General features: G+C 65.9%; 56 protein-coding genes and 1 tRNA gene (1 of these 57 cut by a window edge). 24 read left to right on the top strand and 33 right to left on the bottom strand.

Features of this window, described 5'->3' with window-relative positions:
- Positions 1 to 204: 204 nt before the first annotated feature.
- Together FHS31_RS00005 and FHS31_RS00010 are read left to right on the top strand one after the other, a co-directional pair.
- Positions 205 to 1,266, top strand: coding sequence for a DUF655 domain-containing protein (locus tag FHS31_RS00005; RefSeq protein WP_341786248.1), 1,062 nt, complete (start codon positions 205 to 207; stop codon positions 1,264 to 1,266).
- 14 nt (positions 1,267 to 1,280) lie between these two features.
- A complete protein-coding gene (locus FHS31_RS00010; protein WP_167070890.1) occupies positions 1,281 to 1,655 on the top strand; it encodes a DUF1801 domain-containing protein in 375 nt (124 codons plus the stop codon).
- Positions 1,656 to 1,686: 31 nt separating this feature from the next.
- Here FHS31_RS00010 and FHS31_RS00015 read toward each other — a convergent pair whose 3' ends face one another.
- A complete protein-coding gene (locus FHS31_RS00015; protein WP_167070891.1) occupies positions 1,687 to 2,130 on the bottom strand; it encodes a type II 3-dehydroquinate dehydratase in 444 nt (147 codons plus the stop codon).
- Positions 2,131 to 2,283: 153 nt separating this feature from the next.
- On the opposite strand from FHS31_RS00015, the gene FHS31_RS00020 reads away from it, so the two are divergent.
- Both FHS31_RS00020 and FHS31_RS00025 read left to right on the top strand, forming a co-directional pair.
- Entirely contained in the window at positions 2,284 to 3,522 is a 1,239-nt protein-coding gene (locus FHS31_RS00020) for a L,D-transpeptidase family protein (protein ID WP_167070892.1), read from the top strand.
- A 62-nt stretch (positions 3,523 to 3,584) separates the two neighbouring features.
- Positions 3,585 to 5,240, top strand: coding sequence for a M28 family metallopeptidase (locus FHS31_RS00025; protein WP_167070893.1), 1,656 nt, complete (start codon positions 3,585 to 3,587; stop codon positions 5,238 to 5,240).
- 36 nt (positions 5,241 to 5,276) lie between these two features.
- Here FHS31_RS00025 and FHS31_RS00030 read toward each other — a convergent pair whose 3' ends face one another.
- Entirely contained in the window at positions 5,277 to 6,350 is a 1,074-nt protein-coding gene (locus FHS31_RS00030; RefSeq protein WP_167070894.1) for a PA0069 family radical SAM protein, read from the bottom strand.
- Positions 6,351 to 6,409: 59 nt separating this feature from the next.
- Entirely contained in the window at positions 6,410 to 7,585 is a 1,176-nt protein-coding gene (locus FHS31_RS00035; protein WP_167070895.1) for an acyltransferase family protein, read from the bottom strand.
- A 100-nt stretch (positions 7,586 to 7,685) separates the two neighbouring features.
- Between FHS31_RS00035 and ispG the strand changes: the two genes are divergently transcribed.
- The 8 genes from ispG to FHS31_RS00075 all read left to right on the top strand — a co-directional run bounded on the left by ispG (position 7,686) and on the right by FHS31_RS00075 (position 12,975).
- On the top strand, positions 7,686 to 8,813 hold the full coding sequence (gene ispG / locus FHS31_RS00040; RefSeq protein WP_167070896.1) for a flavodoxin-dependent (E)-4-hydroxy-3-methylbut-2-enyl-diphosphate synthase: 1,128 nt from the start codon (positions 7,686 to 7,688) through the stop codon (positions 8,811 to 8,813).
- A gap of 78 nt (positions 8,814 to 8,891) precedes the next feature.
- On the top strand, positions 8,892 to 9,179 hold the full coding sequence (locus tag FHS31_RS00045; RefSeq protein ID WP_167070897.1) for an AbrB/MazE/SpoVT family DNA-binding domain-containing protein: 288 nt from the start codon (positions 8,892 to 8,894) through the stop codon (positions 9,177 to 9,179).
- On the top strand, positions 9,179 to 9,562 hold the full coding sequence (locus FHS31_RS00050) for a PIN domain-containing protein (RefSeq protein ID WP_167070898.1): 384 nt from the start codon (positions 9,179 to 9,181) through the stop codon (positions 9,560 to 9,562). The genes FHS31_RS00045 and FHS31_RS00050 overlap by 1 nt, the downstream gene beginning before the upstream one ends.
- A 2-nt stretch (positions 9,563 to 9,564) precedes the next feature.
- The gene (locus tag FHS31_RS00055) at positions 9,565 to 10,455 is read left to right on the top strand and encodes a DMT family transporter (RefSeq protein WP_243843180.1); all 891 of its coding nucleotides are present in this window, start codon (positions 9,565 to 9,567) and stop codon (positions 10,453 to 10,455) included.
- Positions 10,452 to 10,928, top strand: a complete 477-nt coding sequence (locus FHS31_RS00060; RefSeq protein WP_167070900.1) for a GNAT family N-acetyltransferase — start codon at positions 10,452 to 10,454, stop codon at positions 10,926 to 10,928. Before FHS31_RS00055 ends, FHS31_RS00060 begins: the two co-directional genes overlap by 4 nt.
- The gene (locus tag FHS31_RS00065; protein WP_167070901.1) at positions 10,925 to 11,737 is read left to right on the top strand and encodes an ATP-binding protein; all 813 of its coding nucleotides are present in this window, start codon (positions 10,925 to 10,927) and stop codon (positions 11,735 to 11,737) included. The genes FHS31_RS00060 and FHS31_RS00065 overlap by 4 nt, the downstream gene beginning before the upstream one ends.
- A gap of 66 nt (positions 11,738 to 11,803) precedes the next feature.
- Positions 11,804 to 12,394, top strand: a complete 591-nt coding sequence (locus FHS31_RS00070) for a glutathione binding-like protein (RefSeq protein WP_167070902.1) — start codon at positions 11,804 to 11,806, stop codon at positions 12,392 to 12,394.
- A 53-nt stretch (positions 12,395 to 12,447) separates the two neighbouring features.
- A complete protein-coding gene (locus tag FHS31_RS00075; RefSeq protein WP_167070903.1) occupies positions 12,448 to 12,975 on the top strand; it encodes a DedA family protein in 528 nt (175 codons plus the stop codon).
- Positions 12,976 to 13,019: 44 nt separating this feature from the next.
- Here FHS31_RS00075 and FHS31_RS00080 read toward each other — a convergent pair whose 3' ends face one another.
- The 3 genes from FHS31_RS00080 to FHS31_RS00090 are packed head-to-tail and all read right to left on the bottom strand — an operon-like array spanning position 13,020 to position 16,945.
- A complete protein-coding gene (locus FHS31_RS00080; protein ID WP_243843181.1) occupies positions 13,020 to 13,907 on the bottom strand; it encodes an alpha/beta fold hydrolase in 888 nt (295 codons plus the stop codon).
- Entirely contained in the window at positions 13,904 to 15,808 is a 1,905-nt protein-coding gene (locus FHS31_RS00085; RefSeq protein WP_167070904.1) for an ABC-F family ATP-binding cassette domain-containing protein, read from the bottom strand. Before FHS31_RS00085 ends, FHS31_RS00080 begins: the two co-directional genes overlap by 4 nt.
- A gap of 60 nt (positions 15,809 to 15,868) precedes the next feature.
- Positions 15,869 to 16,945: an alpha/beta hydrolase gene (locus FHS31_RS00090; RefSeq protein ID WP_167070905.1), complete on the bottom strand. Its 1,077-nt coding sequence runs from the start codon at positions 16,943 to 16,945 to the stop codon at positions 15,869 to 15,871.
- On the opposite strand from FHS31_RS00090, the gene phaR reads away from it, so the two are divergent.
- Positions 16,944 to 17,507, top strand: a complete 564-nt coding sequence (gene phaR, locus FHS31_RS00095; RefSeq protein WP_167070906.1) for a polyhydroxyalkanoate synthesis repressor PhaR — start codon at positions 16,944 to 16,946, stop codon at positions 17,505 to 17,507. The genes FHS31_RS00090 and phaR overlap by 2 nt on opposite strands.
- Here phaR and FHS31_RS00100 read toward each other — a convergent pair whose 3' ends face one another.
- From FHS31_RS00100 to FHS31_RS00140, 9 genes are all read right to left on the bottom strand, one after another.
- Positions 17,508 to 18,902: a glycosyltransferase family 39 protein gene (locus FHS31_RS00100; RefSeq protein WP_167070907.1), complete on the bottom strand. Its 1,395-nt coding sequence runs from the start codon at positions 18,900 to 18,902 to the stop codon at positions 17,508 to 17,510.
- 89 nt (positions 18,903 to 18,991) lie between these two features.
- Entirely contained in the window at positions 18,992 to 20,458 is a 1,467-nt protein-coding gene (locus FHS31_RS00105) for an ArnT family glycosyltransferase (protein WP_167070908.1), read from the bottom strand.
- Positions 20,455 to 21,939, bottom strand: a complete 1,485-nt coding sequence (locus FHS31_RS00110; RefSeq protein WP_167070909.1) for a glycosyltransferase family protein — start codon at positions 21,937 to 21,939, stop codon at positions 20,455 to 20,457. The genes FHS31_RS00105 and FHS31_RS00110 overlap by 4 nt, the downstream gene beginning before the upstream one ends.
- Before the next feature lie 183 nt (positions 21,940 to 22,122).
- Positions 22,123 to 22,770 carry a ribosome biogenesis GTP-binding protein YihA/YsxC gene (gene yihA / locus FHS31_RS00115; RefSeq protein WP_167070910.1) on the bottom strand — a complete coding sequence of 216 codons (648 nt, stop codon included), beginning with the start codon at positions 22,768 to 22,770 and terminating at the stop codon, positions 22,123 to 22,125.
- A complete protein-coding gene (yidC, locus tag FHS31_RS00120) occupies positions 22,767 to 24,470 on the bottom strand; it encodes a membrane protein insertase YidC (protein WP_167070911.1) in 1,704 nt (567 codons plus the stop codon). The genes yihA and yidC overlap by 4 nt, the downstream gene beginning before the upstream one ends.
- Before the next feature lie 22 nt (positions 24,471 to 24,492).
- On the bottom strand, positions 24,493 to 24,711 hold the full coding sequence (gene yidD, locus FHS31_RS00125) for a membrane protein insertion efficiency factor YidD (RefSeq protein ID WP_167070912.1): 219 nt from the start codon (positions 24,709 to 24,711) through the stop codon (positions 24,493 to 24,495).
- Positions 24,708 to 25,070 carry a ribonuclease P protein component gene (gene rnpA / locus FHS31_RS00130; RefSeq protein WP_243843182.1) on the bottom strand — a complete coding sequence of 121 codons (363 nt, stop codon included), beginning with the start codon at positions 25,068 to 25,070 and terminating at the stop codon, positions 24,708 to 24,710. Before rnpA ends, yidD begins: the two co-directional genes overlap by 4 nt.
- Positions 25,071 to 25,144: 74 nt before the next feature.
- Positions 25,145 to 25,279, bottom strand: a complete 135-nt coding sequence (gene rpmH, locus FHS31_RS00135) for a 50S ribosomal protein L34 (protein ID WP_167070914.1) — start codon at positions 25,277 to 25,279, stop codon at positions 25,145 to 25,147.
- 104 nt (positions 25,280 to 25,383) lie between these two features.
- A complete protein-coding gene (locus FHS31_RS00140; protein WP_167070915.1) occupies positions 25,384 to 25,650 on the bottom strand; it encodes a hypothetical protein in 267 nt (88 codons plus the stop codon).
- Between the two features lie 204 nt (positions 25,651 to 25,854).
- Here FHS31_RS00140 and FHS31_RS00145 point away from each other — a divergent pair, with 204 nt between their 5' ends.
- From FHS31_RS00145 to folE, 4 genes are all read left to right on the top strand, one after another.
- Positions 25,855 to 27,363 carry a YifB family Mg chelatase-like AAA ATPase gene (locus FHS31_RS00145; protein WP_167070916.1) on the top strand — a complete coding sequence of 503 codons (1,509 nt, stop codon included), beginning with the start codon at positions 25,855 to 25,857 and terminating at the stop codon, positions 27,361 to 27,363.
- Positions 27,360 to 27,740 (top strand): gamma-glutamylcyclotransferase family protein, encoded by a 381-nt coding sequence (locus tag FHS31_RS00150; RefSeq protein WP_167070917.1) that lies wholly within the window; start codon positions 27,360 to 27,362, stop codon positions 27,738 to 27,740. Before FHS31_RS00145 ends, FHS31_RS00150 begins: the two co-directional genes overlap by 4 nt.
- A gap of 14 nt (positions 27,741 to 27,754) precedes the next feature.
- A tRNA-Leu gene (locus tag FHS31_RS00155) sits at positions 27,755 to 27,839 on the top strand.
- A 36-nt stretch (positions 27,840 to 27,875) separates the two neighbouring features.
- A complete protein-coding gene (folE, locus tag FHS31_RS00160; RefSeq protein WP_167070918.1) occupies positions 27,876 to 28,478 on the top strand; it encodes a GTP cyclohydrolase I FolE in 603 nt (200 codons plus the stop codon).
- 89 nt (positions 28,479 to 28,567) lie between these two features.
- Here folE and ligD read toward each other — a convergent pair whose 3' ends face one another.
- The 12 genes from ligD to FHS31_RS00220 all read right to left on the bottom strand — a co-directional run bounded on the left by ligD (position 28,568) and on the right by FHS31_RS00220 (position 43,077).
- Positions 28,568 to 31,252 (bottom strand): DNA ligase D, encoded by a 2,685-nt coding sequence (gene ligD / locus FHS31_RS00165; protein ID WP_167070919.1) that lies wholly within the window; start codon positions 31,250 to 31,252, stop codon positions 28,568 to 28,570.
- Between the two features lie 163 nt (positions 31,253 to 31,415).
- Positions 31,416 to 32,309, bottom strand: coding sequence for a non-homologous end joining protein Ku (gene ku, locus FHS31_RS00170; RefSeq protein WP_167070920.1), 894 nt, complete (start codon positions 32,307 to 32,309; stop codon positions 31,416 to 31,418).
- Positions 32,310 to 32,371: 62 nt separating this feature from the next.
- Positions 32,372 to 33,289 (bottom strand): aspartyl protease family protein, encoded by a 918-nt coding sequence (locus FHS31_RS00175; protein ID WP_167070921.1) that lies wholly within the window; start codon positions 33,287 to 33,289, stop codon positions 32,372 to 32,374.
- A gap of 95 nt (positions 33,290 to 33,384) precedes the next feature.
- Complete coding sequence (locus FHS31_RS00180; RefSeq protein ID WP_167070922.1) at positions 33,385 to 34,269, bottom strand: aspartyl protease family protein; 885 nt, start codon at positions 34,267 to 34,269, stop codon at positions 33,385 to 33,387.
- A gap of 228 nt (positions 34,270 to 34,497) precedes the next feature.
- Entirely contained in the window at positions 34,498 to 35,031 is a 534-nt protein-coding gene (locus FHS31_RS00185; RefSeq protein WP_167070923.1) for a hypothetical protein, read from the bottom strand.
- Between the two features lie 28 nt (positions 35,032 to 35,059).
- Positions 35,060 to 35,953 (bottom strand): GTPase Era, encoded by an 894-nt coding sequence (gene era / locus FHS31_RS00190; protein WP_167070924.1) that lies wholly within the window; start codon positions 35,951 to 35,953, stop codon positions 35,060 to 35,062.
- The gene (gene rnc / locus FHS31_RS00195; protein ID WP_167070925.1) at positions 35,950 to 36,624 is read right to left on the bottom strand and encodes a ribonuclease III; all 675 of its coding nucleotides are present in this window, start codon (positions 36,622 to 36,624) and stop codon (positions 35,950 to 35,952) included. Before rnc ends, era begins: the two co-directional genes overlap by 4 nt.
- A 148-nt stretch (positions 36,625 to 36,772) precedes the next feature.
- Positions 36,773 to 36,988: a hypothetical protein gene (locus tag FHS31_RS00200; RefSeq protein WP_167070926.1), complete on the bottom strand. Its 216-nt coding sequence runs from the start codon at positions 36,986 to 36,988 to the stop codon at positions 36,773 to 36,775.
- A 152-nt stretch (positions 36,989 to 37,140) separates the two neighbouring features.
- Positions 37,141 to 39,843, bottom strand: a complete 2,703-nt coding sequence (gene metH / locus FHS31_RS00205; RefSeq protein WP_167070927.1) for a methionine synthase — start codon at positions 39,841 to 39,843, stop codon at positions 37,141 to 37,143.
- 157 nt (positions 39,844 to 40,000) lie between these two features.
- Positions 40,001 to 41,068: a homocysteine S-methyltransferase family protein gene (locus FHS31_RS00210; protein WP_243843183.1), complete on the bottom strand. Its 1,068-nt coding sequence runs from the start codon at positions 41,066 to 41,068 to the stop codon at positions 40,001 to 40,003.
- A 102-nt stretch (positions 41,069 to 41,170) separates the two neighbouring features.
- Positions 41,171 to 42,118, bottom strand: a complete 948-nt coding sequence (gene metF / locus FHS31_RS00215) for a methylenetetrahydrofolate reductase [NAD(P)H] (protein WP_167070928.1) — start codon at positions 42,116 to 42,118, stop codon at positions 41,171 to 41,173.
- On the bottom strand, positions 42,118 to 43,077 hold the full coding sequence (locus FHS31_RS00220) for an ArsR/SmtB family transcription factor (RefSeq protein ID WP_167070929.1): 960 nt from the start codon (positions 43,075 to 43,077) through the stop codon (positions 42,118 to 42,120). Before FHS31_RS00220 ends, metF begins: the two co-directional genes overlap by 1 nt.
- Positions 43,078 to 43,186: 109 nt before the next feature.
- Between FHS31_RS00220 and FHS31_RS00225 the strand changes: the two genes are divergently transcribed.
- The 5 genes from FHS31_RS00225 to FHS31_RS00245 all read left to right on the top strand — a co-directional run bounded on the left by FHS31_RS00225 (position 43,187) and on the right by FHS31_RS00245 (position 47,486).
- Positions 43,187 to 44,143 (top strand): MlaA family lipoprotein, encoded by a 957-nt coding sequence (locus tag FHS31_RS00225; RefSeq protein ID WP_167070930.1) that lies wholly within the window; start codon positions 43,187 to 43,189, stop codon positions 44,141 to 44,143.
- The gene (locus FHS31_RS00230) at positions 44,140 to 44,430 is read left to right on the top strand and encodes a hypothetical protein (protein WP_167070931.1); all 291 of its coding nucleotides are present in this window, start codon (positions 44,140 to 44,142) and stop codon (positions 44,428 to 44,430) included. Before FHS31_RS00225 ends, FHS31_RS00230 begins: the two co-directional genes overlap by 4 nt.
- A 181-nt stretch (positions 44,431 to 44,611) precedes the next feature.
- A complete protein-coding gene (gene rpe / locus FHS31_RS00235) occupies positions 44,612 to 45,277 on the top strand; it encodes a ribulose-phosphate 3-epimerase (protein ID WP_167070932.1) in 666 nt (221 codons plus the stop codon).
- Entirely contained in the window at positions 45,277 to 46,974 is a 1,698-nt protein-coding gene (locus tag FHS31_RS00240) for a heparinase II/III family protein (protein ID WP_167070933.1), read from the top strand. Before rpe ends, FHS31_RS00240 begins: the two co-directional genes overlap by 1 nt.
- Positions 46,975 to 46,976: 2 nt before the next feature.
- Positions 46,977 to 47,486, top strand: coding sequence for a hypothetical protein (locus FHS31_RS00245; RefSeq protein WP_167070934.1), 510 nt, complete (start codon positions 46,977 to 46,979; stop codon positions 47,484 to 47,486).
- Here the strand turns inward: FHS31_RS00245 and FHS31_RS00250 are convergent.
- The 6 genes from FHS31_RS00250 to FHS31_RS00275 form a co-directional block, all read right to left on the bottom strand.
- Entirely contained in the window at positions 47,483 to 47,932 is a 450-nt protein-coding gene (locus FHS31_RS00250) for a 3'-5' exonuclease family protein (protein WP_167070935.1), read from the bottom strand. The genes FHS31_RS00245 and FHS31_RS00250 overlap by 4 nt on opposite strands.
- 109 nt (positions 47,933 to 48,041) lie before the next feature.
- Positions 48,042 to 48,938, bottom strand: a complete 897-nt coding sequence (locus FHS31_RS00255; protein ID WP_243843219.1) for a S1/P1 nuclease — start codon at positions 48,936 to 48,938, stop codon at positions 48,042 to 48,044.
- Between the two features lie 271 nt (positions 48,939 to 49,209).
- On the bottom strand, positions 49,210 to 50,139 hold the full coding sequence (locus FHS31_RS00260; protein ID WP_167070937.1) for an isoaspartyl peptidase/L-asparaginase family protein: 930 nt from the start codon (positions 50,137 to 50,139) through the stop codon (positions 49,210 to 49,212).
- A 201-nt stretch (positions 50,140 to 50,340) separates the two neighbouring features.
- Entirely contained in the window at positions 50,341 to 50,868 is a 528-nt protein-coding gene (moaB, locus tag FHS31_RS00265; protein ID WP_167070938.1) for a molybdenum cofactor biosynthesis protein B, read from the bottom strand.
- 130 nt (positions 50,869 to 50,998) lie between these two features.
- The gene (locus tag FHS31_RS00270) at positions 50,999 to 52,861 is read right to left on the bottom strand and encodes a lytic transglycosylase domain-containing protein (RefSeq protein ID WP_167070939.1); all 1,863 of its coding nucleotides are present in this window, start codon (positions 52,859 to 52,861) and stop codon (positions 50,999 to 51,001) included.
- Positions 52,862 to 53,572 (bottom strand): uracil-DNA glycosylase family protein, encoded by a 711-nt coding sequence (locus FHS31_RS00275; RefSeq protein WP_167070940.1) that lies wholly within the window; start codon positions 53,570 to 53,572, stop codon positions 52,862 to 52,864.
- 144 nt (positions 53,573 to 53,716) lie between these two features.
- On the opposite strand from FHS31_RS00275, the gene FHS31_RS00280 reads away from it, so the two are divergent.
- The gene (locus FHS31_RS00280) at positions 53,717 to 55,369 is read left to right on the top strand and encodes an electron transfer flavoprotein-ubiquinone oxidoreductase (RefSeq protein ID WP_167070941.1); all 1,653 of its coding nucleotides are present in this window, start codon (positions 53,717 to 53,719) and stop codon (positions 55,367 to 55,369) included.
- Positions 55,370 to 55,388: 19 nt separating this feature from the next.
- Positions 55,389 to 55,609, top strand: partial view of a tetratricopeptide repeat protein gene (locus FHS31_RS00285; RefSeq protein WP_167070942.1) — the 5' portion only. It continues 1,411 nt past the right edge of the window; 221 of the gene's 1,632 nt are visible here — the first part of the coding sequence; it begins with the start codon at positions 55,389 to 55,391; its stop codon lies beyond the right edge, outside the window.

Here is a 55,609-nt window from a genome sequence, read left to right on the forward strand (position 1 = left end):
CCCTCACATCTCTCTCTCCAACCACTCTACCCCCCCCCGCCGTGCCCGACTTTGGTGGCGGGGGGGGGGGGGCGCCCCCCCCCCCCCCGGGGGGGGGGGGGGGGGGGGGGGGCCCCCCAGTCCGCCAGGCCAGTAGAGCTCGCGCGAGATCCCGCGGGCATCCCCCACCCCAACCCCTCCCCTGAAGGGGAGGGGCTATATGCGGTGCGGTACGCGCTCGGCGCGCTCAAGGGCGTGGGCGAGAAGGCGATGGAGCAGCTTGTCGAAGAGCGTGCGGCCAAGGGCCCGTTCAAGAGCCTTGAGGATTTCGCCGAGCGGGTCGATCCGCAGGCGCTCAACCGCCGCCAGCTCGAAAGCCTTGCGGCGGGCGGCGCGTTCGATGCGATCGAGGGTGATCGCGCCGCGGTCCACGCCGCTGCCGAGACGATCCTCGCCGAAGCCGCTAAGGCGCACGATCAGCGCACGAGCGGTCAGGGCGGGCTGTTCGGCGGCCCCGGCGACGGCAATCACGCGCACATCCGCCTGCCCAAGGATGTGCGCTGGTCGGTCGCCGAGCGGATGGCGGCGGAAAAGGAGGCGTTCGGCTTCTATTTCTCCGCGCACCCCACCGATCGCTATCGTCACGCCGCGCAGGCCGACGGCGCGCGCAGCTATGCGGCGGTCTCCGCGATGGCCGTTCCGGAGCCCGAGCGCGACGAGCGCGGCCGCCCGACCAGCCGCCCCACCGCCAAGATCGCAGCGCTGATCGAAGAAGCGCGCTGGCGCACCTCGGCACGCGGCAACCGCTATCTGCTCGCCACCTGCTCGGATGCGACCGGCCAGTTCATCGTCAGCATCTTCGATGATGCGGCAACGGAGGAGATCGAGAAAGCGGCCAAGGCGGGCCAATGCCTGCTGCTGACCTGCGAGCTCGACAAGCGGCCGGGCGAGGAGACGCCGCGCCTGACGGTGCGCAATTCCCGCCCGTTGGAAGGCCTCGCCGCCTCGGCACGGCTCAAGATGACGATCCGGATCGCCGATGCCGGCGCGCCCGCGATCCTCGCGCCGATCCTCGGCGATGCGCGCGGCGGGCGGGGTGAGATCGAATTGATCATGCCGGCCTTAGCGGGCGAGGCGCGGCTGGCGATCGGCGGCGGCTTCCAGGTCGATGCCGATCTCGCCGCGTCGATCGAGCATCTGCCGGGTGTGGTGGAGGTGCTGCTTGGGCCGGTGGCGGAGATAGACAGCCGTCCCCGCGAGAAGGCCAAGCTCTACGCGGTGAAGTGACGGAGGGCGCGCGAATGGCCGAGCTTACAGCTGCGGAGCATATCGATGCACGCATCGCGGAACTGGGTGGCTGGCGTGGCGAGACATTGGCGCGGGTGCGGGCAATCGTTCACGAGGCGGTGCCCGATATCGTCGAAGGCTGGAAATGGCTGGGTGTGCCGACCTTCGAGAAGGGCGGGATCCTGTTCACGGGCGAGACGTACAAGAAGGTCGTCAAACTCACCTTCGCCAAGGGTGCTTCGCTGCCCGATCCCGATGGGTTGTTCAACTCCAGCCTGGACGGCAACGTCCGCCGCGCGATCGATATTAGCGAGGATGAAATGGTCGATGCCGGGGCGCTGCGGGCGCTGATCCTTGCGGCGGTCGAGGCGAACACGAAAAAGCTTTGATCGGTTCGCGGCGTCGCCGGGTGCCCGGCGGTTATGCGCCCCGCAGCTTCCGGATGTGCTTCACCGCCAGCAGATAGCCGTGCGTGCCGAGGCCGCTGATGATGCCGGTCGCCGCCGCGGTCATGATCGAATTGGCGCGCCAGGCTTCGTCGCGGCGGTGGATGTTGCTGATGTGGACCTCGATGATCGGGCAATCGCACATCTTGAGCGCGTCATAGATCGGATAGCCGGCATAGCTGAAGGCGGCGGGATTGAGGATCAGGCCGGCGGCGCCGGTGCGCGCTTCCTGGATCCAATCGATCATCTCATGTTCGGCGTTGGTCTGGTGGAAACGCAGCGCCAGGCCGGCGGCCTCTGCTTCGGCGCGGCAGGCCGCTTCGATATCGGCCAATGTCTCGCGGCCATAAATCTCCGGCTCACGCACGCCCAGCAGGTTGAGATTGGGTCCGTTAAGAATGAACAGAGTCTGCGCCATCGGGCTCCCTCGCTTGCCGCTGGCGCCTCTAGCAGATGTTTCGGCTGGACGCACGAAAGGCTGAACCCGAAATAAAGTTGTTGACAAGCGTCCGACTACGGATCGCCCGCGCCCGAAGAGTGTTTAACCTGGGTAAGTATCGGGAGCGTAGCGATGGTAAAGGTGGATGGCGTTGCAGCCTTTGGGCTGCGCGGGTTTCTTCTTGCGTCCGCAGCATTTGCGACGACCGGCGCAACCGATCTGCCGCCGTCTTCGAACGCGACCTCGGCGGTTGCGCAAGTGCCGGTTTCGGCGCCGATCGAAGCGGCCTGGTCGGTGGCCAGCGCCAGGCAGTTGCTGAGCGCGATCGAAGGGGCGCCGGCCGAGGGCCTGCATAGCTCCGACTATAATCCCGATGGTCTGCGCGCCGCGATCGATGCGGGCGCCGGGCCGGATCTCGATCGGGTCGCTCAAGCGGCGGCCTTAACTCTGGCCCATGATTATTATTTCGGCAGGGTCGGCGATCGCGAAGCCTTCGATTGGCATATCGAACGGTCCGCCTATGAAATGGCGGGCCTTTCGGCGCGGCTCGATCAGGCCGTCGCCGCGCACAAGGTCGGCCCGTTTCTTGCGAGCTTGCTACCCACCGATGCCCGCTATGCGGCGCTCCGCGATGCCCTGGCCGATGCCCATGGCGCCGACCGCGACCGTATCCGCGCCAATATGGAGCGCTGGCGCTGGATGCCGCGCGATCTGGGCAGCGATTATCTCTACGTGAACGTTCCGAGCTATCGCCTCCGCGTCGTGCAGGACGGTGAGGCGACGTCCACCTACACGGTCGTCGTCGGAGCGCCCGCCACGCCGACGCCGCAGATGGTGAGCCCTGCGACCTCTCTGGTGGTAAACCCGTGGTGGAACGTGCCGCAGAGCATCATCCGCAAGGAAAATATGCGGCCCGGCAAGGCGGGCTTCGTCTATGCCTCCGCCAATGGCCAGGCGAGCTTTCGTCAGCCGCCGGGGCCGCGCAATGCGCTCGGCAAGATCAAGTTCAACCTCATCAACGATCAGGCGATCTACCTGCATGATACGCCGGCCAAGGCGGGGTTCGCGCGTGATCAGCGCGATCTGAGCCATGGCTGCGTGCGCGTGAAGGATATCGCCGGTCTGGCATCCGAGCTGATGCGGGACGGCGGCGACGATGGCGAGCTTCAGGACGCGCTCGGCCAGAGCAAGACCGCCACGGTGATGCTGCCGAAACGGTGGCCGGTCTATCTGGTCTATTTCACCATGGACCGCGGCGACGATGGCGATCTCGTGACCTATGGCGATCCTTATGATCGCGATGCCAAGCTGATCGCGCAGCTTGACGGCGTGCCGGACCGCAACGCGGGCATGCAGATCGCCTCAAACTGACCGCTTGCCGTAACGGCGGCGCGCCGCCATCCTCGTCAGCAACGGCAGGGAGCGCGCGGGGCATGAAAGCTTGGTTGGGGGGAGCCGCGATTGCGGCGGTTGCGGCATCCTGGGCGGCAGCGCAGACACCGCCCGCGATCGATGCCGCATCGATCTCGCAGGATATCAAAACGCTGTCCTCGGATGACTTCGAAGGCCGAGGGCCCGCGACGCGGGGCGAGACCAAGACGATCAGCTTTGTTGCGCAGCGGATGCACGAGGCCGGGCTCGTTCCCGCGGGCGATCCGCTCCCCGATGGCAAGCATGGCTGGCTGCAAAACGTGCCGCTGCTCCGATCCGAGATCCTCGGCCAGCCCGAGATGGCGATGATGATCGGCGGCGAGCGGCGGATCCTGACCCAGGGCGCGGAGATCGCCGTGCGCGCGCCGATGGACGGCACGACCCATATCGCGCTGGCGGGCGCACCGTTGGTCTTCGTCGGCTACGGCGTCACCGCGCCCGAGAAGAAGTGGGACGATTTCAAGGGCCTGGACTTGCACGGCAAGATCATCGTCGTGCTGATCAACGATCCCGATTACGAAACCGGGCAGGGTGATTTCGGTGGCAAGGCGATGACCTATTATGGCCGCTGGACCTACAAATATGAGGAAGCCGCGCGGCGCGGGGCGGCGGGGGTGCTCGTCGTGCATGAAAGCGGCCCGGCGTCCTACGGATGGAATACGGTCAAGAATTCCAACACCAATGCGCAATTCGATATCGTCCGCGATAGGCCCGCCGAGGCGCACACGCCGTTCGAGAGCTGGATCCAACGCGATCTGGCGGTCGATCTCTTCAAGGCCTCGGGCCTCGATTTTGATGCGGTGAAGAAGCAGGCACAGACGCGCGCCTTCACGCCGATCCCGCTGAAGGCGACGCTGTCGGTGCTGCTGGATGCCGATGTCCGCAAGATCGTCTCGCACAATGTGCTGGGTATGGTGCCCGGCACCAAGCATCCCGACGAGACCTTGATCTATTCGGCGCATTGGGATCATCTCGGCATCGGCGCGCCCGATGCGAAGGGCGATAAGATCTATAATGGCGCGGTGGACAATGCCTCCGGCACGGCGGCGTTGATCGCCATCGCGCACGCCTTCGCCACGGCGCCCAAGCCGCAGCGATCCGTCGTCTTCCTATCGCTGACAGCGGAGGAAAAGGGGCTGCTGGGCAGCGAATATTATGCGACGCATCCCGTCTATCCGCTCGGCAAGACGGTGGGTGTGATCAATATGGATGGGATCAACGTCGCCGGCCCGGCGCGCAACTTCACCATCTCCGGTTCGGCCAAGCTCGGTCTGCTCGACGATCTGATCGCGGAAGGGACCAGGGCGGGCCGCACCTTCACGCCCGAACCGCATCCCGAAGCGGGCAGCTTCTACCGCTCCGATCATTTCTCCTTCGCCAAGCAGGGCGTGCCGGCGATCAGCTTCAAGAGCGGCAACGATCTGGTCGAAGGCGGCACCGCGCGGGGCGAGGCTTTGGCGGCCGATTACACCAAGACCCGCTACCACCAGCCTGCCGACGAATGGAGCGCCGACTGGAATTTGGCGGGTGCGGTGCAGGATCTGACCTTACTGTTCGATCTGGGCGAGCGGCTGGCCAATGCGCGTGAGTGGCCGGAGTGGGCGGCGGGTGCGGAGTTCAAGGCCAAGCGGGACGAGACAAAGGGGGAGCGGAAGTGAGCTAAAGCCCCTCCCCTGAAGGGAGGGGCTAAGCGCTTACAGCAACCGCATCTGATCCCCCTCGGGCGGCCTGAACAAATCCGTCCGCAGCGCCAGCCGCTCCTTGTTCAAACCCAGCCTCCGCGTCGCGATTTGGAAGCGGGTGCGGAGCAGGTCCGCCCATGGCCCCTGGCCTTTCATGCGCGTGAAGAAATCGGGATCATTGTCCCGGCCTCCCCGGATCGATTGGATCGTGGCCATCACTTTGGCGGCGCGATCGGGATAGTGTGCGTCCAGCCAGGCGCGGAACAGCGGCGCGACCTCGTGCGGCAGGCGGACGGGCAAGAAGAAAGCGCCGCGCGCGCCGGCCTTAGCGGCGGCCTCCAGGATATGCTCCATCTCATGATCGGTGATCTGCGGCACGATCGGCGCGATCGAGACGTGGACCGGCACCTTGGCCTCTGTGAGCTTACGCACCGCCGCGAGCCTTTTGGCCGGACGGGTCGCGCGCGGCTCCAAAGTGCGTGCGATCGCCGGATCGATGGTCGGGATCGACAGGACCACGGCTGCGAGACCCCTGGCGGCCATCGGCGCGATGAGATCGAGATCGCTCAGCACGCGATCGGATTTGGTGGTGATGGTGAACGGATGGCGGCACTCCGCCAACACCTCCAGGCAGGCGCGGGTGATCCGCCACTGGCCCTCGATCGGCTGATAGGGATCGGTGTTGGTGCCGAACGCGATCGGCTTTGCCACATAGCCACGCGCGGCGAGCTCCTTGCGCAACAGGATCGGCGCATCGGGCTTGGCGAAGAGCTTGGTCTCGAAATCGAGGCCGGGGGAGAGATCGTGGAAGGCGTGCGTCGGCCGCGCGAAGCAATAGATGCAGCCATGCTCACAGCCGCGATAGGGGTTGATCGAGCGATCGAACGGCACATCGGGCGAGGCGTTGCAGGTGAGGATCGTCTTCGGCCGCTCGATCGTGACGGTCGTGCGGAGCGGCGTCGGCCCGCCGTCGACAGCCTCGGCCTGATCGAGCCAATCGCCATCCGCCTCGCGCGCCTGCAGGTTGAAACGCTGCGGCGTCTCGTTGCGGGTGGCGCCGCGGCCGGGACGAGGAGGCGAATCCATCGTACCAGTATCGCGCAGGCAAAAGAACACATCAAGAACAATCACTGGTAGGCAGCATATCAGGCTGGAGCTGCCCTCAGCTCCAAGCCCCGTTTCCCGATCCGTTTCAACCCGATCAACGGCCGCAGCCAATCGATCCGCCGGCCGATGAGGTAGAAGGCCCAGCACCCCGCGATCGTGCCCGCCACCATGATCAGGAAGGCCACGAACAGGTTGAGGCCGGTGCCGATCAGCGCATAGCCCAGCAGCACGATCACCGTCTGGTGGACGAGGTAGAAGGGGAACACCGCTTCGGCCAGCGTGTGCCGCCAGCGGTGATCGCGGTTGGCATAGGTTTCGGCGATGCCGATCAGCGCCACCGTCGCCCCGAAGCTCTCGATCGCGCGCGCGGTCCACAGCAGCGGGCGCAGGGCATCGGGCAAGGGCTCGGGGCCGGGATGGATCAGTTCCAGCGTCGCCAGCACCGCATAGCCGCCGATTGCCAAAGCCGCTGCGGGCTTCCATGCGCGCACCATGCTCGCCATCAGCCTGTCCGAATTGCGCAGCAGCACGCCGAACAGGAACATGCCGCCATAATGGGCATGGGCACTCCAATCGATCAGCGGATCGTGCGCATCCTCCCAGCCGGGGATCAGCCGCCCACGCACCCAGAAAACGAAGAAGATGCCGACAATCAGCAACTGCGGCCCGGCGAACAGCCGCTCACCGGCGCGGAACAAGGCCCGCTTCCACTTGGCGGGCAAGGTCTGCCCGGCGGCGAGCACGGCGGTGTAGAGCAGCAGATAGACGACGAACCAGAGGTGCATCCAATTGGGCAGGGGAACGCTGTCCAGCGTACGGAAGCTGAAATAGTCCTGGGTGAGGAACGTCCAGAAGTCGCCCGCATAGCCGCGCTGGGTGACGATCTGCACCCATGGCTGGACCGGCACGATGACGAGGATTCCGAACAGCAAAGGCAGGCCGAGACGCAGCAGCCGTTGCTTGAAGAACGCCCCCGCGCTCTCGCTGCGCGCCAGCAAAGCGGCGCTGGCATAGCCTGAAACGACGAAGAGCAGCGCCAGCCGCCATGGGCTGGTCAGCTGCATCAGCACGCTCACCCAATCGAGCTGGGCGAGCTTCACATGATAGTCCCACGGCACGAAGGTCATGCCGATATGGTAGAGGATGAGCAGCTGGAAGGCGCCGATCCGCAGCCAATCCATGCCGTAATGGCGATTTTTGCTGCTGCGCTGCATCACCATCGCTTTTGCCAAGGGTAGGGCTTTGTGCAAGCCGGATGCGGTCATCCGTTGCGTCTGCCTTTCATCCGTCACGGCGCGGCGCTATATGCGGCGCATGTCCATACGCCCTTGGCGCGATATCACGCGCCGCCCTTCACGCCAGATCATGGTCGGCAACGTCCCCGTCGGCGGCGATGCGCCGATCACGGTGCAGACGATGACCAACACGCCGACCGAGGATGTGCGCGCCACCGTCGACCAGATCCGCCGCTGCGAAGAGGCGGGGGCGGACATCATCCGCGTTTCCTGCCCGGACGAGGCATCGACCGCGGGCCTCAAGCAGATCGTCCGCGCCGCCAAGGTGCCGATCGTGGCGGACATCCATTTCCACTATAAACGCGCGCTGGAGGCGGCGGACGCGGGCGCGGCCTGTCTGCGGATCAATCCCGGCAACATCGGCAGCGAACAGCGCGTGGCGGAAGTCGTCCGTGCCGCCAAGGCCAATGGCTGCGCGATCCGGATCGGGGTCAATGCCGGCAGCCTCGAAAAGGATCTGCTCGAAAAATATGGCGAGCCGTGTCCGGAGGCTCTCGTCGAAAGCGCGCTCGATCATATCAAGTTGCTGCAGGATCAGGATTTCCACGAATATAAGGTGGCGGTGAAGGCGTCCGATATCTTCCTGGCGGTCGCTGCCTATCAGCAGCTGGCGGAAGCGGTGGATTGTCCCTTGCACCTCGGCATCACCGAAGCCGGCGGGCTGATCGGCGGCACGGTCAAATCCTCGATCGGCATGGGCAGCCTGCTGTGGTTCGGGATCGGCGACACGATCCGCGTCTCGCTCTCGGCCGAGCCCGAGGAGGAAGTGCGCGTCGGCTTCGAGATGCTGAAGGCGCTCGGACTGCGCCAGCGCGGCGTCCGCGTCATCTCCTGTCCCAGTTGCGCGCGGCAGGGCTTCGACGTCATCCGCACGGTTGAGAAGCTGGAGCAGCGGCTCCAGCATATCCGCGTGCCGATGTCGCTGTCGGTGCTCGGCTGCGTCGTCAACGGCCCCGGCGAAGCGCGCGAGACCGATATCGGCCTCACCGGCGGCGGCAACGGCAAGCATATGGTCTATCTCTCGGGCGTCACCGATCATACCGTGCAGGATGAGGATATGATCGAGCATATCGTCAAGCTGGTCGAGGCCAAGGCGGTGGAGATCGAGGCGGCGAGCGCGGTGGCGGAGCCCGTCGCCGCGGAGTGAGAGGAAGTCCCCAAGTCCAGAAGTAAGGTAGCGCGCTTTCAGGTCTCGTGTTAAACACTCGGACCTGGAGGCGATCTTATGACCTATCAAGCCAAGGTTATCGCGGGCGGCAAGATCGTCATACCCGCCGAGCTTCGTCGCGAGATCGGGATCAAGGATGGGGATTCCCTCATCATCGAACGCGATGAGAGCGGTCACCTCGTTCTCAAAACCTACCGGCAAGTCACGCAGGAGGTGCAGGCTTTCTTTCGCAAGGCAGTGGGCGGGCCGAACGGAAGTGCCGTCGATGAGCTTATCGCCGAGCGGCAGGCAGAAGCGGCTCGGGACGACATTGCGCACAAGGATTGGGCAGCAAAAGGCGGCTGATGACGGTTGTGATTGATGCATCCGCGCTCTTGGCGTTTTTCTTCGATGAGCCCGGCGGCGAGGTAATGCTGGAGCAAGCCCGAAACGCCCCAGTTTCGACCGTAAATTTGTTCGAGGCTGCTGCGAAGGCCAGGTACTATAAGGGGCTGGCGCCCGATGAGGTGACAGACCAACTGCTGCGGCTCGGCATCCGATTTGCAGCGTTCGAGCAGGAGCAGGCGATTCTAGCTGCGACTCTTCCGGCAAAAATCGGGAAACGCTCCTTATCGATGGCTGACCGGGCGTGTCTCTCGCTGGCCATGCACCGCAGCCTTCCCATTTTGACGGGCGACCGCGTATGGGCCGAGCTCGATCTGGACGTCACGATCCAGCTCATTCGCTAACCTTGGATCGCGCGATCTCCACCCCCGTCGCCTTCGCGGCTGCATGCTTGGGCATCGCGGTCTATTCCGCGATGGACGTCACCATGAAGCTGCTGACGCTCGCGTCCGGCGTCTATTGCGCACTCTTGTGGCGATCGGTGGTGGGGACGATCCTTTCGGGCGGCGTGTATCTGGCGCGGCGGCCGGCCTGGCCGACACGGGCGGCAATGCGGCTGCATATCGAGCGCGGATTGATCGTCACCGCGATGGCGATGCTCTTTTTCTGGGGACTGGCGCGGGTGCCGATGGCGCAGGCGATCGCGCTGTGCTTCATCGCGCCGCTGCTCGCGCTGGGGCTGGCCGTAGTACTGCTCAAGGAGCGGATCGGGCGCGATGTGCTGGGCGCATCGGCGATCGCCTTCGCGGGCGTGCTCGTCGTCGCGGTCAGTACGGCGCGATCGGGGCAGAGCGAGCAGGCGCTGTACGGCACGCTGGCCGTGCTCTGCGCGGCGCTCTGCTATGCCTACAACATCATCCTGATGCGGCGGCAGGGGGCGCATTCGGATGCGATCGAGGTCGCCTTCTTTCAGAATGGCGTAATGGCGGCGGTGCTGCTTTGTGCCGCGCCCTGGCTGGGCGCCTGGCCATTGCCAAGCCAGTGGCCGATCGCCATCGGGGGCGCCATGTTCGCCACGATCGCCAACATTCTCCTCGCCTGGGCCTATAGCCAGGCGCCGGCCAATCGCATGGCGCCTTCGGAATATACCGGCTTTCTGTGGGCGAGCCTCTTCGGATGGGCGTTCTTCCATGAGTCCGTCCGCGCGGTGACGCTGGGCGGCGCGGCGCTGATCATCGCCGGTTGCCTGATCGCCGCGCGGCGCACGGCGGCCGAGCCGATGGAAGCGGCGCTGTGAGCGTTGCAGTTCGCCGCGCGGCGCCGGGGGACGAGGCGGCGATCCTCCGCCTGATCCGGCACCTCGCCACCTACGAGCGCCAGCCCGATGCGGTGGAGGCCACCGAGGACAGCCTGCGCGAGACGCTGTTCACGGAGGGCGCGCAGGTGTTCGCGCATGTCGCCGAACGGCAGGGTGCGATCGTCGGCATCGCGGTGTGGTTCCTCAATTATTCCACCTGGACGGGACGCTCCGGGATCTATCTCGAAGATCTGGTGGTGGACGAAAGCGTGCGTGGATCGGGGGCGGGGCGCGCCTTGTTCGAGGAATTGGGACGCGAGGCGCGGCGGCTCGGCGCCAAGCGGATCGATTGGGCGGTGCTCGATTGGAATGCACCGGCGATGGCCTTCTATCGCGCTATAGGCGGCCGGCCGCAAAGCGGCTGGGAGCCGTGGCGGATCGATGGCGCGGCACTGGAGGCGCTCGGGGCATGAGCGAGGAACTGCTCACCCGCATCGCCGCCGCGCTGGAGCGGCTTTCGCCCTCGCCGCCGGAGTCGGCCGATCCGCTCGCGCATCCGGCTTATGTCTGGGATGGCGTGCTGCAGGCTGCGCGGCAATTCGCGCCCGTGCCGATCGATCTGCTCGCCGGGATCGATGCGCAGAAGGGCGTGCTGGTCGAAAATCTGCGGCGCTTGGCGGCGGGCCTTCCCGCGCATGACGCCTTGCTTTGGGGCGCGCGCGGCACGGGCAAGTCGGCGCTCGTCAAGGCGGCGGTCGGCGCGGTGCAGACTGATGGCGGCGGACTCGCGCTGGTCGAGGCTGAGGGCCATATGTTGGAAAGCCTGCCCCGGCTGTTCGCCCTGCTTGCGCCCGCGGAACGCGCCTTCGCGGTCTTCATCGACGATCTTGGGTTCGACGAGGGCGGCGAGGGGCCGCGGCGGCTGCGGTCGCTGCTGGAGGGCGGGGCCGAGGCGCGTCCCGCCAACGTCCGCCTGTTCGTTACCGCCAACCGCCGCCATATCGTGCCGCGCGAAATGGCCGAGCAGCAGGACGCGATTTCGGCGCGCGATGTGATGGACGATAAATTGGCGCTCGCCGATCGCTTTGGGCTGAGCCTTGGCTTCCACATGATCGATCAGCCGACCTATGTCGCAATCGTTGCGGGTTATGCCGAAGCGCACGGACTGGCCTTCGATCCGCAGGAGGCGATCGCCTGGGCGACGACGCGCGGCAGCCGATCGGGGCGGGTGGCGTGGCAATATGTCGTCGAACTCGCCGGGCGGCAGCGAAAGAGGCTCTAGCCGTTTCGGTCTTTTGGGAGCCGAGCCCGGGCTTCGGGCGTTTCTCCAGCCAAGGAGAAACAAGCCATGAAGCTCTATTTTGCGCCGGGCGCGTGCAGCCTGGCGGATCATATCGCGCTCAATGAAGCCGAGATCGCGCACGACCGCATCAAGGTCGATCTCAAGGCGCATCAGACCGAGGACGGCCGCGATTATTATGCGGTGAACCCCAAGGGCTATGTTCCCGCGCTGGAGCTGGACGACGGCCAGATCCTCACCGAGAATATCGCGATCCTGATCTACATCGCCGAGACTGTCGGGCGGATGCTGCCTGCACGCGGCATCGAACGCTATCGCGCGCTGGAGATGCTGGCGTTCATTTCCACCGAATTGCACAAGAATTACAAGGCCTTCTACAATCCCGTCGCCAGCGATGCCGAGAAGGATGAGGCGCATGCGACGCTGGCCAAGCGTTTCGCCTTCGTCGGCGAAAAGCTCAACGGCAACCGCTTCCTGCTTGGCGATCTCATCAGCGTCGCCGATTGCTATCTGTTCGTGATGCTGCTGTGGGCGCGCAAGTTTGAGGTGGAACTGCCGCCGTCTTTGCTGTCTTACTTCGATCGGATGCGCGATCGTCCGTCCATTTTGAAATCGCTGAAAGAGGAAGGGCTGAGCTGAGCGTCGAACAACTCCTTCAGCATTGGGGCGTCGCAGCCGTTTTCGTCGGTGCGATGGCGGAAGGGGAAAGCTTCGTGCTGGCCGGCGGCGCGCTTTCGCAGCGAGGGATGTTTCCGGCGTGGCAAGTGGCGCTGGCGGCGTTCGGCGGATCGACCACTATGGATCAGACCTGCTTCGCGCTCGGCCGCTGGTTTCGCGATTGGCGCTGGGTGCGGGCGGTGCGCGAGAAGCGCGCGCTCAAGACCGCGCTAGGCTTCGTCGAGCGGCATCCTAACGGCTATATCCTGGCCTTCCGCTATCTCTATGGGCTCCGGATCGTCAGCCCGCTGGCGATCGGGCTGACCAAGATCGGCTGGCTGCGCTTCATGGCGCTCAATACGTTTTCGGCGGCGGTGTGGGCGGTGGCCTTTACCGCGCTCGGCGTGTTCGCGGGCGATGCGATCGACAAGATGTTCGGCCGCGTGCATTCCGGTCTCGTGCTGCTACTGATCATCCTCGTGCTGGCGGGCGCGAGCAGCGCGCTGGTGCATCATGTGGTCGCTAAGCGGACGGCTAAGGATACGAAAGCGGCTGAAGCCTGAGCGTGGCCAATTGGCAATCCTCCCCCTGGCGGGGAAGGATAAGTTCAAGCGTCCAAGAACGCTTCCAGATCGGTGACGAAGCTTTCGAAGCGATCGTGGTGCATCCAGTGCCCGGCGCCTTCGTAGCTGGTGACGCTGGCCTGCTTGAAGAAAGCGGCGCGACCGTCCTCGCCCGGGTGGCGCGCGAAGCTGTCCGCGCCGTGGACCAGCCACACGGGGCAATCGATAGTGTGCCAGAGTTCGTGCAGTTCGTCGTCGGTAACGCCACCGGGGAGGCCCGAGCGGACATAATTGTCGAACTTCCAGCTATACGAACCATCCTCGTTGCGGCTGACGCCGTGGACGGTGAGGTGCAGCGCCTGCTCGGCTGAGAGATGCTTATTCTCCTGCTGCATCCGCGCGCAGGCCTCGGCGATCGTCGCATAGCGGCGCGCCATCCGCGCGCTCAGCGCGCGGCGTTCATCGATCCAATCGCGCCACAGCTCACCGACGGGCTGGGTCGATCGGTGATCGAGCGGGGAGATGCCCAGACCTTCCATCGCGGCGAGTTTGCGCACCTTGTCGGGGTAGACGCCCGCATAACGCAGCGTGATCGCGCCGCCGAGTGAATGACCGACCATGCAGATCGGGCCATCGCTGGTCTGGTGGATCAGCTGCGCCAGATCGGCGACATAATAGCCCATCGCATAGCTGCCGTCGGGCGACCAGGCGCTGTCGCCATGCCCGCGCAGATCGGGGCAGATGATATGCCATTTGTGGCGAAGGCGGCGGGCAACCCAATCCCAGTTGCGCGCATGATCGCGCCCGCCGTGTACCAGTACCAGCAAAGGCGCATCGGAATTGCCCCAATCGACGAAGTTCAACGCCAGACGCTGCGAAACGAAGCGATGGGATGTGGGTCCGAGACCTTCCAGCTTTGCCTCCTCAATCAACCCAGCGTCTCGGCCATTTCGGCCAGCTTCAGCCACCGCGTCTCAGCTTCTTCCTTGCGGCGGCGCGCGGTTTCGATGCCGGTCATGAGCCCCTGGAAGCGTTTCGGATCGCGCGTGTAAAGTTCGGGATCGGCAAGCGCGGCCTCATCCCGGGCGATGGCGGCTTCGATCTTCTCGATTTCCTTGGGCAGCAGTTCGAGATCACGCTGATCGATGTAGGTGAGCTTGCGCTTCGGCGCCGCGGGCGCGGGGGCGTCGTTCGTGCGCCGCTGGCTGATCTCATCGGTCTTGGGCGCCTTGCGGCCATCCTTGGTGGGCGCGCGCTGGCGGACCCAATCGGCGTAGCCGCCGGCGACGACATCTACCTTGCCGCTGCCATCGAGGCCCAGCGTCACGGTCACGGTGCGGTCGAGGAAATCGCGATCGTGGCTGACGATCAGCACCGTGCCATCATAATCGGCGATCACATCCTGCAGCAGATCGAGCGTTTCGAGATCGAGATCGTTGGTCGGCTCGTCGAGCACCAGCAGGTTGGACGGGCGCGCGAATTCGCGGGCGAGCAGCAACCGCGAGCGTTCGCCGCCCGAAAGCGTGCCGACCAGAGCATCGACCATGCCGGGATCGAACAGAAATTCCTTGAGATAGCCCGCGACATGCTTGCGCGCGCCCAACACATCGATCCAGTCGCCGCCGTCGGCGAGGATGTCGCGTAGGCGCTTGTCGGGCTCCATGCGGCTGCGCTGCTGATCGATGATCACCGGGTTGAGCGTTTTCGAGAGGCGGATCCGGCCTTCGTCGGGCGCGAGTTCGCCGGTGAGCAGCTTGAGCAAGGTCGATTTGCCCGCGCCGTTGGCGCCGACGATGCCGATCCGATCGCGGCGGGTGACGCGGAAGGTGAAGTCCCGGATGATGGTGCGTTCGGCTGCCCCATCCCCCGTCCGCCCTGAGCTTGTCGAAGGGCCGTCCTTCTTATCGCCAGCCGAAGAAAAGGACGGTGCTTCGACAGGCTCAGCACGAACGGTTTGGGGAAACCGCTTGGTCACGCCCTCGGCATCGATCACCACCTTGGTGTTGCTGCTATCGCTGGCGGTGACGAGCTTCGCGGCCCCCTGCGGCGCCTGCATCGCGGCGCGGGTGGCGCGCATTTCCATCAGCTTGGCCTTGCGGCCTTCATTGCGCGCGCGCCGCGCGGTGACGCCGCGCAGCAGCCAATGCTCTTCGAGGCGCAGCTTGGCGTCGAGCCGGGCGGCGTTGCGCTCTTCCTCTGCGTAGACCGCCTCGGTCCAGGCTTCGAAGCCGCCGAAGCCGACTTCCTTGCGCCGGATCTGGCCGCGATCCAGCCACAGCGTCTGCTTGGTCAGGCGGGTGAGGAAGGTGCGATCGTGGCTGATGACGACGAAGGCGCCGCCGAAGCGGCCAAGCCAGCTCTCGATCCATTCGATCGCCGCGAGATCGAGGTGGTTGGTCGGCTCGTCGAGCAGGAGCACGTCGGGGTCCATCGCCAGCGCGCGCGCGATCGCGGCACGGCGCCGCTCGCCGCCCGATGCGGTCCCGGCTTCGCGGCCAAGATCGATGCCGAGCTGATCGGCGATCGCCTCCACCTCATAGGATTGCGGCGCATCCTCGCCCGAAAGCGCATAATCGCGCAGGGTGGCGAAGCTTCTGAGATCGGGCTCCTGCTCCAGCAGCACGACCTTGGTGCCGGGGACGATCGTGCGGCGGCCCTCATCGGCATCAATCCTGCCGCCGAGCAGCTTGAGCAGCGTGGTCTTGCCCGCGCCGTTGCGGCCGATCAGCGCCAGCCGATCGCGCGGCTGGATGAAGATATCGAGGTGGCGGAACAGCCAGCCGGAACCCTGCACGACGCCAAGGTCTTCAAACGCGAGGATGGGAGCGGCCATGCGGGTGCAGCTAGGGGGTGTCGCGCGGCCCCGCAACCGCCGGATTGCGCCACGGGCAGATCAGGCGTGCGCCTCGATCCACGCCGCCAACGGCTCCCACAGGGTTTCGCGCGCGCGGCTACCGACAATCATGCCGACATGGCCGAGATCCAGCGAGAGCCGCTCGCCCACGCCCGACGCGGTCGCGGCGGGGACGATGCGATCATTCTCCGAGATGATTTCCAGCATCGGCGCGCGCAACCCCGCAGGATCGATCACTTTGCCATCGATCCGCCATTCGCCGCGTCCGGGCTCCTGCCGCTCGATCATCCCTTCGAACAAGTGCCGCGCGGCGCCCAGCGTCAGGGGCGGGCCGCCGTTCGCCCAATCCTCGACGCCAACGAAATGGGCGACCGCGCCCGCGTCATCGGCGACCTCGGCAAGCCGCGCATATTTGGCGATCGTGCGTGCGGGATCGAGCTTCCAGAAGCCGGCCTGCAGGATCTCGATCGGCAGCAGCCCGGTGGCCTCCGCAGCCTCTTGCGCAGCGAGCCAGAGCGTCAGCATCTCGGTCTGGGAGTTTTCGGGATAACCCGCAAAATCCCACGGCGCGGCAATGGTCACGAGGCCGTGGACGGGCGTGAGCGCAGCGGCGGCGATCGCCATCGTGCCGCCCAGGCAATAGCCGACCATTAGTGGTGGCTCATCCAGGCCGTTCAGTAGCGGCAGCAGCAGGCGCCGGACATGGCCACCGATATCGCAATCGCGTTCATCGGCCTCGGGCGGGCCCCAATCGACCAGCAAGGCGCGCAGCCCCCGCGCCGCCAGCCAGCGCATCAAGGAGCGATCGGCATCGAGATCGAGAATCTCCGGTCCGTTGATGATCGAGGGGATGAACACGATCGGTCGCCCCTCGCCGCCGAAGCCCCACAAGCGCGCGCGGCCGTGCTGGGCGACGATCTCGCGCCGCATCGCCGCGGCGCGCGGCGCCCGCTGGTAGACCCGCACCCCCGCCAGCACGGCGGCGACGCGCGCGGGATCGTCGCCATATTCGCTGCGCAGCATGTGCAGGAACAAGGGAAGCGGCTTGGGCCGCAGTTCGTGTTGCGGTGCATCATGATCTGATGCTAACGTGTTGGACGAAGAGAGGGATGTCATGGCGAAGGCTTCGAACGGCGGTGTGGTCATTATCAAGAAGTACGCCAACCGGCGGCTCTATAATACCGAAAGCTCCAGCTACATCACTCTCGAGTTCCTCGCGCAGATGACGCGCGAAGGCCGCGAATTCAAGGTCGTGGACGCCAAGACCGAAGAGGACATCACGCACAACGTCCTCACCCAGATCATCATGGAAGAAGAAAATCGCGGCCAGACGATGCTGCCCGTGGGTTTCCTGCGCGAGCTGATCTCGCTCTATGGCGATTCGATGCAGGCGATGGTGCCGCAATATCTCGAAGCCTCGATGGAGGCATTCCGCACCAACCAGACCCAGTTCCGCCAGGCGATGCAGGGCGCGTTCGCGGGCGGCCCCTTCGCCGAGCTCGCCAAGCGCAACATGGATATGATGGAGGCCGCGGCGCAGGCGTTCAAGCTCAAGCAGGGAACGCCGGCGAAGGCTCCCCCTACCTCGGCGCCGGCACCGGCGAAGCAGGACGATCTTGCCGCGCTCAAGGAGCAGATGGCGGCGCTTCAGGCCAGGCTGGACAAGCTGAGCGACTGATCAGCGGCTAACATAGACCGCGATCGGGCGGTCTTCGTAGAGTACCGTGCCCTTGAGCCGATAGGATCGCGCGATCCCCGCACGCAGAATGGCGACGGCGGCGCTGTTGCTTTCCATTACCAACGGCGCGACAAGTACCAGCGGTCTCGCCGCGATCAGGCGGCGCATTTCTGCGGTGGGATCGACGCCGATCGCGGGCGCCTCCACCGCCGACATCAGATGTGTCGGGAAAGCCCAGCGGCTGGCAAAGCAGGCGTGGGTCAGATGGTACAGGATCGGCGGCCCGTCGAACATCTGCATGCAGCCGCGATCGACCTGCGATGGCACGAGCGCCGCGAGCGATGTGGTCATCGCCTGCGCTTCCACCCGATCTTTATCGTTCGGCCAGCCGCTCGCGGAGAACGGAGACCACAGCGCCAACGTGGCCAGTGCCGTTCCGATCGGCTGTCGCCGGAAGATCGGTGCCCCGCCGATCGAGAGCGGCAGGTAAACCGGCAGTAGATAGTGGTAGAAAAAGGCGCCTACACACAGGAAACCCAGCACGGCCGCTACCAGCCATCCGAGCAGAAAAAGCCGCCACTGCCGTATTTGCGGATCGCTTTCCTTTCGCAGCTGCCACCAGGATGCTGCGCAGCATGCGCCGAGCACGAGACTGAGCTGGAAATCCACCATCAGGCGGTTAGGGCCGCCGGGTGTCGTGTCGCGCAGGCCGATTGACTGGAAATTGGCAAACCAAAATTCATGCGCGGCGCCAAGATACGCGAAAACGCTGAACGCGATCATCGTCGGCAGTATCGCCGCGAAAGCACAGGTCAGCACCAACATAACGGTTGCAGCTCGCGGGTTACGCTTGTGCGCCTGCCACGTCAGGACGAGGCCGAAAAACAAGCCTTCGATCGCGGCGGTATATTTTATCTGAATGGCGAGGCCAACAAGCGCCATCGCGCCGATCGCCTGTCCATTAAAGCGCTGCGCATCCTCAGCCCGCAACGCACGCAGAACGAGCGCTGCACCTCCCGCCATTGGCAGATTGTAAAAAACCGGCGCCTGCCCGCCATCGCCGCCTACTGTGCCGATCCACAGCAGATAGGAGAGGCCCGCCACGATCGCCGGCCATTCCCCCGCAATGTTGCGGACGATGCGGCTGACGACCCATGCCGTCGCCGCGGCGACGGCGGTTGCGACCAGCTGATACTGCACGATCCCAACTCCGCCGAGCAGACGGATCGCGGCATAGATCGCGAAGACGCCCGGCGATTTGCGGTCCCAGATGTCTAGATACAAGAGTTGGCCGTGCAGCAGGCGATCCCCGACCAACAAATAGAATTGTTCGTCCACCTCGATCGCGGGGTTGCCGAGTTGCGTCATGCGCAACAGCAAGGCGGCCGCCAGCATAAGGAGCCCCGTGGCCCAGGGCGATGGCCGCGTCACTGCGCCGGCCAAGTGAAATGTCTGTGCGAAAGGGCGTTGTAGGGCAGGAGCGGTCATTCGATCCTCCGCCGGAAGACCTGGATGTTGCGCTCGTCCACCCAGCTTTGACCGACGAGGCGATAGTGCGCCGCCAGCCCTGCGCGCATCAGCGCAAAGGTCGCCGGGTTGGGCGGACGTGTATAGACGTCGCTGATGGTGATGATTTCGGGACGCACTGCTAGGATGCGCCGGACCTCGCGCTGCGGATCGATGCCGATCGCATGTGCCTCGATCGCGGCACTTAGATGATCGGGAAAGATAAAGCGGCTGACAGTGCAGGCATTGGTGAGGTGGTAGAGGATCGGCGGCCCGTCGAACATCTGCATGCAGCCCTGCGCGACAGTGGCGGGTATTAGCGCGCCAAGCGCGGCCATCTGGCGTTGCGAGTGCAACGTCGCCGCGCGCCCGTGCCAATCGATCTGGCTGATAGGTATCCATGCGCAAAAGGTGGCGAGGACGAGGCCGAGAGGACGGCGACGGAAAGCCGGGGCGACGGCGGCGGTCAGCGGGATAAATAGGGGCAGCAGATAATGCGCATAGAGCAGACCCAGCGAAGCGACGCCGACGCAGGCTGCTCCGCACCAGCCGATCATGAACAACTGCCAACGTCGCGCCGCCGGATCGCGCCACAGCGTCCAAAGGCTCACCGCCAAGCAGAGCATGAAGGGAAGCAGCCACAGCGCGACGGTGGCGACGTGGCTGCGGCTGTCGGCAGCGGGCGTCTCGCCGCGCAGGAAGATCGAGGTGAAATTGGCAAACCAGAAATCGTGCAGATGCGCCATCGCCGCATAGGCGCCGAGCGCGAGCAGGGTTGGGGCAAGCGCGGTTGTGGCGAGCAGAATAATCTCGATCGATGCGCGGGCGGCGTCGCGGCGTAACGCGCGATATGCAACTACGAGGCCGAAGTAGGCTCCTTCGAACAACACAGTATATTTGATCTGGATGGCGATGCCGATCAGCCCCATTGCGGCAAAGCTTCGGGATCGCGCGAAGTGATCCTCGGGCTGCAGAAGCAGCACCGCCGCTGCCGCGACAGGCAGGCCATAGAAGACCTGCGCCTGTCCGCCGCCTCCCTCGGCAACCTCCAGCCAAAGCAGGTAGAGAATGCTGGAGAGAATCGCGGCGGTGTCGCTTGCTACGCGACGGCCGATTGCGAAGATGCAGAGCATGGTGCCGATCGCGCAAGTCGTTGCCAGCAGCTGATAGGCCACGAACCCTTGCCCGAAGAGCGCCGCAAAAGCATAGATCAGGAACAGCCCGATCGGTTTGCGGTCCCAGATATCGACATAGGGTAGCGCGCCGTGAAGCAGCCGATCGCCGACCAGAAGATAGAATTGCTCATCGATCTTGAAGGCCGGATCGCCGAAGTGCGGCAGCCGGATCGCCAGCGCCACAGCGGGCAGCAGCACGGACGCATAGGTCCGGGGCAGCGAGATCCGCAGCGGGCGAGTGGGTAACGGCAAGGCGGCGGTGGCCGTCACTGATCGGTCCGCACCAACATGCGGTTGATCTCGAACACCGATCGGATGGCGGCGCATCGGCCGGGGCGGATGAAGAGGCACAATGGCGGGTCGCCGGCAGCAGAGGCGGCGCACTTCCCGAGGACAAATCCCGGCGGGACGGGGGAAGCGGCGGGCGCGATGATGCGATTGAAACCTGTGGCGTCGCGGAGCAGCATTGCAGCCTCGTCCGGGCGGTAGGCGTAGATCGGAACGGCGCGATGCAAATAGGCGTAACCGCCGCCCTTGGAGAAGGGCGTGGCGAGCGTCGCTAGGCCGCATAGTCCCGGATCATCGTGAAGGCTGGTATACAGATCGGGACCGCGTGCATCGAAATCGCGGTAAGTGCCGACGCGGCCGCTCGCCGCCAGCGATGCCGACGCGCCCGTCCACAGCAAAAGCGCCATCGCGGTCGCAAGGCGAGCGCGTTCCGGCCAGCGGCGCGCCGCCACCGCCACGAGATCGCCCGTGCCGATGGCGGCGAGGAGGAGCAGGATCGCCTGCGTCAGCAGGATGAAGCGATATTCCTTATGGTCGATCGCCATATGCAGCCCGAGATTGACCAGCGCGGCCGCGCAAAGCGCCGGTTGCCGTCGCGCACCGATCGCCGCCATCGTCAGCATCGGCAGCGCCCATCCGCCCAGCGCGCCCGCGATCCCCGAGAGATAGGCCGTGGGCGGCGAGGTGCCATAGATCGCAGCGCGATCGTGCAGCAGGTTCTGCCTGACATATTCGATCGCCCAGCCGAACGGCGGCTGTCGCATCGCCAGATCGATAGTGACCGAGGCAAGCGCGGCGGCCGCCATGCCGATCACGAAGGCTTTCCACATCGCCCGGCGCCGAAGCATCAGGACCAGCAAGATCGCGACGGCGGGCGCGTGCTGCAACCGCAGGATCACGCCGAGCCCGAGCATTGCACCTGCAAGGACGTAGAGGCGCGCAGAAGACCGTCGGGTGATCAGCGCCGCCGCAGGCAGGATCAGCGCAATCGAGGCGGTTTCGCTAAGGATGTGGGGAGCGAGAAAGATGAACTCGCCCCAGATCGCGGCGATTACGGCGGCGATCAGCCCGTGTCGTCGCCCGATCCGGGCACCGAAACTCCACGCCGTCCAGACGATCGTCAGCGACAGGCAGGCGGCGAGCGCGCGTGGCAGCAGCAGATAGGCGAGGCTATCCGGCGCGATCCGATCCCCCAGCGCCATCGGAACGGCGACGGTCAGCGGCAGCAGCCAGCTGCGCATCCCGTAACGATATTCCCACGGCACCACGCCCTGGCCGAAGACCAGTCGATGCGCCTGCTCCAGATATTGGAACAGCTCGTCCGGATGATAGAGGCCGGCGAAAGGCGCCATCGCCAGCCGCAGCGCCAGCGCCAGGCCGAAGATCGCCAGCAGTGGCCCGTCCACCGCGATGCGCGCAGGCGCGGCAGGATGCGCAGCGCGCGGCAGGATGCGGGTGGCCATCCGCCCCGCGCTAGTCGGTTATGGTTAATCCTTCCCTAGCGCAGATCCTCCCCTGGAAGGGGAGGGGGACCGACCGCAGCATGGTGGAGGGGTGTCCCGCTATCGAAAGGGTGACACCCCTCCGTCATCGCTACGCGATGCCACCTCCCCTTGCAGGGGAGGATCAAATTGAGGCCGGCACGCCTAGCGCACCGCCTCCAGCACCGCCGCCCGCAGCTCAGCGATCCCGCCGCCCTTCTCGCTCGATGTGGCGAGGATTTCGGGGTGTGCGGCGGCGTGTTTGCGGGCTTCGGTGGCGACGGCGGCGCTGACCTTTTCCAGCTCGCTCGCCTTGACCTTGTCGGTCTTGGTAAGGACGATGCGGTAGGAGACCGCCGCCTTGTCCAGCATCTCGATCATCTCGAGATCGACCGGCTTGATGCCGTGGCGGCTGTCGATCAGCACCAGCGCGCGCTTGAGCGTCGGGCGGCCGCGCAGGAAATCGTTGACCAGGAAACGCCACTTCCGCACCAGATCCTTGGGCGCTTCGGCGAAGCCATAGCCCGGCATATCTACCAGCCGCATCGTGGCGGGCTCGCCTACCTCGAAGAAGTTGAGTTCCTGCGTGCGGCCCGGCGTGTTCGATGTGCGCGCCAAGCTGTTGCGGTTGGTCAGCGCGTTGAGCAGCGAGGATTTGCCGACGTTCGATCGGCCCGCGAACGCCACTTCGGGCAGATCGGGCGCGGGCAAATGCTCCAGCCCCGGCGCCGATTTGAGGAAGGTGATCGGCCCAGAAAACAGCTTCCGAGCGGCTTCGGTCAGCTCGGCCTGCTGCGCCTCTTCCTCGGTCACGGTTTCACAGGATCCTTCATCCCCGGCGTGCGCGCATAGAGGATGCGCTGCTGGCCGAGCGTGAGCAGGTTGTTCGCGACATAATAGAGTTGCAGTCCGGCCGCGAGCGGCGCGAAGAACAGCATCATCATCCACGGCATGATCGCCATCACCTGCTGCTGCGCCGGATCGCCCGCGACCGGATTGAGCTTCATCTGCGCCCACATCGTGATGCCGAGCAGGATGGCGAGCATGCCGAGGTGGAGCATTCCCGGCGGCTGGAAGGGTAGGTAGCCGAACAGGTTGATCGGGGTCAGCGGATCGGGCGCGGACAGATCCTTGATCCACAAAGCGAAGGGCTGGTGGCGCATCTCGATCGACAGCGCGAGCACCTTGTAGAGCGCAATGAAGATCGGCATCTGGATGAAGATCGGCAGGCAGCCCGCCATCGGATTGGCCTTTTCGCTCTTGTAGAGCGCCATCATCTCCTGCTGCAGGCGGGGCTTATCGTCTTTGTAGCGGTCCTGCAGCGCCTTCATCTTGGGCTGGAGAACGCGCATCTTCCCCATCGAGGCGAACTGCTTCTGCGCAACAGGGAAGAGGATCGCGCGGATGATGATCGTCAGGCAGATGATCGCCACGCCGAAATTGCCGATGTGCACGAACAGCCAATCGAGCAGGTAGAAGATCGGCTTTTCGAACCACACGAACCAGCCCCAATCGATCGCGCGATCGAACTGCGGGACGCCGGCATCCTGATAGGCATCGAGGACGCGGACCTCCTTGGCGCCCGCGAAGAAGCGCTGCTCGGTCGTCTGGCTCTTGCCGGCGGCGATCGTGATTGTCGGGGCGGCGGCATCGGCCTGGTAACGGCCCGAACCATCGGCGCGGAAACCCGCGTCGGCAGAGACATTCTGCGCAGGGATGATCGCGGTCTGCCAATATTTATCGCCGAAGCCGATCCAGCCGCCGGTCGTCTGGAAGCGTTGGCCGGCGGCGCCCGCGCTATCGAGATCCTTGAAGCCCACCGAATAATTGGTCGCGCCGTTGAAGGTGCCGATCGGGCCGGTGTGCATCGTCCAGCTCGACGGATCCTTGGAGATGCCGACACGGCTGATCAGGCCATAGGGGCGGAGCGTCAACGGGGCAGGGCCGGTGTTGGTCACCGTCTGCGTGACGGTGAACATATAATTCTGATCGACCGCGAACTTCAGCTGGAAGCGCTGGCCTTTGCCATTGTCCCAGCTCAGCGTCACTGGCTTGGCGGGGGTGAGGGTGGTGCCGTCGGCGGTCCATACGGTATCGCCATTGGGCAGCGCGGCATTGTCGCCACTCCATCCGAAGCCGGCGAAATAAGCGTCCTGCGTGCCGCCGGGCGAAAGCAGGCGGACCGGCGGGCTATCCTTGGTGATCGTTTCGCGGTGGCCGAGCAGCACCAGATCGTCGATCCGCGCGCCCTTCAATGCGATCGAACCGGCGATGCGAGGGGTGGCGATGGCGATGCGGGGTGATTCGCGCAACACGATCGCGCGATCGCGGATCGTGTTGGCGCTATCCTGCGCAGCCTCCGGCTTGGGCAGGGCGACCTGCTTGCCCTTGACGATCTCGGTAGCGGGCGGATTCGCGACCGGCGGCAGATAGCGCTTCGACAGGAAGCCCCAGCCGATGATCACGAGCGCCGAGAGAGCGATCGCCAGGATGAAGTTGCGCGAATTTTCCACGAGAGGATTTCAGCCTTGAACTTTAGGGCACCGGATCATGGCCGCACCCGCCCCAGGGGTTGCAGCGCAGCAGTCGTTTCAGCGCCAGCCAACCGCCAGCGAGCGCCCCATAGCGCGACAAAGCCTCGATCGCATAGGCCGAGCATGACGGTTCATAGCGACAGCTGGGCGGCAGGATGCGCGACGGGCCGATCTGCCAGGCGCGCGCGAGGAGGATGAAGGGCGCGGCGAGAGGGCTCATTGCTGCTGCGCGCCTTCATTGCCGCCGGTGCTCCGGCGCAGGCCGGAGCCTTGGAGTGCTGGTGGTGGCACCTGATATACAGCGCTCCGGCCTTCGCCGGAGCATTTGCGCAGGGCTTTCAGGAGTTCGGCTTTAAGATCGGCATAATCGCGCTCGTCCGCGCCATTGCGGCCGATCAGCACATGATCGGCACCGGCAACGCCCGCCTCCGGCATCACCTCCCGCGCCAATGCGCGAAAGCGGCGCTTGATTCGGTTGCGCACCACGGCGCCGCCAATCTTCTTGGTAACGGTAAAGCCCACGCCCATCGCCGGATCGTCGTCACCCCGCGGGCGCACGAGCAGGACGAAGGCGGGCATGGGCGCGCGCCGCCCCTGATTGGCGGCGAGAAACTCGGCGCGGCGGCGAAGCCCCCGCAAAACCGGCGCTTGGCTCAGGCGGAGAGCTTCTTGCGGCCCTGCGCGCGGCGGGCGGCCAGCACCTTGCGGCCACCGACAGTCGCCGAGCGCGAACGGAAGCCGTGGCGGCGCTTGCGCACGAGATTGCTGGGCTGGAACGTCCGCTTCATCTGTCTTTCCTCAAATCCACACTGCGGATCGAACCGCAACGCAAAAGGCCGCCGGGCTGCGGCGGCCGATCAATGGGGCGCGGATAGCAAAACGCGGCGCAAAGTCAATCGGCGGCAGGCGCCTTGGCGATCCGCCCGCGCGGCGCCCGCCCCCGGCGCAGCGCCTTGTCGCTCAGCCGGCCAAGCTTGGGATAGCGACGGGTGAGGCTGGCATAGCGCCGTTTGATCCAGGCTGAGTTACGGAGCAGCAGCACCAGCCCGCCCGCAAACACGAAGACACCCCCCGGCCCAGGCAAGATGCCGACCACCGGGGTCAGCAGGATCAACAGCCAGCCGAGGGCCAGCCAGACGAGGCGATAGGGGCGATCCATTGGCGATAGATGAGCGCCGCCGCCGCCCGACACAACCCGTGATGCTGAACTAGTTTCAGCATCCACCCCTCCACATGCTCTTCCGCGAGAGTTGCGCGGTGAATCCTGAAACGAGTTCAGGGGTGACGGTGGCAACAATCGTTTCCGATGTGTTCCATTCGCCCAAAATGGCGGTAATAGGGATTCGCAGGGGCAGGGGAACGCATGGTCGCACTGGTATCGACGGTGGCCTTTCTGGGGCTGGAGGCGCGCGCGGTCGAGGTGCAGGTGCAGGTGGCGCCGGGCGTGCCGACCTTCGTCGTCGTCGGGCTGGCGGACAAAGCGGTGGGCGAAAGCCGCGAGCGGGTGCGCGGTGCGATGCAGGCGATCGGGCTCGCGCTGCCGCCCAAGCGGATCACCGTGAACCTCTCCCCCGCCGACCTGCCCAAGGAAGGATCGCACTATGATCTGCCGATCGCGCTGGCGCTGCTCGGCGCGATGGGCGTGATCGATGCCGAGACGCTCGCGGGCTATGTCGTGGTCGGCGAACTCGGTCTCGATGGCCGTATCGCGCCCGCGCCGGGTGTGTTGCTGGCGGCGCTGCATGCCTCCGAGCGCGGGTTGGGGCTGGTCTGCCCGGCGGCGCAGGGGGCCGAGGCGGCGTGGGCGGGCACGATCGAGGTGGTTGCGGCGCCGGATCTGATGAGCCTGCTCGATCATTTCCGTGGCCTGCGCGCGTTGCCGCTGCCGGAACCGGGCGAGGCGGAACGCGGTAGCCTTGGGCCCGATCTCGCGCAGGTGAAGGGCCAGGAGACCGCCAAGCGCGCGCTGGAGATCGCCGCGGCGGGCGGGCACAATCTCGTCTTCGTCGGGCCGCCGGGCGCGGGCAAATCCTTGATGGCCGCCTGCCTGCCGGGCATCTTGCCGCCCTTGACCCCCGCGGAGGCGCTGGAGGTGTCGATGGTCTCCTCGGTCGCGGGCACGCTGGAGGGCGGCCGGCTTTCCGCTACCCGCCCATTCCGCGCGCCGCACCATAGCGCCTCGATGGCGGCGCTGGTCGGCGGTGGCCTCAAGGTGAAGCCGGGCGAGGTCAGTCTCGCGCATCTCGGCGTGCTGTTTCTGGACGAGCTCCCCGAATTCCAGCGCGCCGTGCTCGATTCGCTGCGCCAGCCGCTGGAGACCGGCAAGGTCTCGGTGGCGCGCGCCAACAGCCACGTCACGTTTCCCGCGCGTGTCCAGCTGATTGCGGCGATGAACCCGTGCCGCTGTGGACACCTCGCCGATCCCGCGCAGGCGTGCAGCCGCGCGCCGCGCTGTGCCGCCGATTATCAGGCCAAGGTCTCCGGCCCCTTGCTCGATCGCATCGATCTTCACGTCGAGGTCGCGGCGGTTAGCGCCGCCGATCTCGTGCTGCCGCCTGCCGCCGAGGGATCGGTTGAGGTGCGCGCCCGCGTCGCCGCCGCCCGCGCGATCCAGACCGATCGCTACGAGGACGAAGGCGTCAGGACGAATGCCGAGGCGGATGTTGAGTTGCTCGATCGTGTCGCCATGCCGGATGAGCCCGGCCGCCAGTTGCTCGCCAAGGCGGCGCAGGCGATGAGCCTCTCGGCACGCGGCTACCATCGCGTGCTCCGCGTCGCGCGCACGATCGCCGATCTCGCCGGCAGCGATGGCGTGAACCGCATCCACGTCGCCGAGGCGCTGAGCTACCGCCGCCAGGCGCCGCGGGCATGACGAGGCCGCACCGCCTCTTCTCGTACGGCACGCTGCGCGATCCGACGGTGCAGCAGGGGCTGTTCGGGCGACAGGTCGATGAAGCGCCCGATGCGTTGGTCGGCTGGAAGCTGGGAACGGTCCTGATCGAGGACGATGGCGTCGTCGGCCTCTCGGGCCTCGCCGAGCATTGGATTCTGCGCCATTCAGGCGATCCCGCCGATCGCGTCGCGGGCGTGGTGCTGGCGATCAGCGATGCCGAACTCGCCATTGCCGACCGCTATGAGACCAACGCCTACGTCCGCGTCGCCGCGCAGCTCGCCTCGGGCGGCACCGCGTTCGTCTATGTCGACGCCGCCGATCCGGCATCGGTTGCAGCGGGCGATCGGCTCGGCTAGCAGGCTGATCGCGTGCCCCTGTGGTGGAACTGGTAGACGCGCCGGACTCAAAATCCGGTTCCGAAAGGAGTGTCGGTTCGATTCCGACCGGGGGCACCACTCTTGCAGAGATTGCCACCCAGGCGGAGAAACGATGTGAGCGGGACGACCGAGCCGGACGACGAGGCCGGCAAGTTGCCCGTGCCGCAGGACGTCGCCGATGCAATCCGGACCCTGATCCGCTGGGCGGGCGACGATCCCGCGCGGGAGGGCCTGCTCGATACGCCCAAGCGCGTCGCGCGCGCCTGGGCCGAATATTGCCAGGGTTATCGTGACGATCCCGCGCATCATCTCACCCGCACCTTCGAAGAGGTTGGCGGTTATGATGAGATCGTGCTGCTCAAGGACATTCCCTTCCAGTCGCACTGCGAGCATCACATGGCGCCGATCGTGGGCAAGGCGGCGATCGCCTATCTGCCGTATCAGCGCGTAGTCGGCATCTCGAAGCTCGCCCGCGTGCTGCATGGTTTCGCGCAACGCCTGCAGGTGCAGGAACGGCTGACTGCCGAAGTTGCCGACTGCATCTGGAATCATCTCCACCCGCAGGGCGTGGCGGTGGTGATCGAAGCGCAGCATGGCTGCATGACCGGGCGCGGTGTGCGCGTGCACGGCGTGGGGATGACGACCAGCCGGATGATGGGCGTGTTCCGCGAGGATGAACGATCGCGGCGCGAGGTGCTGAGTTTGATGGGCTATTGAGGCGCGTGCTCCGGCGAAGGCCGGAGCGCTGGATATTAAGACGCAGCGCTTGCCGCCAACGCTCCGGCCTTCGCCGGAGCACGCGAGCCCTATAGATCGGGCAGGCGCTGATCGGCCACCGCCCAGCCCTTCAGCGCCTTCGATCCGGCCCGTTTGAGCAGTTCGTCCGCATCCCGGATCGTCCAGCGCGCTGCGCTCTCAATATGCTTCAGCTCATCCCACGTGACCGGCGCCGCCACCGGCGCATTGGGCCGCGCGCGGGCGACATAGGGCAGCACCGCGGTCGCGCCGCGCTGGTTGCGCAGCCAATCGAGGAAGATGCGGCCCTTGCGCTGCACCTTTTTCATATTTGCGGTGAAGCGTTCGGGATGCGCTTCCGATATCGCCTGCGCGAAGCGGCTGGCGAAATCCTTGACCTCTGGCCAGGCGCGGCTAGCGTCGAGCGGCACGACGACATGGATGCCCTTGCCGCCCGATAGCATCGGCCAGCTCGCCAACCCCATCTCGCCGAGAACATCGCGCAATTGCTCGGCGGCGGCGCGCACCTCGTCCCAGCCCAGCCCTTCATCTGGATCGAGATCGAACACCAATCGATCGGGCTTTTCGACATCGGTGACCTTCGAGCCCCAGCCATGGAATTCAATCGCGCCCATCTGCACGCAGGTCAGCAGGCCCTTGGCATCATTGAGATAGAGGTAGGGCTCGTCGTGCCCGTTCTTCTCGCGGATCGGGACATGCCTCACCGCATCGCCGAAGCTGCCCGCGTCATGCTTCTGGAAGAAGCAATGCTTGGCGCGCCCCTGCGGACAACGGACGAGGCTGACCGGGCGATCGGCGACCCATTGCAGCACCGGATCGGCGAGGCGGAGGTAGTAATCGGCGAGCTCGCCCTTGGTGATCCCGCTCTCGGGATAAATGACCCGATCGGGGTTGGTGATGGTGACTGGCGATTCCTTTAAGCCCTCCCCCCTTGTGGGGGAGGGTTGGGAGGGGGGTGCGAGCGTAGCGAGCTTTTTCGCCCTCGCCGGCATCGAGCCGGCTCGGTCGATCCCCTCTCCCCGGTCCTCCCCCACAAGGGGGGAGGGAGATTCGAGGACAACCTCCGATTCCGGCTTGTCCTCCCGCAGGCCGATAAAGCTCGGGTGCCGGAGCACGCCCTCATCGGTAAATTCCGTAAAGGCGATCTCCGCGACCAGCTTGGGCGTGATCCAGTGCGCCCCGCGCACCGCCGCGCGTGGAGCACTCACCGTGGGGGTCTTGCGCTCAAGCGGCTTCATCTTGGCCATCAGATCATCGATCATCGCGGCGCCGAAGCCGGTGCCGGCCTTGCCCGTGTAGCGCAACGCATCGCCCTCGTGGAGACCGAGCAGAAGCGATCGGAAGCCGCGGCCCTTGTCGCTGGGGGTCCAGCCGACGATGACGAATTCCTGGCGGCGCAGGCATTTGATCTTGAGCCAGTTCTGCGTGCGCTTGCCGCGATAGGGCGCATCGGCGCGCTTGGAGACGACGCCCTCCAGCCCCTGTTCGCACAGGCTCTTGAACAGCTTTTCACCCTGCCCCTGGATGTGATCCGAATAGAGGATCGGGGAGGGCACGCCTTCGAGCAGCGCGGCAAGGCGCGCCTTGCGCTCGATATTGGGGAGCTTTTCGAGGCTCTCGCCATCCTCTTCGAGCAGATCGAACGCGAAGAAGGCGAGCGTGCCGCCGCCACCCTTGAGACTGGCCTGCAGCGCCTGAAAGCTAGGACGGCCGTCCTTGTCGAGCGCGACCACTTCGCCATCGATCAGCGCCGAGCCGGGAAGGGTGGCGACGGCGGCATCGACGATCGGCTGGAAGCGATCGGACCAATCGAGCCCGGTGCGCGTGAACGCCTTCGCCTTGCCGCCGCCTACGCCAAGCAGGATGCGATACCCGTCATATTTGACCTCGTGGATCCATTCGGAGCCGGTGGGGACATGATCGACAAGGGTGCAGAGCTGGGGTTGGCGGAAGGCGGGGAGGGTGCCTTTGGGCTTCTTTTTCAGCCGTCGGTCACCCTCACCCTTCCGCGCCTTCGGCGCTCCCTCCCTCTCCCTCGAGGAAGAGGGAAGGGGCCCGGCCATTGCAGACGGCTGGGAAGGGTGAGGGTGGACCCCCGGCTGATCCTCCGCCGATCGATTCGAATTCCATTGGCTCTTGCCGCCCTTGCCCGCGGCGATCTCCACCATCGTGCGCCCCGTCGCCACCGAGGTCAGCGCCATGTCGACCAGATCGCCGCTGCCGCCCGCATGTTCGTCCGCGATCTTCCGCAGCAGCCAATTCTCATGCGTCTCTTTGCCGCGCGGCTTGAGACGGATCATCAGCCACTCGCCCTTCATCCGCTCGCCATGCAGAAAGAAATGCAGATGGCCCTCGGCCAAAGTCTTGCGCGGGTCCTTGCCGGGCACGGGCTCCCAGGTGCCGCGATCCCACAGCATCACCGTGCCGCCACCATATTGCCCTTTGGGGATCGTCCCCTCGAACGTGGCATAGCCCATCGGATGATCTTCGGTGCGCACCGCGAGGCGCTTGTCATCGGGGTTGAGCGAAGGCCCGCGCGTCACCGCCCAGCTTTTGAGCACGCCATCCAGCTCCAGCCGGAAATCCCAGTGCAGGCGCGTGGCATCATGCTTCTGGACCATGAAGATGTTGCCGGTATCGGCGACGACTACGCCGGATGGCTCGGCGGTCTGCGCAAAATCGCGCTTGGCATTATAGGCGGCGAGGGGATCGGGTTTCGGGGTGGCGCGCACCATCACCCCTCTCCCCTTGTGGAAGAGGGAGGGGCCCAAGCCTTCAGGCTTGGGAGGGAGAGGGGGGCGAGCGCCGCGAGCTTATTCGCCCTTACGGGCATCGAGCCCGATCGTGCGATCCCCTCTCCCTGGCCCTCCCCCACAAGGGGGGAGGGAAAGAATTTGCTCATCCTGCGGCCCGCTTTTTCGCCGGCGCTTTCCGGGCTGGCGTAGCCTTCTTCGCCGCCGGCTTCTTCGGCGGCGCCTTGCCGCCATCGTCTTTGGCCGGCGCACCACCCTTCTCCAGGCTCCGCTTCAGCGCCGCCATCAGATCGACGACGTTGGACCCGCGCGATTGCGCCGGCGCATTCTCCTCCTCGACATTGAGCGTCTTGCCCTTGCGCTTGCGCTCGATCAGTTCCTTGAGCGCATCGACGTAGCGATCGTGGAACTCGCTCGCATCGAAGGGATCGGTCTTCTTGTCGATCAGGGTGGTGGCGAGATCGAGCAGATCCTCATCGGGCTTGGCATCGGGAATATCGCGGAAGAAGTTGGCGGCCTTGTTGACCTCATCCTGATAGCGCAGCGTCTCCAGCACCATGCCGCGCCCGCACGGCTTGAGGCTGACGACATACTCCCGCCCGCGCAAAGCCAGCTGGCCCAGCCCCACCTTCTTCGATCGCCTGAGCGCCTCGCGCAGCACCACGAACGCCTCCTCGGCCAGATCGTCGGCGGGCACGACGTAATAAGGCTTGTCATAATAAATGGCGTCGATCTCGCCGATATCGACGAACTGGGTGAGATCGAGCGTCTTCTTGCTCTCCAGCTTGACGCTCTCGATCTCCTCGTCGCTCACCAAGACATATTTGCCCTTCTCATATTCATAGCCCTTGACGATCTCCTCGGGATCGACCGGGCCGACGCCGGGCGCCGTCTTCTCATATTTGATGCGCTTGCCCGACGGCTCGTGGATCTGATTGAAGGCAACGGTCGCGCCACTCCGGGTCGCCGAATAGATTTCCACCGGGATCGAGACGAGAGCCAGCCGGATCTGCCCTTGCCAATATGCGCGCGCCGCCATCGCCTGCCACCTGATTGTCTCGAGGGCGATTCAACCGGTTCAGGGGGCGGGGGTTCCTTGGATCAGGAAGTTTGCGCAAGCACCCCTTCGCCGACGCGGAACCGCACCTGCCGCCGCCTGAAATCCACCGCCACGCGCTCGAACCCGCGCAGCACGTCCATGCCGATCAGGATCGCGGGTTTATCGCCGATGCCGAACTTCCGGAAGGTGGCGACATCGCAATAAGCGATCGGCATATCGGCGATCTGCAATGAGCCCAGTCGGATCGTCGGCACGCTACCGGATTCGGCGGGCAAGGAAGCGCCGGTCGCGCCGATGATCCGCGCGCCCTTGTCGTCCAGCGGCCCCGATCGTCCCATCAGTTTGCGCAGCGCGAGGTTGCCGATCGTGCTCTCCGCGCCCGTATCGATAATCGCATAGACCTTGACGCCCTTCACCCTCGCGTCGGTGAGGATCAACTGGCCGAAGCGGCTCTTGCCCACCACGGTGATGACGTCCGAATTGCCGACCATCGCCTCCGTGGCGGATCGCGCAATCGTCACCTCGTTGCGTTTGAAATCGAACAATACGCTTTCGTTGGCCAGGGCATCGAGCCCGATCATTCCCGAGGCGCCGAGCGATCCCTGCGGCAGCACCGGCGCGGTGATCGCGTGATGTTCCCGCCGCCCGATCCGCAACGTCTCCAGCGCGGCGGTGGTCACCGGCTCCGGACCCTGTATCCCGTAGACGGTCACGGGGCTGCCGGCCGCGAGGCTCAGCTCCTGCGCGAGCCGATCGGAGACGACGCTGCGGTCCGCGCCGGTATCGATCATGAAGCGATAGGGGCCATGGCCGTTGACCTGCGCGGGCAGCGTCATGCGCGCGGCGAAATCGCTGGCGGCGGCGAGCGTCTCAGTGGGCGGCACGTCGGCGGGCTGGGTGATCGGTAGGCCCACGCTCGATGCGCCGGCGGCCAGGATCGCCAGAAGCAGAATATGCATGAACCTCTCCCACGGCCTCGTCTGCGGAGACTTTCGCCCGAGGATGATGCGCCCGATTGGATAGGACCGCAATCAGACCTTTGCGAAGCGCTCCTTCAGGTCAGCCAGAAGGGTAAATCCTCGATCACCAGGCGGATCTGCTTGTGTCGATAGTCAATCGTCACCGTCTGGAAGAGTCGCAGCACATCCATGCCGATTAGCAGCGCGGGCACATTCTCCATCCCGAATGTCCGAAAGGTATCGAGGTCGGTGTACGAAACGGGGATCTCGGGCATCGTCAGCCTGCCGAGCTGGAGGCGCTGCAGTGTCTTCTCCTCAGTGGGCAACGCGTTCCCCGTGATATCGATCAGATGCTTGTTGCTGACCTTGAGCGGCGAACTACCCTCGGCCAGCGCGCGCAGCGCCATGTTGCCGATCGTCGCTTCCGCCCCGGTATCGATGATCACTAAGATCTTGCGACCATGATACCGCGCATCAGGGATGACGATCTGGTTGAGCTTCTGCTTGCCGTTCAGCACGACTGTGCCCGGTCCATCGAGCGGGATCTTGCCGCCCGCCGCTTCGCCCAGCGCCATCTCATGCCGCTTGAAATCGATCGTAACAAGCTGATCGCCGAGCGCGTCGGCGCCGAGCACGCCGGGCGCATTGATCGAGGTCTGGGGCATCACCGGCATAGCGAGCGTGCGCAGCTTTTTGTCGCCCAGTTCCAACGTGGTCGTCGCCAGATAGGGAACGTCGGATCGGCCGAGAATGCCGTGCATCATTAACTGGCCGCCAGATGCCAGCGCCAAGTCCGTCGCAAGTTTGTCTGAAATAACGCTGCGATCTGCACCGGTATCGATCAGGAACGGGTAGGGTCCCTTGCCATCGACCATGATCTGCACGGTCATGCCATTAGCGTGATCGACGATCTTGGTTGGATCCACGAGCCCCGAGGCGGTGGCCATCAGCAGGCCTAGCGAAGCGAGCAAAGCGTTCACGGCATCCCTCTCCTATAGGCGTCAGGCTGCGCCCCTTCGCGTTCGCATTCAAGCGCATGTTACGCAATCGATGCGTGCGCGAAACATCGGCCAAACTTGCAGGGGCAAACTGCCGTGGCGAGGGAAGTGGCTTGCTGCGATCAGGCGGTTAGTCGGAGCCTCACCAGCCAGTCACGGCGGTGACGAGCTTGCCGGAAAGCCCCGTTAACTTGCCCGCGCTGACGCCGATCACACGCACACGCTGTGGCGTGACAACTGCCAGTTCCGTTGACCACGCGCCGATCGGAGGAATTGCGCTCGGGTCGATGAGCTTGGCTCGTCATCAAGGCAGGGATCGGCAATCAGTGCGTCGATCGCCGCGGCTTTTTCAGGAGAAAAATTGGAAATTTCGTTGGGGTAGGCCGACGGCCCCGAGTCAAATTCTGACTGGAACTGCCCTGCTTTGTTGAGCCGCCACCATCCTGCGGGATCGCGGGTTGCCACATAGCTCAGCAGCTGTGTTTCGTGATGTGCGCGACCGAAAAAAACCAAAACCACCGCGTCCGCTTTGGGCAGCGGCGAATTGGAAAAGACTCGCAGCTTTTCATGCGAGACGAGAGCTTGGGCGAGGCGTTTGGCTTGCTCTGCGGAGTCAGCTGCTGGAAAAGCAGCAGGTAGCGGGCATTGGAGCGAGGCCGCGACCTTTGCCCTTGTGGCACGATCGGTCGCGCATCCGGCAAGGGCGATCGGCACCGATAATCCGATAAGAACTGTGCGTATCATCTGATTAGCAATTCCTGCGATGCCGGAGTCAATCCACCCACTCCAGCCCAATATCGCGATACAGCCCGCGATCCTCTTCCCACCTCGGATCAACTTTGACGTGAAGGAAGAGGTGGACCTTCTTGCCGAGCAGATCGCCGATCTCGGCCCGCGCTTTCGATCCGATCTCCTTCAGCCGCGCGCCACGCGCGCCGACGATGATCGCCTTTTGTGTTTCGCGCGCGACACGGATCTGCTGGTAGATCGCGACCGAGCCGTCCTTGCGCTCTTCATATTTCTCCGTCTCGATCGCGCTGGCATAGGGCAGTTCGTTGTGGAGCTGGTGGTAGAGCTGCTCGCGCGTCACCTCGGCGGCGATCATGCGATCGGTGGCGTCGGAGACCTGATCCTCGGGGAAGTGCCAAGGCCCCTCGGGCATCCGCTTGGCCAGTGTCGTCTTGAGGCCCGCGACGCCATCGCCGGAAAGCGCCGAGATCATGAAAATCTCTTCGGGATCGAGCGCGGCCTGAAGTTCGGCGGCGATCGTCAGCAGGCCACCCTTGTCGGCTGTATCGACTTTGTTGAGGATGATGATCTTGGGCTCGGGCCGCCGCGCGACCTGATCGATCAGCGTGCGCGTCTTGCTGTTGAGCTTCTTGCTCGCGTCCACCACCAGCGCGATCAGGTCCGCGCCCTCGGTGCCACCCCAGGCGGCGGCGACCATCGCGCGATCGAGGCGGCGTTCGGGCTCGAAGATGCCGGGCGTATCGACCAGCAGCAGTTGCGCCTCGCCCTCGATCGCAATGCCCATCAGCCGGGCGCGCGTGGTCTGCGCCTTGGGGCTGACGATCGCCACCTTCTGGCCGACGAGCGCATTGACCAAGGTCGATTTGCCTGCGTTGGGCGCGCCGAGGACGGCGACGAGGCCACAATGCTGGGTCATGCGAGTTGCCTTAAAAGTGTTGCAGCGGCTTCGGTTTCGGCTTCCTGTTTCGAGGCCCCCTCGGCGCTGGCCGATCCGCCGCCGCGCCCGGCGACCTCCACCGTCACCGTGAAGCGCGGCGCATGGTGCGGGCCGGAGCGATCGGCGAGCGCGTAGACCGGCGGCTTGCAGCGGTGCGCGGCGGCCCATTCCTGCAGCGCCGATTTGGGATGGCGGGGCACGGCGGCGACGGTGCGCAGCCGATCCTTCCACGCGCGCTCGACGAAGGCCTGAGCGGCGGCGAGGCCGCCCTCGAGATAAAGTGCTCCGATCAGCGCCTCGACCCCATCACCGATCACGTTGCTGCTGGCGTGGGCGCCATCATCGCGCGCCTGCTTGCCCAGCCGCATCATCTCCGGCACGCCGATCTCGGTGCCGACCTCGGCACAGGTTTCGCGGCTGACGAGCGCGTTGAAGCGCATCGAGAGCTGGCCCTCCGGCGCATCGGCGAAATGGCGGTAAAGCCAGGTCGAGACGATCAGGCCGAGCACGCGATCGCCGAGGAATTCGAGGCGCTCGTAATTGTCCGCGCCGTGGCTGCTGTGGGTCAGCGCGCGGCGGAAAAGGGCGGGGTCTTTGGGGGTATGGCCCAGAGCCGTCTCGGCCCAGTGCGTGATCGTGACGTCATCCATTGCCGGGGCTGTAGCGGCAAGCGCGGGCGCATTCAAAGCGAACGGACCCAACTCCGTTCGTCCTGAGCCTGTCGAAGGACCGTCCTTCTTTTGACCAGGCAAGAAAAGCGGTGCTTCGACACGCTCAGCACGAACGGAATTTTGGAGGTCATCGGCCGCCGTGACTGGGCGCGTCGCCTTTACTGGCGGGCGGGTCGCCGGCGCGGGGCATGAGATCGGCGCCGCTGCCTCCAGCTGAATCGGCATCGATATCCTCGGGCGCACCACCGCGGCCCGCGCCCGAACCGCTGCCGGTAGCTTCGCCATTGGGCTTGGCGCCCGCGGGCTCGCCGCGATTGTCGCGGCCTCCAACGTCCTGGGTCATCGCTGATCTCCTCGGGCGTTCAACCCACGGAGCGCGCCGTTGGCTCCGACTCCAACCGTCACCCCGGACTTGTTCCGGGGTCCACCACGCAACTCGCGAGGACTGCGAGAGTGGAAGAGTAGATGCCGGAACAAGTCCGGCATGACGGAAGGCTAGTCCAGGTTCGGCCGCAGCCACCGCTCCGCCGTCTCCAGGTCCACGCCGCGCCGCCCGGCATAATCCGCCACCTGATCCCTCCCGATCCGCGCGACCCCGAAATATTGGCTGTCAGGGTGCCCGAAATAGAAGCCCGAGACCGCCGCCGTCGGCAGCATCGCGAAGCTGCCCTCGGTCAGGGTCGCGCCCGTCGCCGCCTCTGCATCGAGCAGATCGAACAGGATCGGCTTGAGGCTGTGATCGGGGCAGGCGGGGTAGCCCGGGGCGGGGCGGATGCCGCGATATTGCTCCTTGATCAACGCCTCGTTGGTCAGCTGCTCGCCCGCCGCATAGCCCCAGAGATCGGTGCGGACATGGAGGTGTAGCCGCTCGGCGAACGCCTCGGCGAAGCGGTCGGCCAGGGCCTTGAGCAATATGTCCTTGTAATCGTCATGATCGGCCTTGAAGCGCGCCAGATGCGGCTCGATGCCGTGGATCGAGACGGCAAAGCCACCGAACCAATCGCCCGCCGGATCGATGAAATCGGCGAGGCACATATTGGCGCGCCCCTCGCGCTTCTTGATCTGCTGACGGAGCATGGGGAGGCGGACTTCAAGCCCCTCCCCTTCAGGGGAGGGGTTGGGGGTGGGGGACGCCGCTTGATCCTTTTCGGAGCGATCGAGATTGGCGGACTCCCCCACCCCAACCCCTCCCCTGGAGGGGAGGGGCTTTATGAGGATGTCATCCCCATCGCGGCTGGCCGGCCACAACCCGCATACACCCCGCGCGGTCAGCCACTGCTCCTCCAGGATCGTCTTGAGCATCGCCTGCGCATCGTCCCAGAGACTCCGCGCGCTCTCGCCGACGATCGGGTCTTCGAGGATCGCGGGATAATTGCCGGCCAGCTCCCAGGCGCGGAAGAAGGGTGTCCAGTCGATGAGATCGACCAGATCCTCGAGCGGCCAGCTTTCGAAGACATGGTGGCCGGGCTTCAGCGGGGCCGGCGGTTTCTGCGCGGGATCATATGTGAAGCTGTTGGCGCGCGCTTCCGCGATCGTCGCCAGCTCGTTCTGCCCCTTGCCCTCGCGCGCGGCGCGGACGGCGGCATAATCGTTGGCCACCTGCAGCACGAAGGGATCGCGCTGCGTATCGCTCATCAAAGTCGACGCGACGCCCACTGCGCGGCTGGCGTCCAGCACATGCACCACCGGGCCTTCGTAGGCGGGCGCGATGCGCAGCGCGGTGTGGACCTTGCTCGTTGTCGCCCCGCCGATCAGCAGCGGCATCGTCATCTTGGCGCGCGCCATCTCGGTCGCCACCGTCACCATCTCGTCGAGGCTGGGGGTGATCAGGCCCGAGAGGCCGATGATATCGACGTCATTCTCATTGGCGGCCTTGAGGATTTCGGTCCACGGCACCATCACGCCGAGATCGATGATGTCATAGCCGTTGCAGGCCAGCACGACGCCGACGATATTCTTGCCGATATCATGCACATCGCCCTTCACGGTCGCCATGATGATCCGCCCCTTGGGCCGCGCGCCGACTTCCTTGGCCGCCTCGATATAGGGCAGCAGGTGCGCCACCGCCTTCTTCATCACGCGCGCCGATTTTACGACCTGCGGCAGGAACATCTTGCCCGATCCGAAAAGATCGCCGACCACATTCATGCCATCCATCAGCGGCCCTTCGATCACCTCGATCGGGCGCGGGAAGAGCTGGCGGGCTTCCTCGGTATCCTCGACGATGTGCGCATCCATGCCTTTGACCAGCGCATGCTCGATCCGCTTGGCGACGGGCCAGCCGCGCCATTCCTCGGCGGCCTTTTCGGTGGCGGCGTCGGTGCCCCGGAAGCTCTCCGCCAGTGCGACCAGCCGCTCGCCCGCATCGGGATCGCGGTTGAGGATGACGTCCTCGCAGGCGGTGCGCAGCGCGGGATCGATCTGATCGTAGACGTCGAGCTGGCCGGCGTTGACGATGCCCATGTCCATCCCCGCCGGGATGGCGTGGTAGAGAAACACCGAGTGCATCGCGCGCCGCACGACCTCATTGCCGCGGAACGAGAAGCTGAGGTTGGAAAGCCCGCCCGAGATATGGACGTGCGGGCAGCGCGCGCGGATCTCGCGCGTCGCCTCGATGAAATCGACGCCGTAATTGTTATGCTCCTCGATCCCCGTCGCCACCGCGAAGACGTTGGGATCGAAGATGATGTCCTCGGGCGGAAAGCCGATGCCCATCAGCAGATCGTAAGCGCGGCAGCAGATTTCGACCTTGCGCTCCTTGGTATCCGCCTGGCCGACCTCATCGAACGCCATCACGACGACGGCGGCGCCATAATCCATCACCTTGCGGGCATACTTCAGGAACTCGGCCTCGCCCTCCTTCATGCTGATCGAATTGACGATCGGCTTGCCCGAGACGCACTTCAGCCCCGCCTCGATCACCGCCCATTTGCTGCTGTCGATCATCACGGGCACGCGGGCGATATCGGGCTCGGCGGCGATCAGCTTGAGGAAGGTCGGCATGGCATGCATCGCATCGAGCAGGCCTTCGTCCATGTTGACGTCGATCACCTGCGCGCCATTCTCGACCTGGTTGCGCGCGACTTCGACGGCCTTGGTATAATCGCCCGCCATGATCAGCTTCTTGAACGCCGCCGAACCGGTGACGTTGGTGCGCTCGCCGATGTTGACGAAGGTGGCGGTGGGGGTGGTGGCCAAGTCTTCTGCTTTCTGAGCCCTCTCCCGCTTTCGCGGGAGAGGGTTGGGTGAGGGTCTTCTTCTTTGGGGTGGGCGCGGGCTTCAAGAAGAAGACCCTCACCTCCCGCTCTGCGAGCGGGCCCCTCCTCTCCCGCGAAAGCGGGAGAGGGTTATTTCTTCACGCCGCCATTTCGAACGGGTCCAACCCCGCCAGCCGCATCTTGGGCGCGGGCGTCGGGATCGCGCGGGGCGCCATCCCCCGCACCGCATCGCCCATCGCGGCGATGTGCGGCGGGGTCGATCCGCAGCAGCCGCCGACGATGTTGATCAGCCCCTGATCCGCCCATTCGCGGATGAAGCCGCCGGTCGTCTCGGGCTGCTCATCATATTCGCCGAGATCATTGGGCAGGCCGGCGTTGGGATAGATCATCACCAAAGTATCGGCGAGCGCCGAGATCACCTGAACGTGCGGGCGTAGCAGGTCCGCTCCGAACGCACAGTTGAGCCCGATCGTCAGCGGCTTGGCATGGCGCACCGTGGACCAGAACGCCTCGACCGAATGGCCCGAAAGATTGCGGCCGGACATGTCGGTGATCGTCATCGAGATCATCACCGGGATTTCGGCATCGCGCTCCTGCTCGACCTCCTTCACCGCCATGATCGCCGCCTTGGCGTTGAGCGTATCGAAGATCGTCTCGATCAGGATGAAGTCGACACCGCCATCCAGCAGCCCGCGCGTCTGATCCTTGTAGACGTCCTTGAGCGTATCGAAATCGATCGCGCGATAGCCGGGATCGTTGACGTCGGGCGACAGCGACAAGGTCTTGTTGGTCGGCCCGATCGCGCCGGCGACGAAGCGCGGGCGGCCGTCCTTGGCGGCGAAATCGTCGGCCGCCTTGCGCGCGATTCCGGCGGCGGCGAGGTTCAGATCGCGGACGAGGTGGACCGCGGCATAATCCTCCTGGCTGATCGTGTTGGCGTTGAAGGTGTTGGTGGAGACGATGTCCGATCCCGCCTCCAGATACTGGCGCGTGATCGTATCGACCACATCAGGACGGGTGATCACCAGCAGATCGTTGTTGCCCTTCTGATCGAGCGCCAGATCGAGAGTGCCGCGATAGTCCGCCTCCTCCAGCTTGTAGCGCTGGATCATCGTCCCGAAGGCGCCATCGGTGAGCAGGATGCGCTTGGCGGCCTCCGCGCGGAGGCGGGCAGCGGCGGGGGAGGGTTTCAGGTCAGACATCATTCTCTCCGTTCGTCCCGAGCGAAGTCGAGGGACGAGGCACGCAAGATAAAGGTCGAACGTGCCTCGACTGCGCTCGGCACGAACGGGGTTTGTGTTTGCGGTTTAGGCCGCCGCATCCAACGCGGCCTCGGCCGCAACCGGGCGCTTCCCCAGCAGATGGCAGATCGCATAGGCCAGCTCGGCGCGGTTGAGCGTGTAGAAGTGGAAGTGGCGGACACCGCCTGCGTACAGCTTGCGGCAAAGCTCGGCGGCGATCGTCGCGGCGACCAGCTGCCGCGCGGCGGCATGATCTTCCAGCCCGACGAACAGCCGCTCCAGCCAGGCCGGCACGTTGGTGCCGCACATCGCCGACATGCGCTTGACTGCGGCGAAGGTGGAAACGGGCATGATCCCCGGCACGATCTCGGCATCGATCCCGGCCTTCGCCACCGCATCGCGATAGCGGAAAAAGGTCTCGGGCTCGTGGAAGAATTGGGTGATCGCGCGATCGGCGCCTGCATCCATCTTGGCGCGGAGGTTATCGAGATCGGCTTGCGCCGAGGGGCTATCCGGGTGGCATTCCGGATAGGCGGCGACTGAAACCTCGAACGGCGCGATCGCCTTGAGACCGCGCACCAGATCGGCGGCATTCTCATAGCCGCCGGGATGTGTTTGAAATCGCTCACCCGCGCGTGGCGGATCGCCGCGCAGCGCGACGATGTGGCGGACGCCCGCCTCCCAATAGGCGCGGGCGACCTGATCGATCTCCTCGCGCGTCGCATCGACGCAGGTGAGGTGTGCGGCGGCGGGAATCGCGGTTTCGCGGACGATCCGCGCGACGGTGGCGTGGGTGCGCTCGCGTGTCGATCCGCCCGCGCCATAGGTGACCGAGACGAAACGTGGCCCGAGCGGCGCCAGCGTCTCGACCGACTCCCACAAAGTCTCTTCCATCTTCTCGGTCTTGGGCGGGAAGAATTCGAAGCTGACGTCGATATCGCCCGCGACATCGGCGAACAAAGGCGCCGCCAGCGCGCTCTGGGCATCGGAAAGCTGGTTGAACGAAAACGCCATCACGCCACCGCCTTCAAATGTCTCGTGTCGGCTTGGCGGACGCCCAGCCAGAGCTTCACGGTCAGTTCGCCGCCGGAGAGCGTATCGGTGGCATCGAGTGCCAGCCCAGCCGCGCCGAACCATTCGCCGATCTGCGCATCGTCGAAGCCCAGGCGGACATGCGCATCGCTGGTCCGTAGCTCCTCGCGCTCGTGCGCGGCGAAATCGACGATCAGCAGCCGCCCGTCGGGGCCGAGCAGCCGCGCCGCCTCGGCGATCGCGGATGCGGGCGCCTGCGCATAATGCAGCACCTGATGGAGCAGCACGGTATCGCCCGCGCCATTCTCGATCGGCAAAGCGTACATGTCGCCCTGGCGCAGTTCGACGTGCGCGAGTCCCGCCGCGCTGATCTTGGCGCGCGCCAGGCGAAGCATCTCGGGGCTGCGATCGATGCCGACCGCGCCGTCCGCTTCGGCACCGAGCAGTTCGATCATCCGCCCGGTCCCGGTGCCGATATCGATCAGGCGGCCGATCGAATGCGCGCCCAGCATCGTGGCGATCGCGGCCTCCACCTGCTCCTCGGCGACATGGAGCGATCGGATCGCGTCCCACTCGCCGGCGCGCGCGTTGAAGAAGCTCTCGGCGGCGGCCATGCGATCGGCGCGCACCGCCTCCAGTCGGGCGGCATCGGCGATCGTCCAACGCTCCAGCGCGGCATCGTGCCACCCATCGATCGCGGCGAGCAACGGGCTGCCCTTGGCCGCGGTGCCGAGTCCCAGGAAAATCCAGCTGCCTTCCCGCCGCCGATCACACAGGTGCGCGTCGGCGAGGATCTTCACATGGCGGGAAACACGCGGCTGGCTTTGCCCCAGCACCTGAGCCAGCTCCCCCACCGAAAGCTCCATCTGGCGCAGCAGCGCGACGATCCGCAGCCGGGTCGGATCGGCAAGCGCACGGAAGATGGCAAGCGGCGCGGGCATGGAAAAGGCTGATCTCCGTCTGAAACCGGGATATAAAGATATCTTTATATGCGGTCAAGCAAAGGCGGCGGGCTTGCCGCGCTGCAACAGGCATGGCAACGGCGCAGCCATGTCTGCCGCCCCCATCAAGGCGCGTCGCGCCGCCCCCCGCCTTATCGGCCTCACCGCCTTCGTATTGCTCGCGGGGTGTGCCCACGTCCCTGGTCAGGATCGCCTTGCCGAGAAAGACCCGCTGGAGAAATTCAATCGCGGCATGTGGAACGTCAACATGGCGGCCGATCGTGTCGTCATGAAGCCCGTCACCAAGGTATATCGCGCGGTGGCGCCGAAGCCGGTGCGCAGCGGCATCACCAATTTCTTCTCGAACGTGACCGAGCCCTGGTCTTTCCTGAACAATCTGCTGCAGGGCAAGCCCGAGCGTGCGGGGCGCAATCTCCAGCGTTTCGTGGTCAACACCACCTTCGGCCTCGCCGGCCTGTTCGATCGCGCCACCAAACTCGGCGTCCAGCCCGCGCCCGAGGATCTCGGCCAGACGCTGGCGGTATGGGGCGTCAACGGCGGCCCCTATCTCGTGCTGCCGTTGCTTGGGCCTTCGACGATGCGCGATGCGGTGGGCAGCGGCGTCGCCGCCTATGGCGATCCCGTCAACATCGCGATCAACCATGCCGATGTGAATGTCTGGTACAAGCGCGGCTATCGCGCTGCGGGGATCGTCAACGCCCGATCGGAGCTGATCGAGAGCGGCGGCGACGCCTTCCTCAAATCCAGCCTCGATCCCTACGCCGCCGCGCGCTCCGCCTATCTCCAGCGCCGCCGCGCGCAGATCCTCGACAAGGAGGATGACGGCGGCGCCGATCTTCCCGGTGACGACACGCCCGGCGAGGCCGTGCCGACTCCGGCCGGTGGCGATGCCGGTTCGCTGCCGCCCAAGCCCGCCGAAGCCGCGGCGGTCGCGCATGAGGAAGGGCCTGCCGCCGCGCCCGCGACCGAGGCTCCCGTCGTGGAGAAGAGTCCCGAGCAGGGCAAAATGCCCCCGCCCGAGCCGGTCGCGACGCCCAAGGAATGAGGGCGCTCGCGCTGGCGGCGCTGCTGACGCTCGCCGTCTGCCCCCTGGCCGGCTGCCATCACCCCCAGGCCGATCAGCCAACCCCCGGCGGCGACGGCGAAGCGCAGGCCAATACCGCGGCGAAGACGATCGCCGATCTGAAGGCGGCGGACGATGCCGCGCAGGGGCCTGCGCCGGAGATTGCGCCCGCAAGGGCGCCGCGCGAGGAGAAGGTGAAGGTTGAGCCCGACACGCCCGAACCTGCGGACACCAATGATGACGACACCGTCGAAACCAACGCCAACTGATCCTCCCCTGCAAGGGAGGTGGCAGGCCGCAGGCCTGACGGAGGGGTGTAACCGCTAAGAGAGCGGGATACCCCTCCACCATCGCTGCGCGATGGTCCCCCTCCCCTTCCAGGGGAGGAACTATTCCGAATTCTTGCACTCGGCTGTTCAATCCACCCGCGCTTCGGATTAGAGGCTCCCCATGACCCAGCCCGTCCGCATCGCCCCTTCGATCCTCTCCGCCGATTTCTCCAGGCTCGGCGCCGAGATCGAGGCGATCGATCGGGCGGGGGCGGACTGGATCCATGTCGATGTGATGGACGGCCACTTCGTGCCCAACATCACGATCGGCCCGCCGGTGATCAAAGGCCTGCGACCGCACACCGCCAAGCCGTTCGACGTCCACCTGATGATCTCCCCGATCGATCCCTTCCTGGAGGCCTTTGCCGAGGCGGGCGCGAACACGCTGACCGTGCATCCCGAGGCGGGGCCGCACATCCATCGCACCGTCCAGCACATCAAATCCCTGGGCAAGCGCGCCGGTGTCGCGCTCAATCCGGGTACACCCGCCAAAATGCTCGATTATCTGATCGATGACGTCGATCTCGTGCTGGTGATGAGCGTCAATCCCGGCTTCGGCGGGCAGAAGTTCATCGAGAGCGCGCTCCGCAAGATCGAGGCGGTGCGCAAGATGATCGATAAATCGGGCCGCGCGATCGATCTCGAAGTGGATGGCGGCGTCGATCATGAGACCGCGCCGCGCTGCATCGCCGCGGGGGCCGACGCGCTCGTCGCGGGCACTGCCACCTTCAAGGGCGGGCCGAGTCAGTACGCCGCCAATATCGCCGCGCTCCGCGGCCAGGGCTGATGGCGGAGGACGACGCGGATACGGGCGAGCGGCGGCGCTTGTCCGCGATCGGCGCGCCGGGGTTCAGCCTCGCCGATCTGTTCGGCCGCGCGATGCGGCGGCTATCCTGGCGCTCGCCGGTCCACAAGATGCGGCTGCGGGGGCGCTATCCGCTCCAGCTGATCGACGTACCGGGCGATCCCGTCCCCGGCCGGCCGCGCGCGGGCAAGGCCCTGCTCGAAGGGCGGATGCTGCTGGGGCAGGAGAGCGTCGCGGTCGATGCCATCGCCAAGGGCGGGTTCAGCCCCGCCTTCGCCGATCACTATCAGAGCTTCGCCTGGCTGCGCGATCTGGCGGTCGCGGCACCGCGCGATCACACCGCACCGGTGGCCGAGGCGCTGACCGCGCACTGGCTCAAGGACCATGGCACGGCGGTGGCCGGCCCCGGCTTTCGGCCCGATCTCTGGGGGCGGCGCACCCTGATGTGGGCAGCCTATGCGCCGCTGGTGCTGGGCAGCGCCGATCAGGACTATCGCAAGGCGGTGCTCAATTGTCTGGCGCGCGGCGCCCGCCACCTCGATCGCGCGGCCGATGCCGCCGCGCCGGGCGTGGCAAGGGTCGCGGCCTGGGCGGGGGTGATTACCGCGGGGCTGCTGATGCCCGGCGGCGATATTCGCGTCGCGCATGGCGAGGCGGGGCTGATCCGCGCGCTGGCGCTGGCGCTGCTCGACGACGGCGGCGTTGCCACCCGCGTGCCCGCGCAGCAGCTCGATCTGGTTGAGCTCCTCGTTCAGCTGCGCGCCGTTTATGAGGTTCGCGCCCGTCCGCTCCCTGCTGGGATCGCCAAGGCGTTGGCGCAGGCGCTGCCCGCTTTGTTCGGTGTGGTGCTGGGCGATGGCGCGCTGTCGAGCTGGCAGGGCGGCAATCCCGGCAGCGCCGCGCGGATCGAAGCGGCGGCGGCGGCGAGCGGGCTGCGTATCGCGGCGCTCTCCGCGCCGAAAGGCTGGGGCTATCAGCAGGCCGTCGCCGCCAACGCCCGGCTGGTGATCGATGCCGCGCCGCCACCCACAGGGGCGCTAGTGCGGGGCGGCTGCGCTTCGACCCTGGCGTTCGAGCTTTCGGAAGGCGGCCAGCGGCTGATTGTCAATTGCGGCGGCGCCCCCGGCCTGCCCGCCGAACTGGCCGAGGGCCTGCGCACCACCGCCGCACACTCCACACTCGTCCTCGCCGATACCAACAGCACTTCGGTCCATGCCGATGGATCGCTGGGCAAGGGCGTCGGCCATGTGGATGTCGTGCGCCGCGAGAATCAGGGTGCTGTGACGATCGAGGCGGCGCATGACGGCTACGTCCGCCGCCACGGCTTCCGCCATTCCCGCCGCCTGACGCTCAACGCCGACGGCCGCCAGCTTTCGGGCGAGGACGCGCTGGTCCCCGCCGGCCGCAAACGGGCGATCGCCGCCACCCGCTTCGCGATCCACTTCCACCTCGCCCCCGGCCTCGATCCCGTTCTCACCGCCGACGGCAAGGGCGCCCTGCTCAAGCCCGCAGCGGGCGAGGCCTGGCAGTTCCGATCGGATGCGGGCGCGCTCAGCCTGGAGGACAGCCTCTGGATCGACGCCTTCGGCAGGCCCCAGCCGACGCGGGTGCTGACGATCGCGGGCGAGACGCCGCCCGATGGCGCGAGCGTGGGCTGGTCGATCAGAAAGGTGCGGTAGGTATGGGCAGTTGGGGTGCGATTATCATGGGCTTCTTCGGCGGCCTGTTCGCCGCGATGACGCTATATTGGCAGTGGCATTTTGCCGGGCCGATCCTGGCCGTGCCCTTTATCGTCTCCGCGGTGATCGGGCTGGCCGCCGTCGCGATACTCCGCATGCCCGGCTCCGGCGTCGTGCCATCCGAAAAAGCGGCGCGTGCGATCCAGTGGAGCAGCATTGCCGAGGGCATCGGCCTGTTTCTGGCCTCCAACATCGTCATCAACCTGCATCGCCCCGATCTGCTGCTGCCAGCAATGGCGCTGGTCGTCGGCCTCCACTTTCTGCCGATCGCCTTCGCCGCTGCCTTCCGGCCTTTCTATATCCTGGGGGTCGCGCTGATCCTGGCCGCCGTAATCGGTTCGATCAGCGCGCCAAATGGCGGTACGATCGCCGGCTTCACGGCTGCGGCCTGCCTTTGGATCGCCGCGATCCTCGCCGTCTTTCGCGATCAGCGGGCGAAGCGGGGCGCCTAACCCTCCAGCGCGAGCAGATGCTCCCTGAGCGCGCGGGCATCATGCAGCGCATTGTGCGGCACCTTGCTGTTGCGCGCGGTGGAGAAGCCCGGAGTGCGGACGAAGCGGAAGCGGAGCGCGCGGATATCGGGGATCTCGGTCTCCTGGATCAGCAACAGGCGACAGAAGAGCGCGATATCCTCGGGCCAGTCGGCGATGATCTCGGGATCGGGATCGGTGCGCAAGAAGGCGGCGACATCGCGCGCCGCCGCCTCGCGGTCGAGCTGGTTATAGAGCGTATCGGGGACGCTCTTCAGATAGGGCACGACATGGCGCGCCACCCAGGGCGTCGGCTCATGATCGTGCGGGATCACGACATAATAATCCTCGCCATCCTCGGCCGCGAGCGCGAGGCTGAGCAACGGCCCGCCGAAGCCATCGAATTCGGTATCGAGGAAATAGCGCATTCTGTCCTTTGCAGTTGTGCGCTCCGCATTCGTTCGTGTCGAGTGAAGTGGAGACACGTTAGCGCGGCGCTTGTGGCACCTCCCTCGACTTCGCTCGGGACGAACGGTTTTAAGAGGCGGGTGTGGTCGGCGCCACCACCGGAATTACCTTCGGCGGCTTGGGCGGATGCGCCACTTCGGGGTGATCGCCGTCCAGCGCCTCGTCGAGCAGGCGTGCAAGCCGCAGCCCGCCCTTGGCGATCTGCAGCCGCAGCACCGGAACCTCCTTCTCGATGGTCGCTTCGTCCATCACCACCGGGGTCTTGGGGGTGGGCGCGCAGATATCCTTTTCGACCGGGCCATAGACATCCGTCTTGGCGATCTCCCAGCTTTCGCGGCCCCAATCCTCGATCGTGCCCGCCGCCAGCGCCTTGCGCTGCTCCGAGCTGATTTCGGAGAGAATGCCCTTTGGACCGGGCGGCGCGGTGGAGATGGCGCGATCGGCGAGCAGCCCGTCCCAGATCGAATGGAGATTGGTGCCTGTCACCGCGCCGTAGCTGGCCTTCACCTTGTTGCCGCCCTGATCATTGTCATGCTCCACCGCGTGCAGCGGCTGGTGCAGATCGCCGACGAAATGGACCAGCAAGGCCAGCGCCGTCAGCCGATCGCGGGCGGGCAACTTGCGGTCCGCCAGCATCCGCTGCGCGCGCGCGATCTGCGCCGATACGCAGGCGCCGTTGGCGCAGGCCGATTTGGTATCGAACGGCTTGCAGGTTTCGACATCCTGGAAATGCCAGGCGAAGACGTAGGAAAAGCGATCGCCCAAAGTCTTGATGCAATCGGGCCAGACCGAGGCCTGCTCGATCGTGTGCGCGGGGCAGGTCGGGGTTTCGAGCTTTTTGTCCTGCTTGAGCAGCGCGAGGATATCGGCGCGGGTGAGCGGCTGCACCTGGCTCATCGCGATCTCGGCCACGGTCTGGTGGCCATATTCCCACCAGGCGGCGGCGGGGGTGGTGAGGCCGAGCAGCGCGAGGAGCGCGAGGAGGGGAGCAAGCCAGCGGCGAAGTTGAGGAAGTTGAGGTTTGCGAAAGGATGCGGTGGGGATGCGGGCGAGACGGCTGCAGGCTTCGATAAGCGAGCCCGTGCTCCGGCGAAGGCCGGAGCCTTGGACGGTGAGGCGCGGCGCCGATAATCCAACGCTCCGGCCTTCGCCGGAGCACAAGATAGATTGCCTAAATGTCATCGAATCCCACATAGTCACTTAACCATATTGGCACAAATCACGCTAAAAGTCAAGCCTAACCTTCATCCTCATAGATCGCCACGATGCTGTCATGCCCCTCGCGGGCAACGCCGCGATACATGCCCGATGTGTTGAACGCCCAGCCGCCTTCACCGCGCGGGCCGACCGCAATGACGCCGCCCATGCCGCCCATCTCGTCGATCTCGGCGATCACCTCGGCGGCGGCATCGGCCACCGGCTCGGCCGCCATCCGCACCCGCGCACCGATCTCGTGCGCGGCGGCGGCGCGGATGAACACCTCGCCCGCGCCTGTGCAGGAGACCGCGCAGGCGCGATCGTCGGCATAGGTGCCCGCGCCGATCAGGGGTGAGTCGCCGATCCGCCCCCAGCGTTTGGCGGTCAGCCCGCCGGTCGAAGTGGCGGCGGCGACATGGCCTTGCGCGTCGCAGGCCACCGCGCCGACCGTGCCATATTTCATCGCGCTGTCGAACCCGCCGCCGGCCTTGATCTCGTCGAGCTGCCGCCGCCGTTCGGGCAAGGCGAACCAGGCGGGATCGACCTGTTCGCAGCCGATCTCCTTGGAGAAGGCATCGGCGCCCGGACCGGACAGGAGAACATGCCGCCCGTCCTCCATCACGGCCCTCGCCAGCGCGATCGGATGCCGCGTCCGCGTCACACTGGAAACCGCGCCCGCCGCGCGTGTCCGCCCGTCCATGAGCGCGGCATCGAGCTCGTTGACGCCCTCCCACGAGAATACCGCGCCGCGCCCGGCGTTGAAATGCGGATCATCCTCCAGCACCTTGACCGCCGCCTCGACCGCATCGATCGCCGTGCCGCCTTCGCGCAGGATCGCGGAGCCCGCCGCGAGCGCGGCGGTGAGCCCGGCGCGGGCGCCTGCGTCCTCCGCCTTGCTCAGCCGCTGGCGCGTCATGCTCCCCGATCCGCCGTGGATGACAAGGGTCCATTTGGCGGGGGATTCGGTCATGGCCGGAGACTAGCCAACAAATGCGCTCTCGTCCTCGATAAGTATCCAGACCGGGCCATCAATCCTCCCCTGAAAGGGGAGGTGGCAGCCCGCAGGGCTGACGGAGGGGTGTCACCCTTTCGAGAGCGGGATACCCCTCCACCAGCCTGCGGCTGGTCCCCCTCCCCTTGCAGGCGAGGATTTTTAGCATCTCGATCCGCGTCAGCGTTCCTGGAGGCGGGGCATGAGTTCGACGAAGTTGCAGGGGCGGTGGCGGCTGTCGAGTTGGGTGGCGAGGATACCGTCCCAGCCGTCGCGGCAGGCGCCAGTGGAGCCGGGCAGCGCGAACAGATAGGTGCCGCGCGCGACCCCGGCGGTGGCGCGCGACTGGATCGTCGAGGTGCCGATCGTCTGGTAACTCAGCCAGCGGAACAGCTCGCCAAACCCCTCGATCCGTTTCTCGCAGACCCGATCGAAGGCTTCGGGTGTGACGTCGCGGCCGGTGACGCCGGTGCCGCCGGTGGTTATCACGCAATCGACCTGACTGTCCGCGATCCAGCGATCGAGCTGGGCGACGATCGTTGCGACATCGTCGCGCACGATGGTGCGGTCGGCGAGGATGTGGCCAGCGCCGGTCAGCCGCTCGACCAGGGTGTCGCCAGAGCGATCGTCGGCGGGGGTGCGGCTGTCCGAAATGGTGAGGATCGCGATGCGGACGGGGAGGAAGGGGAGGGCGGTGTCGATGGGCATGGAGGAAGCTTAGCTGCTTTCGGCCTGCTCTAGCCACCCGTTCGTGCTGAGCCTGTCGAAGCACTGCCCTTCTTTACAGCCAAGAAGTGCAGCCCTTCGACAAGCTCAGGGCAAACGGTAGAAACTACTCCTAATTCGATAGCCCTGCCGCTGTCCCCACGGTCTCGTTCATCGCCGTCCGCCGCACCACCGCAGCCACCGGGAAGCGCGGCCACTTGCCTTCCGCCAGCTGCGCGAGGCTCTCCGAACGCACCCCGCTTTCGCGCTGATACATCCAGTAATTGCGCAGCACCGTCGCGACATAGCCGCGCGTCTCGGCGAAGGGGATCGTCTCGATGAAGAACAAAGGATCCGTGCTCGCGCCCGGCCGCACGTTCCAGGCGGCGACATTGTTCGGCCCGGCATTGTAGGCGGCGATCACCTTGGGCAGCAGGCCGCCGGTCGCGCCCATATTGTCCGCCAGTTCCTGCAGATAGGATTGGCCATATTCGAAGCTCACCGCCGGATCGGACAGGCGATCGGCAATCTCGGGCGCGTCGCCCTTGTGGCGCGCGACGAGGCGGGCGGTGGCGGGCATCAGCTGCATCACGCCGCGCGCCCCGGCATGGCTGGTGGCGTCCATGCGAAACTGCGATTCCTGCAGCGCGTGCGCCATGCACAGCGCGCGATCGACGCGCCAGCCGCCCGTCGGCATCCAGCCCGCCGGCATCGGATAGCGTGCGGAGAGCGAAGTCGGCATCCCCGCCGGGCTGTTCTGCGCGAGCCAGAGCTGGGTCGCGGGCAGGTTGAGCCGCGCGGCGAGCTGGATGAGGCCGGCGTGGTTGGTCCAGCTGCCGATCCGCGCCTCGCGCCGGATAACGCGATCGGCCAGCGCGGGTTCGCCGACTTCGATCAGCGCGGCGGCGGTGACGGCGTTGGGGGTCTGCGGCAGGCCGGGGGCGAGCGCGGGCGTCTCCTCGGCGCCCGTCATGCCCAGCATCTGGCGCGCGAGCAGGCCGTAGAAAGTCTCGTCCATCCGCGCCGCCGATCGCAGACGCGGAGCGACGCGGTCGGGGTGCCCGCCGGCGGTATCGGCGCGCGCCGCCCAGAACAGGCCCGCGGCGATCATCTCGGGATCGCGCGAACGGCCCGCAGTGGCGGCGAACGCTTCGGAGGCCGCGTCCATGTCGCCCGCGCGCCAGGCGGCGAGGCCCAGCACCCAATCGGCCTGGCTGGCCCATTCGCCGGCCCCGGCACGCGCCATCGTCGCCACCCGGCGGGCGTTGGCGTCATCATTGGCGAGCAGATAGGTCCAGGCGACGCGCTGGCGCCATTCGGTCAGCGCCTCGGGGCTGAGCTGCGCGGAGGCGGCCTCGACGATCGGCTCGGCGCTGGCGGCGTCGTTGACCTTGAACAGGGGCTGGAGCTGCGCGGCGACGCGGGCGGAGGCGGCATCGGCGCGCGTCGAGCGGACGTTCTGGCGGCGCGAGGCGGCGGAGGTGCGGACAAGATCATGCTCGGTGGGCATCGCCGGCAGCGCCGTCGCGCCCCGCTCGATCGCCTTTGCGCCGAGCGCGGGGGCTTGCGGTAATTGTGGCGAGGCGGTGATCAGCGCGGTCAGCGCCATCGGATCGGGCTGGGGCGCGCCCTTGGCCAAGTAGAGCTCGGCGCGCGCGATCGGCGTCAGCAGTCCGGCGGGCATGGCATCGATCGCGGCGGTGGCGCTGGTCCAGTCGCCGCTGCGGATCGCGGCAAAGGCGGTGCGATAGGCGGTGCGCTCGGCGGGGGTGAGCAGGCCCTGATCGGCGACGGCGGGAGTTGTCGTGAAGCTGACCGCATCGGCGGCGATCGCAGGGCTGAGCGCGGCGGTGGCGAAAGCGAGGGTGGCCCACAGACACGCGGTGCTCCGGCGCAGGCCGGAGCGTTGGGCGTTTCGCGTCTCGCCCGCTATCCACAACTCCGGCCTGCGCCGGAGCACGGCAATGAATGTGGCTGGGGCAATCGGAAGACGCATTCAAAGAGCCATATATTGCTGGAGATCGGCCCAAACCGCGGCGCGGCGGCGCTTGAGATCGGCGGGCGATGCCTGGAGGATGAAACGGGGGTGGAAGCTGGTGATCGTCGGCACGGGGACGCCGCCGATCTCGATCGCATGGGTGCGGCCGCGCGCCTCGGCGACGCCGATATCGAGCAAGGCGCGAACCGGCGCATCGCCCAGCAGCAGCAGGCGGCGCGGTTTGGCGAGACCAAGGTGGTGGCGCGCCAACGGCGTCAGCGCGGCGACGGCGGCGGGATCGAGCCGGCCCGATGCGGGACGGGCAGGCGCGAAGGGGATGAGGTAGGCCAGATCGCGCGACAGGCCCATTGGCACCAGCATCCGATCGAACAGCGCGCCCGCTTCGCCCGAGAGCAATTGCCCCGCCGTCCGATCGCCCGCCTCGGGCATATCGATGACGATCACCGTGCCGCTCGCCGCATCGCCGATCGCATCGAAGCGTTGCGTGGCATGACCGGGCACGGACGCATCGGCGAGCAGCCAGGCGCGGAAGGCGGCGAGATCGGCGGGTAAGGCCTGATCGACGGGAGCGGCCTGGGCGGGTGTGGCGGCGTCAGGCGTGGCCGCACGTTCCGGCGCCAGCCAGTTACGCGGGGCTTCGTCGATCGCGGTATCGACTCCCGCCTCGCGCCACCAATCGAAACTGCTCAACGCCAGCGTCGCCAGCATATGTGTAATATTCCCCCGCATCCCCGGTGAGTTGTCGCTCTTAAGGCAAAGTCTTGACGAGAAGGTCAATTGTCCCCCACGCGATCCCGTGACGAGGCGTTCGGCGCATGCGGTGACCGGACGAAATGCTTAGGGTTCGAGACAATGCACGACCGTGAGTCGATGGAATATGACGTGGTGATCGTCGGCGGGGGCCCCGCCGGCCTTTCCGCCGCGATCCGCCTCAAACAGCTTGCCGCCGAGCAGGGCCGGGAGGTTTCGGTCTGCGTACTGGAGAAGGGCTCGGAGATCGGCGCGCATATCCTTTCCGGCGCGGTGATCGATCCGATCGCGCTCGATGAATTGCTGCCCGATTGGCGCGAAGACGGCTGCGCGCTGGCCGAGGTGCCCGTCACCGAGAACCATCACTGGTTCCTCTCGGCCAAGGGCAAGGTCGGCATGCCGCACCTGTTCACGCCCGGCTTCATGCACAACAAGGGCACCTACACCGGATCGCTCGGCAATCTCTGCCGCTGGCTGGCGGGCAAGGCCGAGGAACTGGGCGTCGAAATCTTCCCCGGCTTCGCCGCCGCCGAAGTGCTGTTCAACGAGGATGGTTCGGTGAAGGGCGTCGCCACCGGCGACATGGGCGTGGCGCGCGATGGCGAGCATAAGCCCGATTACCAGCCCGGCATGGAGCTCCACGCGGGCTACACCTTCTTCGCCGAAGGCGCGCGCGGCAGCCTCACCAAGGAAGTGAAGCGCATCTTCGATCTGGAGCGCGATTGCCAGCCGCAGGTCTATGGCCTCGGCATGAAGGAATTGTGGGATATCGATCCCAAGAAGCATGTCCCCGGCCGCGTCATCCACACGCAGGGCTGGCCGCTGAAGGACGAGGTCGGCGGCGGCTTCCTCTATCATCAGGCGAACGGCCAGGTGGCGCTCGGCTTCGTCGTCGGCCTCGGCTACAAGAATCCGTACCTCTATCCGTTCGAGGAATTCCAGCGCTGGAAGCAGCACCCGGCGATCCGCGAAATCCTCGAAGGCGGGCGGCGCGTCTCTTATGGTGCGCGGGCGATCAACGAGGGCGGCTGGCAGTCCGTGCCGACGCTTGCTTTCCCCGGCGGCGCGCTGATCGGCTGTTCGGCGGGCTTCGTGAACGTGCCGCGCATCAAGGGCACGCATACCGCGATGAAGAGCGGGATGCTCGCGGCGGAAGCGGCATTCGCGGCACTCGGCGCCGGTCGGCGGAGCGATACGCTGGAGAGCTACCAGCCCGCGCTCAACGAGAGCTGGATCGCCAAGGAGTTGAAGACCGTCCGCAATGCCGAGCCTGCCATCGCCAAGTTCGGCCCGGCGCTCGGCACGGTCGTCGCCGGCACCGATATGTGGATGCGCAGCCTCAAGATCGGCCTGCCGTTCACGCTGAAACATCACCGCGATAATGAGACGCTGTACCGCAAGGATATGGTCGCGCCGATCGCCTACCCGAAGCCCGATGGCGTGATCAGCTTCGATCGCCTCTCCTCGGTGTTCCTGTCGAACACCAATCATGAGGAGGATCAGCCGATCCACCTGACGCTCAAGGATGCAACCGTGCCGGTGCGGATCAATCTGCCCCTCTATGACGAGCCTGCGCAGCGTTACTGCCCGGCGGGCGTTTACGAGATCGTGGGCGAGGACGTTGGCGATCCGCGCCTGCAGATCAACGCGCAGAATTGCGTCCACTGCAAGACCTGCGACATCAAGGATCCCACCCAGAACATCAATTGGGTGGTGCCGGAGGGCGGAGGCGGACCCAATTACCCCAATATGTGAGTGTTTCGGGAGACGAGCTTTGAAGCGCCTGACCCCCTTCGTCCTGTTCGCGCTCGCCGGCCCCGCGCTGGCCTCGGCGCCGGCGATGAGCGATGCGCAGCGCTACGTCCGCTTCCGCGCCGCCGATGCGGCGGGGGATCTCGGCGGGGCGAGCGTGGAGATGCAGGCGCTTTTGGCGGGCGAGGGCGGCAGCGTAACGCTGGCGCAGCGCGCTTATCGGCAGGGGATGGTCGCGGGCGA

The organism is Sphingomonas vulcanisoli, from assembly GCF_011761305.1.
GTDB classification, from domain to species: Bacteria; Pseudomonadota; Alphaproteobacteria; order Sphingomonadales; family Sphingomonadaceae; genus Sphingomonas_I; species Sphingomonas_I vulcanisoli.

What these genes read in the sequence shown, in the direction of transcription:
- FHS31_RS00010 (WP_167070890.1), top strand. Translation starts at nt 1,281, where the DNA reads ATGGCCGAGCTTACAGCTGCGGAGCATATCGATGCACGCATCGCGGAA.
- FHS31_RS00015 (WP_167070891.1), bottom strand. Translation starts at nt 2,130, where the DNA reads ATGGCGCAGACTCTGTTCATTCTTAACGGACCCAATCTCAACCTGCTG.
- FHS31_RS00020 (WP_167070892.1), top strand. Translation starts at nt 2,284, where the DNA reads ATGGTAAAGGTGGATGGCGTTGCAGCCTTTGGGCTGCGCGGGTTTCTT.
- FHS31_RS00025 (WP_167070893.1), top strand. Translation starts at nt 3,585, where the DNA reads ATGAAAGCTTGGTTGGGGGGAGCCGCGATTGCGGCGGTTGCGGCATCC.
- FHS31_RS00030 (WP_167070894.1), bottom strand. Translation starts at nt 6,350, where the DNA reads ATGGATTCGCCTCCTCGTCCCGGCCGCGGCGCCACCCGCAACGAGACG.
- FHS31_RS00035 (WP_167070895.1), bottom strand. Translation starts at nt 7,585, where the DNA reads ATGCAGCGCAGCAGCAAAAATCGCCATTACGGCATGGATTGGCTGCGG.
- ispG (WP_167070896.1), top strand. Translation starts at nt 7,686, where the DNA reads ATGTCCATACGCCCTTGGCGCGATATCACGCGCCGCCCTTCACGCCAG.
- FHS31_RS00045 (WP_167070897.1), top strand. Translation starts at nt 8,892, where the DNA reads ATGACCTATCAAGCCAAGGTTATCGCGGGCGGCAAGATCGTCATACCC.
- FHS31_RS00050 (WP_167070898.1), top strand. Translation starts at nt 9,179, where the DNA reads ATGACGGTTGTGATTGATGCATCCGCGCTCTTGGCGTTTTTCTTCGAT.
- FHS31_RS00065 (WP_167070901.1), top strand. Translation starts at nt 10,925, where the DNA reads ATGAGCGAGGAACTGCTCACCCGCATCGCCGCCGCGCTGGAGCGGCTT.
- FHS31_RS00070 (WP_167070902.1), top strand. Translation starts at nt 11,804, where the DNA reads ATGAAGCTCTATTTTGCGCCGGGCGCGTGCAGCCTGGCGGATCATATC.
- FHS31_RS00075 (WP_167070903.1), top strand. Translation starts at nt 12,448, where the DNA reads ATGGCGGAAGGGGAAAGCTTCGTGCTGGCCGGCGGCGCGCTTTCGCAG.
- FHS31_RS00085 (WP_167070904.1), bottom strand. Translation starts at nt 15,808, where the DNA reads ATGGCCGCTCCCATCCTCGCGTTTGAAGACCTTGGCGTCGTGCAGGGT.
- phaR (WP_167070906.1), top strand. Translation starts at nt 16,944, where the DNA reads ATGGCGAAGGCTTCGAACGGCGGTGTGGTCATTATCAAGAAGTACGCC.
- FHS31_RS00090 (WP_167070905.1), bottom strand. Translation starts at nt 16,945, where the DNA reads ATGACATCCCTCTCTTCGTCCAACACGTTAGCATCAGATCATGATGCA.
- FHS31_RS00100 (WP_167070907.1), bottom strand. Translation starts at nt 18,902, where the DNA reads ATGCTGGCGGCCGCCTTGCTGTTGCGCATGACGCAACTCGGCAACCCC.
- FHS31_RS00110 (WP_167070909.1), bottom strand. Translation starts at nt 21,939, where the DNA reads ATGGCCACCCGCATCCTGCCGCGCGCTGCGCATCCTGCCGCGCCTGCG.
- yidD (WP_167070912.1), bottom strand. Translation starts at nt 24,711, where the DNA reads ATGAGCCCTCTCGCCGCGCCCTTCATCCTCCTCGCGCGCGCCTGGCAG.
- rnpA (WP_243843182.1), bottom strand. Translation starts at nt 25,070, where the DNA reads ATGCCCGCCTTCGTCCTGCTCGTGCGCCCGCGGGGTGACGACGATCCG.
- rpmH (WP_167070914.1), bottom strand. Translation starts at nt 25,279, where the DNA reads ATGAAGCGGACGTTCCAGCCCAGCAATCTCGTGCGCAAGCGCCGCCAC.
- FHS31_RS00140 (WP_167070915.1), bottom strand. Translation starts at nt 25,650, where the DNA reads ATGGATCGCCCCTATCGCCTCGTCTGGCTGGCCCTCGGCTGGCTGTTG.
- FHS31_RS00145 (WP_167070916.1), top strand. Translation starts at nt 25,855, where the DNA reads ATGGTCGCACTGGTATCGACGGTGGCCTTTCTGGGGCTGGAGGCGCGC.
- FHS31_RS00150 (WP_167070917.1), top strand. Translation starts at nt 27,360, where the DNA reads ATGACGAGGCCGCACCGCCTCTTCTCGTACGGCACGCTGCGCGATCCG.
- ligD (WP_167070919.1), bottom strand. Translation starts at nt 31,252, where the DNA reads ATGGTGCGCGCCACCCCGAAACCCGATCCCCTCGCCGCCTATAATGCC.
- ku (WP_167070920.1), bottom strand. Translation starts at nt 32,309, where the DNA reads ATGGCGGCGCGCGCATATTGGCAAGGGCAGATCCGGCTGGCTCTCGTC.
- FHS31_RS00175 (WP_167070921.1), bottom strand. Translation starts at nt 33,289, where the DNA reads ATGCATATTCTGCTTCTGGCGATCCTGGCCGCCGGCGCATCGAGCGTG.
- FHS31_RS00185 (WP_167070923.1), bottom strand. Translation starts at nt 35,031, where the DNA reads ATGATACGCACAGTTCTTATCGGATTATCGGTGCCGATCGCCCTTGCC.
- era (WP_167070924.1), bottom strand. Translation starts at nt 35,953, where the DNA reads ATGACCCAGCATTGTGGCCTCGTCGCCGTCCTCGGCGCGCCCAACGCA.
- rnc (WP_167070925.1), bottom strand. Translation starts at nt 36,624, where the DNA reads ATGGATGACGTCACGATCACGCACTGGGCCGAGACGGCTCTGGGCCAT.
- FHS31_RS00200 (WP_167070926.1), bottom strand. Translation starts at nt 36,988, where the DNA reads ATGACCCAGGACGTTGGAGGCCGCGACAATCGCGGCGAGCCCGCGGGC.
- FHS31_RS00210 (WP_243843183.1), bottom strand. Translation starts at nt 41,068, where the DNA reads ATGATGTCTGACCTGAAACCCTCCCCCGCCGCTGCCCGCCTCCGCGCG.
- metF (WP_167070928.1), bottom strand. Translation starts at nt 42,118, where the DNA reads ATGGCGTTTTCGTTCAACCAGCTTTCCGATGCCCAGAGCGCGCTGGCG.
- FHS31_RS00220 (WP_167070929.1), bottom strand. Translation starts at nt 43,077, where the DNA reads ATGCCCGCGCCGCTTGCCATCTTCCGTGCGCTTGCCGATCCGACCCGG.
- FHS31_RS00225 (WP_167070930.1), top strand. Translation starts at nt 43,187, where the DNA reads ATGTCTGCCGCCCCCATCAAGGCGCGTCGCGCCGCCCCCCGCCTTATC.
- FHS31_RS00230 (WP_167070931.1), top strand. Translation starts at nt 44,140, where the DNA reads ATGAGGGCGCTCGCGCTGGCGGCGCTGCTGACGCTCGCCGTCTGCCCC.
- rpe (WP_167070932.1), top strand. Translation starts at nt 44,612, where the DNA reads ATGACCCAGCCCGTCCGCATCGCCCCTTCGATCCTCTCCGCCGATTTC.
- FHS31_RS00240 (WP_167070933.1), top strand. Translation starts at nt 45,277, where the DNA reads ATGGCGGAGGACGACGCGGATACGGGCGAGCGGCGGCGCTTGTCCGCG.
- FHS31_RS00245 (WP_167070934.1), top strand. Translation starts at nt 46,977, where the DNA reads ATGGGCAGTTGGGGTGCGATTATCATGGGCTTCTTCGGCGGCCTGTTC.
- FHS31_RS00250 (WP_167070935.1), bottom strand. Translation starts at nt 47,932, where the DNA reads ATGCGCTATTTCCTCGATACCGAATTCGATGGCTTCGGCGGGCCGTTG.
- FHS31_RS00260 (WP_167070937.1), bottom strand. Translation starts at nt 50,139, where the DNA reads ATGACCGAATCCCCCGCCAAATGGACCCTTGTCATCCACGGCGGATCG.
- moaB (WP_167070938.1), bottom strand. Translation starts at nt 50,868, where the DNA reads ATGCCCATCGACACCGCCCTCCCCTTCCTCCCCGTCCGCATCGCGATC.
- FHS31_RS00270 (WP_167070939.1), bottom strand. Translation starts at nt 52,861, where the DNA reads ATGCGTCTTCCGATTGCCCCAGCCACATTCATTGCCGTGCTCCGGCGC.
- FHS31_RS00275 (WP_167070940.1), bottom strand. Translation starts at nt 53,572, where the DNA reads ATGCTGGCGACGCTGGCGTTGAGCAGTTTCGATTGGTGGCGCGAGGCG.
- FHS31_RS00280 (WP_167070941.1), top strand. Translation starts at nt 53,717, where the DNA reads ATGCACGACCGTGAGTCGATGGAATATGACGTGGTGATCGTCGGCGGG.